Origin of the sequence: Streptomyces sp. NPDC048481 (genome assembly GCF_043200075.1) — a bacterium.
Lineage (GTDB): Bacteria > Actinomycetota > Actinomycetes > Streptomycetales > Streptomycetaceae > Streptomyces.
The window spans coordinates 1371840-1427459 of the sequence record NZ_JBICXC010000001.1 but is presented as its reverse complement, the minus strand read 5'-3'; the positions used below and the strand labels follow the sequence as shown (position 1 = coordinate 1427459).

At 73.6% G+C, this 55620-nt stretch carries 54 protein-coding genes and 1 riboswitch (2 of these 55 running past the window's edge); of the genes, 27 read left to right on the top strand and 27 right to left on the bottom strand.

Annotated features, from left to right (window positions below; translation table 11 throughout):
* The 4 genes from ACGFSH_RS06145 to ACGFSH_RS06130 form a co-directional block, all read right to left on the bottom strand.
* Window positions 1–140, bottom strand: the beginning of a protein-coding gene (locus ACGFSH_RS06145; protein WP_393345400.1) for a SixA phosphatase family protein. The gene continues 379 nt to the left of window position 1, outside the view; only the first 140 of its 519 coding nucleotides appear in the window; the start codon lies at window positions 138–140; its stop codon lies off the left edge, out of view.
* A gap of 119 nt (window positions 141–259) precedes the next feature.
* On the bottom strand, window positions 260–466 hold the full coding sequence (locus ACGFSH_RS06140) for a hypothetical protein (protein ID WP_393345398.1): 207 nt from the start codon (window positions 464–466) through the stop codon (window positions 260–262).
* A 345-nt stretch (window positions 467–811) separates the two neighbouring features.
* The gene (locus ACGFSH_RS06135; protein ID WP_329408482.1) at window positions 812–928 is read right to left on the bottom strand and encodes an SGM_5486 family transporter-associated protein; all 117 of its coding nucleotides are present in this window, start codon (window positions 926–928) and stop codon (window positions 812–814) included.
* Between the two features lie 288 nt (window positions 929–1216).
* Window positions 1217–2614 (bottom strand): CynX/NimT family MFS transporter, encoded by a 1398-nt coding sequence (locus ACGFSH_RS06130; RefSeq protein WP_393345396.1) that lies wholly within the window; start codon window positions 2612–2614, stop codon window positions 1217–1219.
* A 70-nt stretch (window positions 2615–2684) separates the two neighbouring features.
* On the opposite strand from ACGFSH_RS06130, the gene ACGFSH_RS06125 reads away from it, so the two are divergent.
* Window positions 2685–3374, top strand: coding sequence for a FadR/GntR family transcriptional regulator (locus ACGFSH_RS06125; RefSeq protein WP_393345395.1), 690 nt, complete (start codon window positions 2685–2687; stop codon window positions 3372–3374).
* Here the strand turns inward: ACGFSH_RS06125 and ACGFSH_RS06120 are convergent.
* The 3 genes from ACGFSH_RS06120 to fabG all read right to left on the bottom strand — a co-directional run bounded on the left by ACGFSH_RS06120 (window position 3355) and on the right by fabG (window position 5418).
* Window positions 3355–3687: a hypothetical protein gene (locus tag ACGFSH_RS06120; protein ID WP_329408486.1), complete on the bottom strand. Its 333-nt coding sequence runs from the start codon at window positions 3685–3687 to the stop codon at window positions 3355–3357. The genes ACGFSH_RS06125 and ACGFSH_RS06120 overlap by 20 nt on opposite strands.
* Window positions 3688–3925: 238 nt before the next feature.
* Entirely contained in the window at window positions 3926–4693 is a 768-nt protein-coding gene (gene fabI / locus ACGFSH_RS06115) for an enoyl-ACP reductase FabI (protein ID WP_256918226.1), read from the bottom strand.
* A gap of 5 nt (window positions 4694–4698) precedes the next feature.
* Window positions 4699–5418: a 3-oxoacyl-[acyl-carrier-protein] reductase gene (fabG, locus tag ACGFSH_RS06110; protein ID WP_329408489.1), complete on the bottom strand. Its 720-nt coding sequence runs from the start codon at window positions 5416–5418 to the stop codon at window positions 4699–4701.
* 243 nt (window positions 5419–5661) lie between these two features.
* Between fabG and ACGFSH_RS06105 the strand changes: the two genes are divergently transcribed.
* The 3 genes from ACGFSH_RS06105 to tyrS all read left to right on the top strand — a co-directional run bounded on the left by ACGFSH_RS06105 (window position 5662) and on the right by tyrS (window position 9923).
* The gene (locus tag ACGFSH_RS06105) at window positions 5662–7185 is read left to right on the top strand and encodes a TldD/PmbA family protein (protein ID WP_393345392.1); all 1524 of its coding nucleotides are present in this window, start codon (window positions 5662–5664) and stop codon (window positions 7183–7185) included.
* Window positions 7182–8576: a metallopeptidase TldD-related protein gene (locus ACGFSH_RS06100; protein WP_393345391.1), complete on the top strand. Its 1395-nt coding sequence runs from the start codon at window positions 7182–7184 to the stop codon at window positions 8574–8576. The genes ACGFSH_RS06105 and ACGFSH_RS06100 overlap by 4 nt, the downstream gene beginning before the upstream one ends.
* Before the next feature lie 81 nt (window positions 8577–8657).
* Window positions 8658–9923 (top strand): tyrosine--tRNA ligase, encoded by a 1266-nt coding sequence (gene tyrS, locus ACGFSH_RS06095; protein WP_393345389.1) that lies wholly within the window; start codon window positions 8658–8660, stop codon window positions 9921–9923.
* A 401-nt stretch (window positions 9924–10324) separates the two neighbouring features.
* On the opposite strand, the gene ACGFSH_RS06090 is transcribed toward tyrS, so the two are convergent.
* Entirely contained in the window at window positions 10325–10603 is a 279-nt protein-coding gene (locus ACGFSH_RS06090) for a GlsB/YeaQ/YmgE family stress response membrane protein (protein WP_329408495.1), read from the bottom strand.
* A gap of 203 nt (window positions 10604–10806) precedes the next feature.
* On the opposite strand from ACGFSH_RS06090, the gene ACGFSH_RS06085 reads away from it, so the two are divergent.
* Both ACGFSH_RS06085 and ACGFSH_RS06080 read left to right on the top strand, forming a co-directional pair.
* Window positions 10807–11232 carry a DUF3099 domain-containing protein gene (locus ACGFSH_RS06085; RefSeq protein WP_393345387.1) on the top strand — a complete coding sequence of 142 codons (426 nt, stop codon included), beginning with the start codon at window positions 10807–10809 and terminating at the stop codon, window positions 11230–11232.
* Between the two features lie 209 nt (window positions 11233–11441).
* Entirely contained in the window at window positions 11442–11660 is a 219-nt protein-coding gene (locus tag ACGFSH_RS06080; protein ID WP_393345385.1) for a hypothetical protein, read from the top strand.
* A gap of 106 nt (window positions 11661–11766) precedes the next feature.
* On the opposite strand, the gene moaA is transcribed toward ACGFSH_RS06080, so the two are convergent.
* The 3 genes from moaA to ACGFSH_RS06065 all read right to left on the bottom strand — a co-directional run bounded on the left by moaA (window position 11767) and on the right by ACGFSH_RS06065 (window position 14978).
* Window positions 11767–12756: a GTP 3',8-cyclase MoaA gene (gene moaA / locus ACGFSH_RS06075; RefSeq protein WP_393345383.1), complete on the bottom strand. Its 990-nt coding sequence runs from the start codon at window positions 12754–12756 to the stop codon at window positions 11767–11769.
* 228 nt (window positions 12757–12984) lie between these two features.
* Window positions 12985–14625, bottom strand: coding sequence for a cation acetate symporter (locus ACGFSH_RS06070; RefSeq protein WP_393345381.1), 1641 nt, complete (start codon window positions 14623–14625; stop codon window positions 12985–12987).
* Window positions 14622–14978 (bottom strand): DUF485 domain-containing protein, encoded by a 357-nt coding sequence (locus ACGFSH_RS06065; protein WP_393345379.1) that lies wholly within the window; start codon window positions 14976–14978, stop codon window positions 14622–14624. The genes ACGFSH_RS06070 and ACGFSH_RS06065 overlap by 4 nt, the downstream gene beginning before the upstream one ends.
* Before the next feature lie 314 nt (window positions 14979–15292).
* On the opposite strand from ACGFSH_RS06065, the gene ACGFSH_RS06060 reads away from it, so the two are divergent.
* The 3 genes from ACGFSH_RS06060 to ACGFSH_RS06050 all read left to right on the top strand — a co-directional run bounded on the left by ACGFSH_RS06060 (window position 15293) and on the right by ACGFSH_RS06050 (window position 19519).
* A complete protein-coding gene (locus tag ACGFSH_RS06060) occupies window positions 15293–16825 on the top strand; it encodes a S8 family serine peptidase (RefSeq protein ID WP_393345377.1) in 1533 nt (510 codons plus the stop codon).
* Window positions 16826–17005: 180 nt separating this feature from the next.
* A complete protein-coding gene (locus ACGFSH_RS06055) occupies window positions 17006–18463 on the top strand; it encodes a CoA transferase (RefSeq protein ID WP_393345375.1) in 1458 nt (485 codons plus the stop codon).
* Window positions 18464–18568: 105 nt separating this feature from the next.
* Entirely contained in the window at window positions 18569–19519 is a 951-nt protein-coding gene (locus ACGFSH_RS06050) for a CopD family protein (protein ID WP_393345373.1), read from the top strand.
* Between the two features lie 157 nt (window positions 19520–19676).
* On the opposite strand, the gene ACGFSH_RS06045 is transcribed toward ACGFSH_RS06050, so the two are convergent.
* From ACGFSH_RS06045 to ACGFSH_RS06030, 4 genes are all read right to left on the bottom strand, one after another.
* Window positions 19677–20720, bottom strand: coding sequence for a zinc-dependent alcohol dehydrogenase family protein (locus ACGFSH_RS06045; protein WP_393345371.1), 1044 nt, complete (start codon window positions 20718–20720; stop codon window positions 19677–19679).
* A 37-nt stretch (window positions 20721–20757) separates the two neighbouring features.
* Entirely contained in the window at window positions 20758–21441 is a 684-nt protein-coding gene (locus ACGFSH_RS06040) for a lysoplasmalogenase (RefSeq protein ID WP_393345369.1), read from the bottom strand.
* Entirely contained in the window at window positions 21438–22340 is a 903-nt protein-coding gene (locus ACGFSH_RS06035; protein ID WP_393345367.1) for a sterol desaturase family protein, read from the bottom strand. Before ACGFSH_RS06035 ends, ACGFSH_RS06040 begins: the two co-directional genes overlap by 4 nt.
* 157 nt (window positions 22341–22497) lie before the next feature.
* Complete coding sequence (locus ACGFSH_RS06030; protein ID WP_393345365.1) at window positions 22498–23208, bottom strand: VIT family protein; 711 nt, start codon at window positions 23206–23208, stop codon at window positions 22498–22500.
* A 449-nt stretch (window positions 23209–23657) separates the two neighbouring features.
* Here ACGFSH_RS06030 and ACGFSH_RS06025 point away from each other — a divergent pair, with 449 nt between their 5' ends.
* The 5 genes from ACGFSH_RS06025 to ACGFSH_RS06005 all read left to right on the top strand — a co-directional run bounded on the left by ACGFSH_RS06025 (window position 23658) and on the right by ACGFSH_RS06005 (window position 28638).
* Window positions 23658–24668 carry a DEDDh family exonuclease gene (locus ACGFSH_RS06025; RefSeq protein WP_393345363.1) on the top strand — a complete coding sequence of 337 codons (1011 nt, stop codon included), beginning with the start codon at window positions 23658–23660 and terminating at the stop codon, window positions 24666–24668.
* Window positions 24669–24848: 180 nt separating this feature from the next.
* Complete coding sequence (locus ACGFSH_RS06020) at window positions 24849–25082, top strand: hypothetical protein (protein ID WP_079041440.1); 234 nt, start codon at window positions 24849–24851, stop codon at window positions 25080–25082.
* A 91-nt stretch (window positions 25083–25173) separates the two neighbouring features.
* Window positions 25174–25965, top strand: a complete 792-nt coding sequence (locus ACGFSH_RS06015; protein WP_393345361.1) for an SURF1 family protein — start codon at window positions 25174–25176, stop codon at window positions 25963–25965.
* Window positions 25966–26089: 124 nt separating this feature from the next.
* Window positions 26090–27877 carry a glycoside hydrolase family 15 protein gene (locus tag ACGFSH_RS06010; RefSeq protein WP_393345359.1) on the top strand — a complete coding sequence of 596 codons (1788 nt, stop codon included), beginning with the start codon at window positions 26090–26092 and terminating at the stop codon, window positions 27875–27877.
* Window positions 27878–27882: 5 nt separating this feature from the next.
* Window positions 27883–28638, top strand: coding sequence for an SDR family oxidoreductase (locus ACGFSH_RS06005; RefSeq protein ID WP_393345357.1), 756 nt, complete (start codon window positions 27883–27885; stop codon window positions 28636–28638).
* Between the two features lie 48 nt (window positions 28639–28686).
* On the opposite strand, the gene amaP is transcribed toward ACGFSH_RS06005, so the two are convergent.
* Genes amaP through ACGFSH_RS05980 form a run of 5 tightly spaced genes read right to left on the bottom strand, consistent with a single transcriptional unit; the run spans window position 28687 to window position 31051 of the window.
* Entirely contained in the window at window positions 28687–29265 is a 579-nt protein-coding gene (gene amaP / locus ACGFSH_RS06000; protein WP_393345355.1) for an alkaline shock response membrane anchor protein AmaP, read from the bottom strand.
* Between the two features lie 5 nt (window positions 29266–29270).
* The gene (locus tag ACGFSH_RS05995) at window positions 29271–29903 is read right to left on the bottom strand and encodes a DUF6286 domain-containing protein (protein WP_393345353.1); all 633 of its coding nucleotides are present in this window, start codon (window positions 29901–29903) and stop codon (window positions 29271–29273) included.
* The gene (locus ACGFSH_RS05990) at window positions 29900–30331 is read right to left on the bottom strand and encodes an Asp23/Gls24 family envelope stress response protein (protein ID WP_393345351.1); all 432 of its coding nucleotides are present in this window, start codon (window positions 30329–30331) and stop codon (window positions 29900–29902) included. The genes ACGFSH_RS05995 and ACGFSH_RS05990 overlap by 4 nt, the downstream gene beginning before the upstream one ends.
* On the bottom strand, window positions 30328–30513 hold the full coding sequence (locus ACGFSH_RS05985; protein WP_393345349.1) for a hypothetical protein: 186 nt from the start codon (window positions 30511–30513) through the stop codon (window positions 30328–30330). Before ACGFSH_RS05985 ends, ACGFSH_RS05990 begins: the two co-directional genes overlap by 4 nt.
* A gap of 55 nt (window positions 30514–30568) precedes the next feature.
* Window positions 30569–31051, bottom strand: coding sequence for an Asp23/Gls24 family envelope stress response protein (locus ACGFSH_RS05980; RefSeq protein ID WP_393345347.1), 483 nt, complete (start codon window positions 31049–31051; stop codon window positions 30569–30571).
* A gap of 96 nt (window positions 31052–31147) precedes the next feature.
* Here ACGFSH_RS05980 and ACGFSH_RS05975 point away from each other — a divergent pair, with 96 nt between their 5' ends.
* Window positions 31148–31861, top strand: coding sequence for a nucleopolyhedrovirus P10 family protein (locus ACGFSH_RS05975; RefSeq protein WP_393345345.1), 714 nt, complete (start codon window positions 31148–31150; stop codon window positions 31859–31861).
* Window positions 31862–31883: 22 nt separating this feature from the next.
* On the opposite strand, the gene ACGFSH_RS05970 is transcribed toward ACGFSH_RS05975, so the two are convergent.
* From ACGFSH_RS05970 to ACGFSH_RS05960, 3 genes are all read right to left on the bottom strand, one after another.
* Entirely contained in the window at window positions 31884–32687 is an 804-nt protein-coding gene (locus ACGFSH_RS05970; RefSeq protein ID WP_393345343.1) for an enoyl-CoA hydratase/isomerase family protein, read from the bottom strand.
* A gap of 119 nt (window positions 32688–32806) precedes the next feature.
* Window positions 32807–33028, bottom strand: coding sequence for a helix-turn-helix domain-containing protein (locus ACGFSH_RS05965; RefSeq protein ID WP_004002281.1), 222 nt, complete (start codon window positions 33026–33028; stop codon window positions 32807–32809).
* A gap of 322 nt (window positions 33029–33350) precedes the next feature.
* Window positions 33351–34949: an ABC-F family ATP-binding cassette domain-containing protein gene (locus ACGFSH_RS05960; protein WP_329408527.1), complete on the bottom strand. Its 1599-nt coding sequence runs from the start codon at window positions 34947–34949 to the stop codon at window positions 33351–33353.
* A gap of 351 nt (window positions 34950–35300) precedes the next feature.
* Here ACGFSH_RS05960 and ACGFSH_RS05955 point away from each other — a divergent pair, with 351 nt between their 5' ends.
* Window positions 35301–35738 (top strand): VOC family protein, encoded by a 438-nt coding sequence (locus ACGFSH_RS05955; protein WP_393345341.1) that lies wholly within the window; start codon window positions 35301–35303, stop codon window positions 35736–35738.
* A gap of 78 nt (window positions 35739–35816) precedes the next feature.
* Here the strand turns inward: ACGFSH_RS05955 and ACGFSH_RS05950 are convergent, their stop codons facing one another.
* From ACGFSH_RS05950 to ACGFSH_RS05940, 3 genes are all read right to left on the bottom strand, one after another.
* Window positions 35817–37253: a hypothetical protein gene (locus ACGFSH_RS05950; protein WP_393345339.1), complete on the bottom strand. Its 1437-nt coding sequence runs from the start codon at window positions 37251–37253 to the stop codon at window positions 35817–35819.
* A gap of 180 nt (window positions 37254–37433) precedes the next feature.
* Window positions 37434–38570, bottom strand: a complete 1137-nt coding sequence (locus tag ACGFSH_RS05945) for an alpha/beta hydrolase (protein ID WP_393345337.1) — start codon at window positions 38568–38570, stop codon at window positions 37434–37436.
* Between the two features lie 149 nt (window positions 38571–38719).
* Window positions 38720–39451: a class II aldolase/adducin family protein gene (locus ACGFSH_RS05940; RefSeq protein WP_393345335.1), complete on the bottom strand. Its 732-nt coding sequence runs from the start codon at window positions 39449–39451 to the stop codon at window positions 38720–38722.
* Window positions 39452–39692: 241 nt separating this feature from the next.
* On the opposite strand from ACGFSH_RS05940, the gene ACGFSH_RS05935 reads away from it, so the two are divergent.
* From ACGFSH_RS05935 to cobI, 9 genes are all read left to right on the top strand, one after another.
* Window positions 39693–40961, top strand: coding sequence for an anion permease (locus ACGFSH_RS05935; protein ID WP_393345333.1), 1269 nt, complete (start codon window positions 39693–39695; stop codon window positions 40959–40961).
* 34 nt (window positions 40962–40995) lie between these two features.
* Window positions 40996–41217 (top strand): hypothetical protein, encoded by a 222-nt coding sequence (locus ACGFSH_RS05930; RefSeq protein ID WP_393345331.1) that lies wholly within the window; start codon window positions 40996–40998, stop codon window positions 41215–41217.
* Between the two features lie 167 nt (window positions 41218–41384).
* A riboswitch (cobalamin riboswitch) is annotated at window positions 41385–41527 on the top strand.
* Between the two features lie 107 nt (window positions 41528–41634).
* Complete coding sequence (locus ACGFSH_RS05925; RefSeq protein ID WP_393345329.1) at window positions 41635–42600, top strand: cobalamin biosynthesis protein; 966 nt, start codon at window positions 41635–41637, stop codon at window positions 42598–42600.
* The gene (locus ACGFSH_RS05920; protein ID WP_393345327.1) at window positions 42597–44129 is read left to right on the top strand and encodes a cobyric acid synthase; all 1533 of its coding nucleotides are present in this window, start codon (window positions 42597–42599) and stop codon (window positions 44127–44129) included. The genes ACGFSH_RS05925 and ACGFSH_RS05920 overlap by 4 nt, the downstream gene beginning before the upstream one ends.
* Complete coding sequence (cobN, locus tag ACGFSH_RS05915) at window positions 44126–47782, top strand: cobaltochelatase subunit CobN (RefSeq protein ID WP_393345325.1); 3657 nt, start codon at window positions 44126–44128, stop codon at window positions 47780–47782. Before ACGFSH_RS05920 ends, cobN begins: the two co-directional genes overlap by 4 nt.
* Entirely contained in the window at window positions 47779–49833 is a 2055-nt protein-coding gene (locus tag ACGFSH_RS05910) for a putative cobaltochelatase (protein WP_393345323.1), read from the top strand. Before cobN ends, ACGFSH_RS05910 begins: the two co-directional genes overlap by 4 nt.
* Complete coding sequence (gene cobO, locus ACGFSH_RS05905) at window positions 49833–50441, top strand: cob(I)yrinic acid a,c-diamide adenosyltransferase (protein ID WP_393345321.1); 609 nt, start codon at window positions 49833–49835, stop codon at window positions 50439–50441. The genes ACGFSH_RS05910 and cobO overlap by 1 nt, the downstream gene beginning before the upstream one ends.
* Window positions 50442–50445: 4 nt before the next feature.
* Entirely contained in the window at window positions 50446–51870 is a 1425-nt protein-coding gene (locus ACGFSH_RS05900) for a cobyrinate a,c-diamide synthase (RefSeq protein WP_393345320.1), read from the top strand.
* Window positions 51867–52598 (top strand): precorrin-2 C(20)-methyltransferase, encoded by a 732-nt coding sequence (gene cobI, locus ACGFSH_RS05895; protein WP_393345318.1) that lies wholly within the window; start codon window positions 51867–51869, stop codon window positions 52596–52598. The genes ACGFSH_RS05900 and cobI overlap by 4 nt, the downstream gene beginning before the upstream one ends.
* Before the next feature lie 29 nt (window positions 52599–52627).
* On the opposite strand, the gene ACGFSH_RS05890 is transcribed toward cobI, so the two are convergent.
* Window positions 52628–53506: a ZIP family metal transporter gene (locus ACGFSH_RS05890; RefSeq protein ID WP_393345316.1), complete on the bottom strand. Its 879-nt coding sequence runs from the start codon at window positions 53504–53506 to the stop codon at window positions 52628–52630.
* Between the two features lie 99 nt (window positions 53507–53605).
* On the opposite strand from ACGFSH_RS05890, the gene cobM reads away from it, so the two are divergent.
* Together cobM and cbiE are read left to right on the top strand one after the other, a co-directional pair.
* On the top strand, window positions 53606–54424 hold the full coding sequence (gene cobM / locus ACGFSH_RS05885) for a precorrin-4 C(11)-methyltransferase (RefSeq protein ID WP_393345314.1): 819 nt from the start codon (window positions 53606–53608) through the stop codon (window positions 54422–54424).
* On the top strand, window positions 54421–55620 hold the 5' portion of the coding sequence (cbiE, locus tag ACGFSH_RS05880; protein ID WP_393345312.1) for a precorrin-6y C5,15-methyltransferase (decarboxylating) subunit CbiE. The gene runs 66 nt beyond the window's last position; 1200 of the gene's 1266 nt are visible here — the first part of the coding sequence; the start codon lies at window positions 54421–54423; its stop codon lies beyond the right edge, outside the window. The genes cobM and cbiE overlap by 4 nt, the downstream gene beginning before the upstream one ends.

Below are 55620 nucleotides of genomic sequence, written 5' to 3'. Positions count from 1 at the left end.
CTGTCGGTCAGCTTGCGTCCGGCGACGGCCGCGTCCTTACGGCCCCGCTCAGCGAGCGGGCGCTCGTGGTCGGTCACCTGTGGCCAGTCGGCTTTCGCATGGCGGAAGAGGACGATCCTGCGGGCTTCTGCGACGCTCATGAGTCCCAGCTTCGCATGAAACAGGCCAGCGGGCGCGGGTAGTTGACAGGGGGCCTCACCAGTGCCGGGAAGCCGCCCGGCGCCGCTTTCCGGGTGCGGCGGGGCCGCGGGGGCCGGCGTCAGCGGGCGATCAGCATCTGTACGCGCTCGACGAGGTGGGTGATCACCGGGTCGCTGCCGGCCGCGTGGGCGTCGGCGGGGTTCAGTATCAGCATCAGCAGGGTCGCGAAGGCGAGCGTCGGGAGGGCCAGGGCCCACCAGGGCAGCCGGGTGCCGACGCCGCCCGAGGCGGCCGGGTGGAGCCGGGTGTGCGTTGGGGCCGACATGACTGCCTCCGCTGTCTTCGAGAGATCCGTGTCCCGGCTCCCGGACCGAGGTCCCTGGGCCGTGGGCGTGAGCGCCGTGTGCGGTCACGGTTCGAAGTTACGGAATCGGCGGCGGTCAACCCATCAGGTGATCCACCCACTTGACCCTGAACCTCACCCCCTAGGGGACGGGGGGCTAACCCCACCCCCGCCGGACGGGCGGCTTCGGCGCCGCTGGCGTGCCAGAGGCGCGGGCGGGCCAGAGGCGCGGGCGGGCCGGAGGTGCCGGATAGCCTGCTGTGCCGTGGGTGCGGCGGCCGGGTATGGGGCCCGGGCGCCCCGGCGACAGCGTGCCGGACGGGGGCGTCAGGGCGAGGCGAGCGTCGCGATGACGGCGATGATCACGAAGATGGCCAAGAACGAGCCGAAGACGATCAGCATCTTCTTCTGGCCGTTCTGCGGATTCGGGTCGAGCACTGGCATGCGGCCAGTCTCGCACCCCGAACCGGCGGCGACCGCGCCGGGGGCCGTCGAAGGCCGTGCGGGGGGGTGGCCCCGGCGACCAGGAAGGCCACGATGGTGTGGGGGGACCGGGCGGGAAGCGGGCACCGGCCAAGGGGGCCGGCCAGGAGGGCGGCAGCGGGCGGCGCCGGGGGCGCGAGTGGTCCTGTCGGGGGCTGCGGAGGGCCTCCGTGGCCGAGAGCGCCCGACGGACGCGAGGCGGGCTACAGCGGGCGCTCGCCGCCTCCGGTGCGGCGGTCCCGCGCGGGGTCAGCGGGTGGCTTCGTCCTCCACGGTGCGGTCCCGGCCGGCCAGGACGCCCACGACCGTCTGCGGGATCATCAGGGCCGCCATGAGCACCAGGGGCAGGCGCCAGCCGCCGCTGTGCTGGTAGAGCACTCCCACCAGCAGCGGGCCCGGGATGGAGATCAGGTAACCGGTGCTCTGCGCGAAGGCAGACAGCTGGGCGACGCCCGCGCCCGTCCTGGCCCGCATCCCGACCATCGTGAGCGCCAGCGGGAAGGCGCAGTTGGCGATGCCGAGGAGCACCGCCCAGGCCCAGGCCCCCGCGGCGGGCGCGAGGTAGAGCCCGGCGTATCCGACGAGGCCGCACGCACCGAGTGCGACCACGATCGGGCCCTGGTGCGGCAGCCGGGTGGCGACCCGCGGGATGACGAAGGCCAGGGGCACGCCCATCGCCATCGTCACGGCGAGCAGCACTCCGGCCGTGCTCGCGGACACGCCCGCGTCCCGGAAGATCTGCGGCATCCAGCCCATGGTGATGTAGGCGGCGGTGGCCTGGAGGCCGAAGAAGACGGCCAGGGCCCATGCGGTGCGGCTGCGGGTGATGCGCAGCGCGGCGGAGGAGGAGCGGCCCGCGCGCGCGTCGGTGTGTGCGTGGCCGTCCCGGGCGTCGCCCGCCGCCGTCGGGGCGTCGGAGCGCTTCCCCGGCGTGGCGGCGTCGCCCGGTTCCGTCCTCCGTTCGCGTACCAGGGGCAGCCACGGCAGGACGGCCGCCGCCGCCAGGGCCGCCCACACCGCGAGCCCGGTGCGCCAGCTGCCGCCGAGCGCCGCCGTCATCGGCACGGTGACCGCGGCGGCGGCGGAGGTGCCCAGGGCCAGGGCCATCGAGTACAGGCCGGTCATCGAACCGACCCGGTCGGGGAAGTGCCGTTTGACGATGACGGGCATCAGGACGTTGCTGACGGCTATGCCCATGAGGGCGAGGGCGGTGGCGGCGAGGAACCCGGCGGCGCCCGCGAGGTAGGGGCGGACGAGCAGTCCGGTCGCGATGGCGGCCATGCCCGCGCACACGACCGCGCCCGGCCCGAAGCGACGGGCGAGGCGGGGCGCCATGACACCGAAGGCGGCGAAGCAGAGCGGGGGCACGGAGGTGAGCAGTCCGGCCACGCTGCCGCTCATGCCGAGCCCGTCGCGGACCTCTTCGAGGAGCGCGCCGAGGCTGGTGATGGCGGGCCGGAGGTTGAGGGCTGACAGGACGATGCCGACGAGGAGCAGTCGCGTCGTCCACGCGCGCGGGGCGACACGCGACGGCGGCTCGCCCTCCGCGGGTGCGGGAAGGGGAGACGGCGTGGTGGTGGCCGTCATGTCGGCCGTCGTCCTGGGCGTCGTCGTGCGGGTCTGCTCGCTTGCCATGCCGTCCATCATAGAATCATAGGATGATTGGTTGTCCATGTCCGTGTGACCCCCGGCATCCCGAGCCGTGCGAAGGTGAGCCATGCCCCTGAGCCACCCCCACCGCTCGGCTCTGTCCGAGCAGGTCATCGCCGCGCTGCGCACCCAGATCACCTCGGGTGAGTGGCCGGTGGGATCCCGCATTCCCACCGAGCCCGAACTGGTCGGGCAACTGGGCGTCGCGCGCAACACGGTCCGCGAGGCGGTCCGCGCGCTCGCGCACAACGGTCTGCTGGATATCCGGCAGGGCTCGGGCACCTACGTCGTCGCGACCAGTGAACTGGCCGGCGTGATGCACCGCCGTTTCGCCGGCGCCGACCCCCGGCACATCGCCGAACTGCGCGCCGCCCTGGAGTCGAGCGCGGCGAGGCTCGCGGCCGAGCGGCGCACGGAGAAGGACCTCAAGCAGCTGGACACGTTGCTGCTGCGGCGCGAGGAGGCCTGGGAGTCCGGCGACGCGGAGGCGTTCGTGGCGGCGGACACCACGTTCCACCTGGCGGTGGTGGCGGCCTCCCACAACGACGTCATGACGGCGACGTACGCGGACCTGGGCGCGGTGCTGCGGGACTGGCTGCGCGACGACGTCGGCGAGGAGCTGACGCCCGAGACGCACATGGACCATGCACGGCTGGTGGACGCGATCCGCGCGGGCGACGCGGAGACGGCCGCGGTCGAGGCGGCGACCTATCCCCTGTCGTGCCGGCCCGGGCGGTTCACCGCTTCCGGTGGCTGACCCAGGCCGAACCGACCTCCTTCCAGCACCGGCCGGTGAGCCGCACGGAACGGGCGGGGCCGACGTCGGTGGGGGTGCCGTCGGTGTCCACGTCCCACCAGCGCGCGCACTCGATGTGCAGGGCGACCCGGTCGGTGTCGGCGTAAGGGTTGTGACAGTGCGCGATCACGCGCGAGCCGTCGACCTCGATCCGGCACTCGGCGCCGAACGGTTCCGGGCGCTTCACGCGCGCGTGGCCGTGCGCGCCGTACGGCGGACAGAGGACGAGGGCGACCGCGGCGATCACCGGAGCGACACGACGGAACAGGGGCACAAGGGAACCTCCTCGGCAGAGCTGGGGAGGGCGGCGCGCGTGGGGAACGCGCACTCCAGAGTGCCTGGCCGGGTGCCCGTGCCGCCCGGCCGGCTGGGCCGAACGAGTGACGAGCCGTACGCGTGACGGAGCCGTGGTCGGGACAAGGCCTTACGCACGGCAGGGCTACGCACGACGGGTGAGGGCCCGCGCCGCCGGGGACGCGGGCCCTCACCCGTCAGCCGCGCTCAGCGGCAGATCACGCGCCGATGGCGTGCAGACCGCCGTCCACGTGGACGATCTCGCCCGTGGTCTTCGGGAACCAGTCGCTCAGCAGGGCGACGACGCCGCGGCCGGCCGGCTCGGGGTCCTTGAGGTCCCACTCGAGCGGGGAACGGCTGTCCCACACGGAGGCCAGTTCACCGAAGCCCGGGATGGACTTGGCGGCCATGGAGCCCAGCGGGCCCGCCGAGACCAGGTTGCAGCGGATGTTCTGCTTGCCCAGGTCGCGGGCCATGTAGCGGCTGGTGGCCTCCAGGGCGGCCTTGGCGGGGCCCATCCAGTCGTACTGCGGCCAGGCGAACGAGGCGTCGAAGGTGAGGCCGACGACCGATCCGCCGTTCTGCATCAGCGGCAGGCAGGCCATGGTCAGCGACTTCAGGGAGAACGCCGAGACGTGCATGGCCGTGGCGACCGACTCGAACGGCGTGTTGAGGAAGTTGCCGCCGAGCGCGTCCTGCGGGGCGAAGCCGATCGAGTGGACGACGCCGTCGAGGCCGCCGAGCTCCTCGCCGACGACGTCCGCGAGGCGACCGAGGTGCTCGTCGTTGGTCACGTCGAGCTCGATGACCTTGGTGGGCCTGGGGAGCTTCTTGGCGATGCGCTCGGTCAGCGTGGGCCGCGGAAACGCGGTGAGGATGATCTCGGCGCCCTGCTCCTGGGCCAGCTTGGCGGTGTGGAAGGCGATGGAGGACTCCGTCAGCACACCGGTGATCAGGACGCGCTTGCCCTCGAGAATTCCGCTCATGATGATCAGTGACCCATTCCCAGTCCGCCGTCAACGGGGATGACGGCTCCAGTGATGTACGAGGCGTCGTCCGAAGCGAGGAACCGCACCGTCGCGGCGATCTCCTCCGGCTGCGCGTACCTGCCGAGCGGGACCTGCGAGACGATGCCCGCGCGCTGCTCGTCGGTGAGCGCCTTGGTCATGTCGGTGTCGACGAAGCCGGGCGCGACGACGTTGAAAGTGATGTTGCGCGATCCCAGCTCACGGGCCAGGGAGCGCGCGAAGCCGACCAGGGCGGCCTTGGAGGCGGCGTAGTTCGCCTGCCCCGGAGAGCCGTACAGCCCGACCACGGAGGAGATGAGCACGACGCGGCCCTTCTTGGCGCGCAGCATGCCGCGGTTGGCGCGCTTGACCACCCGGAAGGCTCCGGTCAGGTTGGTGTCGATGACCGAGGTGAAGTCCTCCTCGCTCATCCGCATCAGGAGCTGGTCCTTGGTGATGCCGGCGTTGGCGATCAGAATCTCGACCGGGCCGTGCTGCGCCTCGATCTCCTTGTAGGCCTGCTCCACCTGCTCGGGGTCGGTGATGTCGCACCTGACGGCGAGGCAGCCCAGTTCCGTCAGGGCGGCCGGCGGCTCGCCCGAGCGGTACGTGATCGCGACCTTGTCGCCGGCGTCGGCGAACGCGCGGGCGATGGCGAGGCCGATGCCCCGGTTTCCTCCGGTGACGAGAACCGAGCGGCTCAACGGATCACCCTTTCGATTGGGATCTGACGCGCCTGCCCGCACTCTCGACGGCAGGCGGCTTCCCTCGAAACCTATCGGTCCGCTTCGGCCCGCGGACATTCGGGCACCGACAGTGGCGCACGGGACTGGCTGTCGGGTCCCTACAGAAAGTTTGCGCAAGCCCGGCGGAAGGTGTGGTCCACCGGTCGCCGGGCGCGACATGATCGAGGTCTTCACACGCGACGACACCAGGGAGAGACGTAGGTGCCCCATAGCATCGATGAAAGTTTCACGGCCCTACCCCTACGCGCCCTCGCCGACGCCGCTCTCGCACGCGCACGTGCGCTCGGGGCGGCGCACGCGGACTTCCGGTTCGAGCGGGTGCGCAGCGCGTCGTGGCGGCTGCGGGACGCCAAGCCCGCCGGATCGTCCGACACGACCGACCTCGGGTACGCGGTGCGTGTCGTGCACGGCGGGACGTGGGGCTTCGCCTCCGGGGTGGACCTGACCATGGACGCGGCGGCCCGCGTCGCCTCGCAGGCCGTGGCGATGGCCAAACTGTCCGCGCAGGTGATCAAGGCCGCCGGGTCCGACGAACGCGTCGAGCTGGCCGACGAGCCCGTGCACGCCGACCGGACGTGGATCTCGTCCTACGAGATCGACCCGTTCACCGTGCCGGACGAGGACAAGGCGGCGCTCCTCGCGGACTGGAGCGCGCGGCTGCTCGCGGCGAACGGGATCAACCACGTGGACGCCTCGCTGCTCACCGTCCACGAGAACAAGTTCTACGCGGACACGGCCGGCACCGTGACCACCCAGCAGCGGGTGCGGCTGCATCCGGCGCTGAACGCGGTGTCGGTCGACGAGTCCAGCGGCGAGTTCGACTCGATGCGCACGATCGCGCCGCCCGCCGGCCGCGGCTGGGAGTACCTCACCGGGACCGGCTGGGACTGGGACGACGAGCTGGCGCGCATCCCGGAACTGCTGGCCGAGAAGATGCGCGCGCCGAGCGTGGAGCCGGGGCTGTACGACCTGGTGGTGGACCCGTCCAACCTGTGGCTGACGATCCACGAGTCCATCGGCCACGCCACCGAGCTGGACCGCGCCCTCGGCTACGAGGCGGCCTACGCCGGCACCTCCTTCGCCACCTTCGACCAGCTCGGCAAGCTGCGCTACGGCTCGGACCTGATGAACGTCACGGGCGACCGCACCGCCGAGCACGGCCTGGCGACCGTCGGCTACGACGACGAGGGCGTCGAGGCCCAGTCCTGGGACCTGGTGAAGGACGGCACGCTCGTCGGCTATCAGCTGGACCGCCGGATCGCGAAGCTGACCGGGTTCGAGCGGTCCAACGGCTGCGCGTTCGCCGACTCCCCCGGCCATGTGCCGGTGCAGCGCATGGCCAACGTGTCGCTGCGGCCGGATCCCGCCGGGATGTCCACCGACGACCTCGTCGGCAGCGTCGACCGCGGGATCTACGTCGTCGGCGACCGCTCCTGGTCGATCGACATGCAGCGCTACAACTTCCAGTTCACCGGGCAGCGGTTCTTCCGGATCGAGAACGGGCGGATCACCGGGCAGCTGCGGGACGTGGCCTACCAGGCGACGACGACGGACTTCTGGGGCTCGATGGCGGCGGTGGGCGGTCCGCAGACCTACGTCCTGGGCGGCGCGTTCAACTGCGGCAAGGCCCAGCCCGGTCAGGTGGCGGCGGTGTCGCACGGCTGCCCGTCGGCCCTGTTCAAGGGCGTCAACATTCTGAACACCACGCAGGAGGCCGGCCGATGAGCGCCCGTAGCACCAAGCCGCACGAGGTCGTCGAGCGCGCCCTCGAGCTGTCGCGGGCGGACGGCTGCGTCGTCATCGCCGACGAGCAGTCGACGGCCAACCTGCGCTGGGCGGGAAACACGCTGACGACCAACGGCGTGACGCGCGGCCGCACGCTCACCGTGATCGCCACGGTCGACGGCAGGGAGGGCACCGCGTCGGGCGTCGTCTCGCGGGCCGCGGTGACCGCGGACGAGCTGGAGCCCCTCGTGCGGGCCGCCGAGGCCGCCGCGCGCGGGGCGGGCCCCGCCGAGGACGCGCAGCCCCTGGTGACGGGCGTGGCGCCGTCCCCGGAGTTCACCGAGGCGCCCGCGGAGACCTCCTCGGCGGTGTTCGCCGACTTCGCCCCGGCCCTGGGCGAGGCGTTCGCCCGCGCGCGGGCCGGCGGCCGCGAACTGTACGGGTTCGCCAACCACGAGCTGGTCTCGACGTACCTGGGCACCTCGACCGGGCTGCGGCTGCGGCATGACCAGCCGAACGGGACGCTGGAGCTGAACGCCAAGTCCCCGGACCGCACGCGCTCGGCCTGGGCGGGGCGTTCCACCCGGGACTTCAAGGACGTCGACCCGGCGGCGCTCGACGCCGAGCTGGCCGTACGGCTGGGCTGGGCGCGGCGGCGGATCGAGCTGCCCGCCGGGCGGTACGAGACGCTGCTGCCGCCCACGGCGGTGGCCGACCTGTTGATCTACCAGCTGTGGTCGGCGTCGGGCCGGGACGCGACCGAGGGCCGCACGGTGTTCTCCAAGCCCGGCGGCGGCACCCGGCTCGGTGAACGGCTGACCGAGCTGCCGCTGACCCTGCGCAGCGACCCGCACGAGCCGGGCCTGGAGTCGGCGCCGTTCGTCATCGCGCACTCCTCGGGCGGCGACCAGTCGGTGTTCGACAACGGGCTGCCGCTGCGCTCCACCCAATGGGTCGACGCGGGCGAGCTGAGGCATCTGACGACCACCCGGCACAGCGCTGCCCTGACCGGGCTGCCGACGGCCCCGGCGGGCGACAACCTGATCCTGGACGGCGGCGAGGACCGCTCCCTGGAGGAGATGGTGGCGAGCACCCGGCGCGGGCTGCTGCTGACCTGCCTGTGGTACATCCGCGAGGTCGACCCGGCGACCCTGCTGCTGACCGGCCTGACCCGGGACGGCGTCTACCTGGTCGAGGACGGCGAGGTCGTCGGCGAGGTGAACAACTTCCGCTTCAACGAGTCGCCGGTCGGTCTCCTGGGCCGGGCCTCGGAGGCGGGGCGCACGGAGAAGACGCTGCCCCGGGAGTGGAGCGACTGGTTCACCAAGGCCGCGATGCCCGCGCTGCGGGTGCCGGATTTCAATATGAGCTCTGTCAGCCAAGGCGTATAACCTCATAGCCGGCGGTCGTCCGGTCGACCGGTCCGGCCGCCCGCAGAGCATCACGAAGACCACCTAGGAGATACGAGAACCGTGACGGACATCGTCGACGAGCTGAAGTGGCGCGGCCTGTGGGCCCTGTCCACCGACGAGGACGCTTTGCGCAAGGCGCTCGCGGACGGTCCCGTCACGTTCTATTGCGGTTTCGACCCCACCGCGGCCAGCCTGCACGTCGGTCACCTGGTGCAGGTCCTCACCATGCGCCGGCTCCAGCAGGCGGGCCTGCGTCCACTGGCCCTGGTCGGCGGGGCGACCGGCCAGATCGGCGACCCCCGCCCCACGGCGGAGCGCACGCTGAACGACCCGGAGACGGTCGCGAACTGGGTGACGCGGCTGCGCGCGCAGATCGAGCCGTTCCTGTCCTTCGAGGGCGACAACGCCGCGGTGATGGTCAACAACCTCGACTGGACGGCCGGACTGTCGGCCATCGAGTTCCTGCGGGACATCGGCAAGCACTTCCGCGTCAACAAGATGCTGACCAAGGACTCGGTCGCCCGGCGGCTGGAGTCCCAGGAGGGCATCAGCTACACGGAGTTCAGCTACCAGCTGCTCCAGGGCATGGACTTCCTGGAGCTGTACCGCCGCTACGGCTGCACGCTCCAGCAGGGCGGCAGCGACCAGTGGGGCAACCTCACGGCCGGCCTGGACCTCATCCACCGGCTGGAGCCGGAGGCCGAGGCGCACTGTCTGGCGACGCCGCTGATGGTCAAGGCGGACGGCACCAAGTTCGGCAAGACCGAGGGCGGCGCCGTCTGGCTCGACCCGGAGCTGACGACCCCGTACGCGTTCTACCAGTTCTGGCTGAACGTGGACGACCGCGATATCTCGACGTATTCACGGATCCTGTCCTTCCGGTCCCGCGAGGAGCTGGAGGAGCTGGAGCGGCAGACCGAGGAGCGTCCGCAGGCGCGTGCCTCGCAGCGCGCGCTGGCCGAGGAGCTGACGACGCTGGTGCACGGCGCCGACCAGACGGCCGCGGTGATCGCCGCGTCCAAGGCCCTCTTCGGCCAGGGTGAACTGGGCGGGCTCGACGAGCGGACGCTGGCCGCGGCCCTCTCCGAGGTGCCGCACGTCCGGGTCGCCGAGCCCGGACCGGTCGTCGACCTGTTCGCCGAGGTCGGCCTGGTGGCCAGCAAGTCGGCCGCCCGGCGGACGGTGAAGGAGGGCGGGGCCTACGTGAACAACGTCAAGGTCACGGCCGAGGACGCGGTCCCCGCGCGGGAGGACCTGCTGCACGGGCGGTGGCTGGTGCTGCGGCGCGGCAAGAAGAACCTGGCCGCGGTGGAGATCACCGGCTGACCGGTACAGCGACCGGTTGACGGTAGGGACGACCGGTCCACGGGAGTGGCCATCAGTTGACGGCAATGAGTTGACGGGGAGTGGCCATCAGTTGACCGCGACGGCGATTGTTGACCGGACCGGCGACCAGTTGATCGCAGCGTCAATGCCTGATCGGAGCAGCTGGCAGTCGACCGGATCGGCAACCCATTGACCGGAGCAGCCGCCGGCCGGCCGGAGCGGTATCCGGTTGATCGGAGCGGTGACCGGTTGACCGGAGGGGCCATCGGTTGACCTGTGAGGCGCCAGCGCACGGCTGACGGCTTCCGACGCACGAGGGGCGGTTCCCGCGAGGGGCCGCCCCTTCGTCGTCCCGCGTCAGCATGTGCGCGGCCGGCGGCCGCTCGGGGCTCAGCCGCTCCTCAGGCTCGCTGCTTCCTCTTGCCCAGCGTCGCCATGTACAGCATGTCGCCCAGAGCGACGATGATGATCGCGGCGATCAGCTGGAACGCATGGCGGCTCCAGTCGATGCCGGGCGTGGACTCGACTCCCACGGCACGGGCGACCGCGTTGCCCACGATGGCGCCCAGCATGCCGAAGATGGTGGTCAGCCAGAGTGGACTGTGCTGCTTGCCCGGGATGATCGCCTTGGCGATCAGGCCCAGCACGAATCCCACGATGATCGCCCACAACCAGCCCATTTGACGCCTCCTCGTACGGCCCTACGCCGACATTGCCCTCAGTGTCGGCCCGGTCGCCGTACGGCGCATGTCGGGTACGGCCGTACGCGGGACGGCGCAGCAGGTCCGTCCCGGTGAGCGACGCCCCGGCCTCGGCGGGGGCGCGGGCGCGGCGTACCGTGGAGAGTCGGTGGAAGGCCGAGGCGGGCGGACGGTGGATTGTGATGCGGAAGCAGGGCGGTAGCGGGAACGTCGAGGTGTTCCGGATCACCGGGGCACGGCAGGGGCTCCAGGACGACGTGCGGGGCCGGCAGCGCCGGTACGTCATCTCGATGTCGGTGCGCACCGTGGCGGTGATCCTGGCGGCGAGCCTGTGGAACGTGGAACGGCATGTGGCCGTCGTGGCGTTGGTCCTGGGGTTGGTGCTCCCCTATATCGCGGTGGTGATCGCGAACGCGGGCCGGGAGAACGTGCCCTCGCTCCCCTCGACGTTCCTGACCGCTCCGGTCCGGCCGATGATCGCCCGGCCGCAGGCCGACGACGAGCGCGCGGGGGCGGCTCCGCAAGCGGAATCCGGTACGCGGGACGAGGGCGGGCCGGAGGCCGGCAGGCACGAATCCGCGCACGGTCCGGGCGAGCGGCGGCCGTGAACGGGCTGTGCGCGAACAGTGAACCGGCTGTGCGACAAGCTCAGGAAAAGCTCAGATCAATCATGTTGTTCCAGTGCCGTCGGGACGGTGGGCCGTGACATACTTCGTACGCGCTCCGCATCCCCCGTCGGAGCGACGGACCGACGCCGGGCAGCTCCCCCCGTGGCTGCTCGGCGTCGCCTTTGTGTGCGTGTGGGTGAGACGAAGCAGTGAGTGACGAGACCCCTGTCTGTTCCGCCAAGGGCTGCCGTGTGGACGCGGTGTGGGTACTGGCGTGGAACAACCCGAAGCTCCACACGCCCGAGCGGCGCAAGACCTGGCTCGCCTGCGAGGAGCACCGCGAGCATCTGTCGCAGTTCCTCGGGGTGCGCGGCTTCCTCAAGGACGTCGTCCCGCTGAACGAGTGGGAGTCCGCGCAGACCTCGTAGCCCTTCTTGCAGGCCTTGGTCCCAGGCCTTGTCCCGGGCCTTCTCGGGGCTCTCCCTCCTGGCCCTCGGCCCTCGGCGGGCGACCTCGGCGGTCCGGTGCCCGGTCCTATCCGCCGATGGCCGACATCGGGCGGTCGGGCTGGAGGAAGCTCGGGTCGTCCAGGCCCGAGCCGGCCTTCTTGCCCCACATCGCCAGCCGCCAGATGCGGGCTATCTCCTCGTCGGGGGCGTCGGAGCGCAGCGCCGCGCGCAGGTCGGTCTCCTCGCGGGCGAACAGGCAGGTGCGGACCTGGCCGTCGGCCGTCAGGCGGGTGCGGTCGCAGGCGGCGCAGAACGGGCGGGTGACCGAGGCGATGACGCCGACGCGGTGGGGGCCGCCGTCGACGAGCCAGCGCTCGGCCGGGGCGGAGCCGCGTTCGTCCTGCCCTTCGGGGGTGAGGTCGAAGCGGGTGCGCAGGGAGGCCAGGATGTCCCCGGCGGTGACCATGCCCTCGCGCTTCCAGCCGTGCTGGGCGTCCAGCGGCATCTGCTCGATGAAGCGCAGCTCGTAGTCGTGCTCGACGGCCCAGGACAGCAGGTCCGGCGCCTCGTCCTCGTTGAGGCCGGGCATCAGGACGCTGTTCACCTTCACCGGCGTCAGGCCGGCCTCGCGGGCGGCTTCGAGGCCTTCGAGGACGTCCTTGTGGCGGTCCCGGCGGGTGAGGGTCTTGAAGACGTCGGGGCGCAGGGTGTCGAGGGAGACGTTGACCCGGTCCAGGCCGGCCGCCTTGAGGGCCGTGGCGGTGCGGCGCAGGCCGATGCCGTTGGTCGTCAGCGACATCATGGGGCGGGGGGCGAGGGCCGCGACCCGCTCGACGATGCCGACCAGGCCCGGGCGCAGCAGGGGTTCGCCGCCCGTGAAGCGGACCTCCTCTATACCGAGCGAGGTGACGGCGATGCCGATCAGGCGGACGATCTCGTCGTCCGTGAGGAGGTCGGGCTTGGCCAGCCACTGCAGGCCCTCCTCGGGCATGCAGTACGTGCAGCGCAGGTTGCAGCGGTCGGTGAGCGAGACCCTCAGGTCGGTGGCCACTCGGCCGTAGGTGTCGATGAGCACGTGGGCCCCCTCCCTCGTGGTGGACCGGTTTTCTCTCCGTCACTGCGAGCCTACGTGACCCCGCCGACATCGACAGTGCCCGATCCCACGAGGTGGGACGCGGCCGCGTCGTAGGGATCTACGACGCGGCCGCGGGCCGGGTGTCGGCGACGGGGGCCGCCCGGCGGCCGGACGCGGGCCGCCGGGGCGCCTCGTCGCCGGTCAGCGGGCCGTGGGCCGTGGCGCCGGTCAGTGGGCTCCGGTGCCGGTCAGGGAGCGGACCTCCAGTTCGGCGTACTTGGCCTTGTCGGGCTCCTCCTTCGAGAGGAGGGTGCCGACGATGCCCAGCAGGAAGCCGACCGGGATCGAGATGAGGCCGGGGTTCTCCAGCGGGAACCAGTGGAAGTCGACGTCCGGGAACATCGAGGAGGGCTTGCCCGAGACGACCGGCGAGAACAGCACCAGGCCGACCGCGGTGACCAGGCCGCCGTAGATCGACCACAGGGCTCCGGCGGTGGTGAACCGCTTCCAGAACAGGCTGTAGAGGATCGTCGGCAGGTTGGCGGAGGCGGCGACCGCGAAGGCGAGGGCGACCAGGCCCGCGACGTTCAGGTCGCGGGCGAGGGCGCCGAGCAGGATGGAGACGGCGCCGATGCCGACGGTGGCGTAGCGGGCCGCGTTGATCTCCTCCTTCTCGGAGGCCTGCCCCTTCTTGATGACGTTGGCGTAGATGTCGTGGGCGAACGACGAGGACGACGCCAGGGTGAGGCCGGCGACCACCGCGAGGATGGTCGCGAAGGCGACCGCGGAGATGGTGGCCAGCAGGACGGCGCCCCAGTTGGAGTCGACGCCGCCCAGATGGAGGGCGAGCAGGGGCGCCGCGGTGTTCCCCGCCTTGTTGGACGAGGTGATCTCGTCCGGCTTGATCAGCGCGGCGGCGCCGAAGCCGAGGGCGAGGGTCATGAGGTAGAACGCGCCGATGAGGCCGATGGCCCACAGGACCGACTTACGGGCGGCCTTGGCGGTGGGCACCGTGTAGAAGCGGATCAGGATGTGCGGCAGACCGGCGGTGCCCAGGACGAGGGCGATGCCGAGGGAGAGGAAGTCCAGCTTGGTGGTGCCGGTGGCGCCGTACTTCAGGCCCGGCTCCAGGAAGGCCGCACCCTTGCCGCTGTTGTCGGCGGCCGAGCCCAGCAGGTCGGAGACGTTGAAGTCGAACTTCAGCAGGACCAGGAAAGTGAGCAGGAGGGCGCCGATGATGAGCAGCACCGCCTTGACCATCTGGACCCAGGTGGTGCCCTTCATGCCGCCGATCGTCACGTAGACGATCATCAGTACGCCGACCAGGGCCACGATCGCGATCTTGCCGCCGTCGCTGGTGATGCCGAGCAGCAGGGAGACGAGGACGCCCGCGCCCGCCATCTGGGCCAGCAGGTAGAAGATCGACACCACGATGGTGGAGGTGCCGGCCGCGGTGCGGACCGGCCGCTGGCGCATGCGGTACGCCAGGACGTCGCCCATGGTGTAGCGGCCGGAGTTGCGCAGCGGCTCGGCGACCAGCAGCAGGGCCACCAGCCAGGCGACCAGGAAGCCGATGGAGTACAGGAAGCCGTCGTAGCCGAAGAGGGCGATGGCGCCCGCGATGCCGAGGAAGGACGCGGCGGACATGTAGTCGCCGGAGACGGCGAGTCCGTTCTGGAAGCCGGTGAACTGGCGGCCGCCGGCGTAGAAGTCGGCGGCGTCCTTGGTCTGGCGGCCGGCCCAGACGGTGATGACGAGGGTCGCGGCGACGAACACCGAGAACAGGATGATGATCAGTGTGCGGTGCTCGCTCGCCTCGCCCGCGGCGAGCAGGGCGGTGTGGTGCGCGGTGTGCGGTGCGGTGCTCATTCGCCCGCCTCCATCCGGGACTTGATGGCTTCTGCCTTGGGGTCGAACTTGGCGGCCGCGGTCCGCGCGTACCACCAGGCGATGAGGAAGGTCGTGAGGAACTGGGCGAGGCCCAGGGCGAGGGCCACGTTGATGTTGCCGAAGAGCTTGGTGCCCATGAAGTCGCCCGCGTAGTTCGACAGCAGGACGTACAGCAGGTACCAGACGATGAAGGCGAACGTCAGCGGGAAGGCGAAGCCCCGGTAGGCGCCGCGCAGTTCACCGAACTCCGCGCTCTCCTGCACCGCGACGAACTCCTCGGTGGAGGGGAGCTGGGCTGGGGTTTTCGAGGGGGGCGGTGTCTCGGTGGCCACGGGGTCTCCTCGTTGCGGGTGCAGGTGGGACGGCGAACGGAGGCGAGTGTCCTCTCGCTCCCTGCCCAAGGTCACGGGGCCGCGGGAGGACGGGTTCAACGCGCCGGACGGGTTTGTCGAAGGGGCCTGACGGCCGGTCATGACCAACGAGCGGGAACCCCGTCAGGTCATGGGCCGGCAAAATCGCCGTCGGGAAGTCATTGCTGACCGATGAGTCAGGGAGATAGCTTCGGGCGAGCACCACCCGTCATGTACCTGCCTAGGCGGCACCCGCGCCCGGGTCAGGTCCCGTTTCCGGATGATGTGGAGACCCCATGGCTCATCTGCCTTCCAGACGCCGGCTCGCTCTCGCGGTGCCCGTCGTACTGTCGCTGACCGCCTCGCTCGGCTTCCTGCCGGCGGCGGCCTCCGCGGCCCCCGTTCCGGCGTCGGCCGCCCGGACGGCCGACGCCGGAACGCTGGCGTACGTCGTCAACACGAAGGTCGACCACGGCACGATCCGGAAGGTGAAGAAGGCGGTCGCCGAGGCCGGCGGCACCGTCGTCGCGGCCTACGACAGGATCGGCGTGCTCGTCGTCCACTCGGCGAACCCCGACTTCGGCCAGAAGATACGCGCGGTGCGCGGCGTGCAGTCGGCGGGAGCGACCCGCACGGCGCCGCTGAGCGCGGCCGGGACCACCGACGAGGGAGCGGCGCAGGTCCTCTCGAAGGCGGAGGCCGCGAAGGTCGAGAAGGCGTCCGACGCGGCGGGCCAGAGCGAGCCGCTCGAGGCCGACCAGTGGGACCTGCGGGCGATCGGCGCCGACAAGGCCGCCACGATCAACCCGGGCAGCAAGAGGGTGACGGTCGCCGTCATCGACACCGGCGTCGACGACACCCACCCGGACCTCGCGCCGAACTTCTCGGCGTCCCAGTCGGCCAACTGCGTCGGCGGCGTCGCGGACACCACTCCCGGCGCCTGGCGTCCGTACGACCCGGCCGAGGACTACCACGGCACCCATGTGGCCGGTGAGATCGCCGCGGCGCGCAACGGCATCGGCGTGTCGGGCGTCGCGCCCGGCGTGAAGGTCGCCGGCATCAAGGTGAGCGACCCCAAGGACGGCCTCTTCTACCCGGAGAACGTGGTCTGCGCGTTCGTGTTCGCCGCCGACCACGGCGTCGAGATCACGAACAACAGCTACTACGTCGACCCGTGGCTGTACAACTGCATGGACGACCCCGACCAGCGGGCCATTGTGGATGCGGTCAACAGGGCCCAGCTGTACGCCCAGAAGAAGGGCACGCTCAGCGTGGCCTCCGCGGGCAACTCCAACCACGACCTCGACTCCGACGCACTCGAGGACGCGTCCAGCCCCGACGACACCACGCCGGTGACGCGCACGGTCGACCCGCACGAGTGCTTCGACATCCCGACGCAGCTGCCGGGTGTCGTCACGGTGAGCGCGACGGGCGTCAAGGGCGCCAAGTCGTACTACTCCAGCTACGGTCTGGGCGTCGTCGACGTCGCGGCACCGGGCGGCGACAAGTTCCAGATCCCGGACACGCCGTCGGCCAACGGCCGCATCCTGTCGACGCTGCCGAACAACGCGTACGGCTTCCTCCAGGGCACCTCGATGGCGTCCCCGCACGTGGCCGGCGTGGCCGCGCTGCTGAAGTCGACGCACCCGCACGCGAGCCCGGCGCAGTTGCAGGCGCTGCTCAAGCTGCAGGCCGACGCGACGAGCTGCCCGACCGAGCCGTACGACGGTGACGGCAACGGCGTCGTGGACGCCACCTGCGTGGGCGGCAAGCGCCTCAACGGCTTCTACGGCTTCGGCGTGGTCAACGCGCTGCGCGCCGTGAAGTAGCCGCCCGAGCGGGCGGACGGCAGGCGTTACCGGGGCCGGGCGGACATCCGCCCGGCCCTTCGCCGTCCGCCCGTACACCCTCGCCGGTACACCCCTTCGCCTGTCCGGCCTTCGGCGGTACGGCAGGTACGGCGACGCATCCCCCATATATTGATTGAATCAATACTGCACCATGTAGTCATGACTCGAATCAAGTTCGCTTGGTCCGCGCTCGGCGGCGATCCCGCCCTCCTGGACCGCGTGTCGACCGTCGCCCGCGAGGGGACGCTGCCAGCGCGGCTTCCCGTGCGGGACCTGGCGCGGTCCTGCGTCGGCGCGTGCGCCCTGGCCGCCGCCGAGCTGGGGGCTAGACGGGCCGGTCTCGCGCGCCCGCCCGCGGTGCGTGTGGACGACGGCGCGGTGGCCACCGCGTTCGTCAGCGAACGGCACCTGCGGGTCGACGGGCGGCCGCCCGTCACCTTCGCGCCGCTCTCGCGGTTCTGGCGGACGGCCGACGGCTGGGTGCGGACCCACGCCAACTACCCGCACCATCGCGAACGGCTGATGCGCGCGCTGGGGCTGCCCGCGGACACCGATCCGGAGGCCGCGGAGAGGGAGCTCGCCGAACGCGCCGCCCTGGACGTGGAGGACGCCGTGTACGCGGCCGGCGGGCTGGCGGTCGCCCTGCGCACGCCCGCACAGTGGGCGGCGCACCCCCAGGCCGCCGAGGTCGCCGCCCGGCCCCTGGTCGAGCGCGGCCGGCTCGACGCGGCACGCACGCGTACCTTCGCACCGCTCGACGGTGGCCCCCTGCTGCCCGCCGCGGGACTGCGCGTCCTGGACCTGACGCGGGTCCTGGCCGGGCCGGTGGCCACCCGCACCCTCGCGCTGCTGGGCGCGGACGTCCTGCGCGTCGACGCCCCCCGGCTGCCCGAGCTCGTCGACCAGCACGCGGACACGGGCTTCGGCAAGCGGTCGACGCTGCTGGACCTGGCGGCCGACAGGTCCGCCTTCGAGGAGCTGCTCGCGGCGGCGGACGTGGTGGTCACCGGCTACCGGCCGGGCGCGCTAGACCGGTTCGGCCTGTCCCCCGAGGCGCTCGCCGAGCGCCGGCCCGGGCTGGTGGTGGCGCAGGTCTCGGCGTGGGGCGCGTACGGGCCGTGGGGCGCGCGTCGCGGGTTCGACAGCCTCGTGCAGGTGGCCACCGGCATCGCCGCGGCGGAGGGCTCCGCCGAGCGGCCGGGCGCGCTGCCGGCGCAGGCCCTCGACCACGGGACCGGCTACCTGCTGGCCGCCGGCGTCCTGCGCGCGCTGACCGAGCAGTCGTACGACGGCGGCAGCCGGTTCGTCCGGACGGCGCTGGCGCGGACGGCGGCCTGGCTGACGGAGGGCGCCCGGATGGGCGAAGACGACGGCAAAGGGACCGCCAAGGAGGGCGCGGCCGCCCAGGAGACCCAGGCTCCGCGCGCGGAGCGGGGAACGGGAAGCGGCGAGCGGGGCGGGAACGGCGAAGCCGGTCCGCGGCCCTGGCTCGGGGAGACCGAGAGCCCGGTCGGGCGGCTGCGGTACGCCCTGCCGCCGGTGGCGTTCGACGGCGGGCCGCACGACTGGGCCCGCCCACCCGGCCCGTGGGGAGCGGATCCGGCGCGCTGGCTCTGAGCCGCACGGTGCCCGGACGGGACCGCCGACCGGGGCGGACGGTCCGCCTGAGGCCCACCCCCATCCGACTTGCCCGGTTTTGCGGGGCATGGTGAAGATCCTGGCATGGCCCTCATACGACCGCCCGAAGTGACCGTCTCCGCGCCCCGAACCGGCCCCGGCCGGGCGGTGGCCCTGCTCGTCCTGATCGGGATCGGGGCACTGGTCCCGCTGCTCGGGCCGTCCGTCGCGGTCCACGGCACCGGACAGAGCGCGGCGTCGGACTCCGGTGCGCTCGCCCTGCTGCGGGCGGCGCTGTTCGCGGCGCTGAGCGTGCAGGTGGGCGAGCTGTTCACGGCCGTTCTCGCCCGGCGGGTGCCGAAAGCGCCGCGCGAGCGGCCGGGCGGCTGGGCCCCGTTCGCGGCGGTGGTGGGGTTCGCGGCCGCGGCGGCGGCCGGGGAGCTGGCGCCGCACGGCCACGGCTCACGGACCGGCGTGCTCGCGCTGGTCGAGGCGATCGCGTTCGCGGTCGCCGGGCTGTGCGCCCTGTCCAGCCGGCCGAACCGTCAGGCGTGGCCGCTGGCGGCGGTGATCCTGGCGGAGGCACTGCGCGCCCACCCGCCCACCGAGCACACGCCCCTGGTCGGATCCGCGCTGACGCTCGTGCATGTGACGTGCTCGGCGCTGTGGGCGGGCGGCCTGCTGAGCGTGCTGCGCACCCTGCGCCGGTGGGACGGGGCCACGGCCGGCGCCGCCCTGCTCGGCCTGTACGCGCGCGTGGCCGCCGTGCTGTTCGCCGCCGTCACGGCCACCGGGCTGCTCAGCTCGCTGCGCCGGCTGCCGGCCGGGTCGGTGCTCGGCCTGCTGACCTCGACCGCGTACGGGCGCGTGCTGCTCGCCAAGGTGCTCCTGGTCGGCGCGGTCGCCCTGCTCGCCCTGTGGGCGCGCACGCGGCTGCGGCGGTCGCCCGACCCGCTGGCCGCCTGCTCCCCCGCGCGCGTGGAGCTCGTCGCGCTGGGCGCGGTGGTCGCGGTGTCGGGACTGTTGACGGCCTTGCCGCTGCCCGTCAAGGGTTGACGGCGTCAAGCAGTCACCTTGATGGTCAGGTGTCACGCCGGGTGTCGGCCGGGGGCGACGGCCGTCGGTTGATCATCATGATCTGCCGGGTGTCCGACGGGTATGCCCGCCGCCGGTTGATCACCATGATCAGCCGGGCGTCGCCCCCGGAACGCCGTCAGTTGGTCACCATGACCTTGAGGGCGGTGCGCTCGTCCATCGCCTTGTAGCCGTCCGGGACGCCCTCGATGCCGACGGTCAGGTCGAACACGGGCGACGGGTCGATCGCGCCGCTCAGCACGTCGGGCAGCAGTTCCGGGATGTAGGCGCGGACCGGGGCGACGCCGCCGCGCAGGGCGATGTTGCGGTCGAACATGACGCTCAGGTCGAGACCGGTGCCGCTGCCGTGCGGGACGCCCACGAAGCCGACCGCGCCGCCGTCCCGGCTGACTTCGAGCGCCGTCCGCATGGACTGCTCGGTGCCGACCGCCTCCACGACCGCGTGCGCGCCCTGGCCGCGGGTGAGTTCGCGGACGGCTTCCACGGCCTCCTCGCCACGCTCGGCGACGACGTCGGTGGCGCCGAAGCGGCGAGCGATGTCCGTGCGGGCCCGGTGGCGGCCCAGCGCGATGATGCGTTCGGCGCCGAGGCGCTTGGCGGCCAGGACGGCGCACAGGCCGACCGCTCCGTCCCCGACGACGGCGACGGTGGCGCCGGGCCGGGCGCCCGCGCCGAGGGCCGCGTGGTGGCCGGTGCCCAGCACGTCGGAGAGGGTGAGCAAGGCGGCCAGCAGCCGGTCGTCGGAGGCGGCCTCCTTGGGCAGCCGCACGAGGGTGCCGTCGGCGAACGGCACGCGCACGGCCTCGCCCTGGCCGCCGTCGTAGCCGACGGAGCCCCAGAAGCCGCCGTGCTCGCAGGACGTCGTCAGGCCTTCACGGCAGTAGTCGCAGACGCCGTCGGACCACATGAAGGGCGCGACGACCAGGTCGCCGCGCCGCAGCGTCGACACGTCGGAGCCGGTCTCCTCCACCACGCCGAGGAACTCGTGCCCGATGCGCTGGCCCGGCCGGCGGGACGCCTCGCCGCGGTACGCCCACAGGTCGCTGCCGCAGATGCAGGCGCGCAGCACCCGGACCACCGCGTCGGTGGGCAGCTGCACCACGGGTTCGGGCACGTCCTCCACCCGCATGTCGAAGGGGGCGTGAATGGTGGTGGCGCGCATGTCGAGGGTCCTTCTCGTGCGGTGTCGTCGAGGGCGCTCAGGGGGTGGTCGAGCGCACCTCACGGTACGCCGCCGCCGGCTCCCGCCGCCCGCCGAGGCCGTCGAGGACGCCGCGGACCAGCAGGAACTGTGCGGCGACATAGGTGAGCATGATCCACAGGTCGGGGCGCGGGGGCTGCGGCCAGTCGGCCACGCCGGTGGCGATGAGGGTGTCGGAGAGCAGGAACAGCAGGCCTCCGGCGCCGGCGACCGGGCCGAGCCTGACGGCGGCGGTGCAGGCCATGGCCGTCAGGAGGGTGCTGTACACCGCGACGGGCGGGCGCAGTTGGTGGGGCAGGCCGGGCCACAGCAGGACGACGGTGGCGGTCAGGACGACGGCGTAGCAGGGGGCGAGCACCGCGGCCCGCGCGTGGGGACGGCCGACGCGGGCGAACAGCACCAGGTAGCAGACGTGTCCGGCGGCGAAGGACGCCATGCCGGCGAGGAAGGCGGGGTCGGCGTCGGACAGCAGCAGGACGTCGCCGCCCCAGCCGCACGCCAGGGCCGCCGACAGCAGCCTGGGCGCCCCGCGCAGGGCGGCCCAGGCGGCGAGCAGCGGCATGAGCAGCGGCTTGGCGAGAGTGTGGCCGGGGCCGAAGCCGGTCGCGAGGCTGAGCAGGTCGACGGCGGTGGCGAGCGCGCACAGGGCCAGGAGGGCGAGGGTGACGCGGGATCGGGTCACGCGGCCGAGGTCTCCTCGACCGGGGACGCGGCGGAGCCGGGGGCGGAGGCGGCGGGCGCGGCGGGCGCGGGCTGCCACCCCGGGCCGCGGAAGACGCGCCCCGCCCGCTCACGCCAGCTGGACGCGGCCCTCACGTCCCGGGCGATCGCGACGTACTCGTGCGTGGCCACCTTGATCGGGTTGAACGTGTTGATGTTCTTCGTCAACCCGTAGACGGGACGGTCCACCTCGGGGACGAACGAGCCGAAGAGCCGGTCCCAGACGATGAGGATGCCGCCGAAGTTGCGGTCCAGGTAGCCGCCCTGGGAAGCGTGGTGGACGCGGTGGTGGGAGGGCGTGTTCAGCAGGAACTCGAACCACCGCGGCATCCGGTCGATCCGCTCGGTGTGGATCCAGAACTGGTAGACGAGGTTGGCCGAGGAGCAGAACGCGAGTGCGGCCGGGTGGACGCCCGCGGCGACGAGCGGGACGTAGAACGGCCAGACCGTCAGGGACGTCCAGGGCTGACGCAGGGCGGTGGTGAGGTTGAACTTCTCGCTGGAGTGGTGGACGACATGACACGCCCACAGGACGCGGATGACGTGGTGGCCGCGGTGGGACCAGTAGTAGAAGAAGTCCTGCGCGAGCAGCATCAGCGGGAGCGTCCACCACAGGACGGGCACGCGCAGCGGCGTCAGTTCGTAGATCGCCGTGTAGATCGCGACGATCGGGATCTTCCAGAAGAAGTCGAAGACGAGGCTGCCGAGCCCCATGCCGACGCTCGTCGCGGCGTCCTTCGCCTCGTATCCGGCCGCGGCGCCGTCCTCGGCGGGGTGGAGCCGCACGCTGATCACCTCGACGACGGTGAGCAGCACGAAGGCGGGTATCGACCAGAGCACGACATCGGGCAAATTAGGCATGTGGGCAACGTAGAACCGCTGGTCGTCCGCCGCTAGACGTTGTTACCGACAAGTATTACCGGGGGTATGCGCTTGCTTGTTGGTGATCCTCGCCAACCGGCCCCCGTAAACGGGCCGGGCACTCACGTCCCCTTCACACTCCGTCCGCTCCCGGTGTTCACACTCCCGCCGCCCCCAGCAGCGCCCCGACCGCGTACGTGACCGCCATCGCGAGCGCTCCGCCGCCCATGTTGCGCGCCACCGCCCGGCCCGCCGCCGCCGAGCCCAGCCGGGCGCTGCTCCAGCCGGTGCCGGCCAGCGCCGCCAGGACCGACGCGACCGTGATCGGAAGCCTCCAGTGGGCCGCGGGGAGCACGATGGCGAGGAGCGGCAGGAGGGCGCCCGCGGTGAAGGCGAGGAAGCTCGCCCAGGCCGCGTGCCAGGGATTGGTGAGGTCGTCCGGGTCGATACCCAGCTCCACCCGCGCGTGGGCCTTCAGCGCGTCCCGCTCCGTGAGCTGCACGGCCGCCTCCCTGGCCACCTGCCGGGACAGGCCCCGCTCCCTCAGCAGCTCGGTCAGCTCGTCCAGTTCGGCCTCCGGCTGCTCGCGCAGCTCCCGGCGTTCCTGCGCGAGGGCGGCCCGCTCGGAGTCCCGCTGCGTCGACACGGAGACGTACTCCCCCGCCGCCATCGACATCGACCCGGCGAGCAGACCGGCGAGCCCGGCCGTCAGCAGCGCCGCACGGTCGTCGGTGGCGCCCGCCACGCCGACGACGAGGCCCGCGGTGGAGACGATGCCGTCGTTGGCGCCGAGCACGGCGGCGCGCAGCCAGTTCAGCCGGGATCCGAGCGAGCTCACGTGAGCCTCGGCGTGGGTGGGTTCCGTCACAGGACGGAGGATGACACCCCGGATGACGCGCACCCCGCACCGACGCTCGACCGTCCGCACTCCGCCAGGGGATGAGAGGCGCCGGAGGGGGACGGAGGGCCGGAGGGGGACGGAGGGCCGGAGGGGGACGGAAGGGAGGAAGAGATCAAATGCATATACACGCAGCAAGAGGGCGTAACCCGGCGAAGACGCCTAGGGAGCATCAATACCTGTGAAACAACACGGAAGGCCCCTTCAAGGCGCATACAAGCGCGACGAGTTCACCGGGCGCCGCGCTCCAGGGTCCGAACCGACGCTGCACGCGGGGTGGTTGAGCGGGGAGCAGGAGGTCCGGACGGGCACGCGTGCGTGCGGGAGGCGAACTCCCGTACGTGCCGGAGGGCTTCTTCCCTCCCCTCCACGGGGCAGGTGCGGCGAGGTGTCAGTAGGGGCCCGTATCCTCAGTGACCATGCTCGAAGACCACACGACGACAGCGTCCTCCCCCACGGAGTGGCCGACCGCGTATCCCCAGGGGTACGCGGTCGTTGACGTGGAGACCACCGGCCTGGCCCGGGACGACCGGATCATCTCCGCCGCCGTCTACCGGCTGGACGCGCGCGGCGAGGTCGAGGACCACTGGTACACGCTGGTCAACCCGGAGCGCGACCCCGGCCCGGTGTGGATACACGGTCTGACGAGCGACGTGCTCGAAGGCGCGCCCCTCTTCACGGACGTGGCCGAGGAGTTCGCCGCGCGGCTCGACGGGCGGGTGCTCGTCGCGCACAACGCGGTCTTCGACTGGCAGATGATCGCGCGGGAGTACGCGCGCGCCCGGCGCGAGGCGCCGGTACGGCAGCGGCTGTGCACCATCGCGCTGTCCAAGGAGCTGGGCCTGCCGCTGCCGAACCACAAACTGGAGTCGCTGGCGGCGCATTTCGGGGTCGTGCAGCAGCGGGCGCACCACGCGCTGGACGACGCGCGCGTGCTCGCGGAGGCGTTCCGGCCGAGTCTGCGGGCCGCGGCGGCGGGCGGTGTCCGTCTGCCGCTGCTGGAGTGCCGGCCGCTGACGGAGTGGACCGACCGGCCCGCGCCCCGGATCGGCCGCCAGGCGGGCGGCCCGGACGGCGGCCTCGGCGGCTACGGCGCGTACCGTCCCGGCACGTGGCGGCCGTCGCGCAAGCGCCCCGCGTGCCCGTACCCCAATCCGGGACGGTACGAGGACGGCAAGCGGCTGAAGCAGGGCATGCGGGTCGCCTTCTCGGGCGACACGTCGGTCGAGCGCGAGCTGCTGGAGGACCGTGCCGCCGAGGCCGGTCTGCACGTGGCGACGAGCCTGTCCCGGCTGACCAGCCTGCTGGTCACCAACGACCCTGACTCGGGCACGTCGAAGGTGGTGAAGGCGCGCCAGTTCGGGACGCCCGTCGTCGACGAGGCCGCCTTCGGACAGCTCCTGCGCGACGTGGAGCCCGCCGACGGGTGACGCGGGCGCACGGCGGCCCCCGCGCGCGGGGCGGCTTCGGCCTGCCGACGGGCCCGGGCGCGGGCGGCTTCGCGCACCGGCGGCCCCGCGAGCGGGCGATCCCGGCGTACGGGTGATTGCCGTGCGACTCGCCCGCCGTCCGCTCGCCCGCGCGGGCGGGGACCGCTCACCCTGTGGCGCATGGCGAGATGCGAAGTTTGCGGCAACGACTACGGAATGACCTTCGAGGTGCACGCGCAGGGCGCGGTCCACGTCTTCGACTGCTTCTCCTGTGCGATCCACCGCATGGCCCCCATCTGCGAGCACTGCCGGGTCCAGATCATCGGTCAGGGCGTCGAGGTGGAGGGGCACTGGTACTGCGGCGCGCACTGCGCCCGCGCGGAGGGCAGGGTGGGCATCGTCGACAAGGTGTGAGCCGTTCCGGGAGCCCGCGCGACGTCCCCCCGAGAGGCGGCTCGCGGCACCCGGCCGAGTACACCCCACGACCGAGTTGTACGGTCGTGGGGTGTACCGCTTCCTGTTGTCCCGGCAGTGGGTGATCCTCACGCTGGTCTCCCTCCTCCTCATCCCCACGATGATCAGGCTGGGCTTCTGGCAGATGCATCGCTACGACGAGCGCACCGCGCGCAACCAGCTGGTCTCCGACTCGCTGGGCGCCGACCCGGTGCCCGTGGAGTCCCTGACCGCCCCGGGGCACGAGGTCACCCGCAGCGAGCGGTACCGCAGCGTGACCGCCGTCGGGACCTTCGACACCGGGCGCGAGGTCGTCGTCAGGCGGCGGGTCAACTCCGACGAGACGGTCGGCTTCCACGTGCTGACCCCGTTCGTGCTGACGGACGGCAAGGTGCTGCTGGTCAACCGGGGCTGGATCCCCGCGAACGGCGCCAGCCAGACCGACTTCCCGCGGATCCCCGCGCCGCCGCACGGCCGCGTCACCGTCACCGGGCGGCTGATGCCGGACGAGACGACCGCGGCCAGCGGCATCAAGGACCTCAAGGGACTGCCGGACCGGCAGGTCATGCTGATCAGCAGCGAGCAGGAGGCCGCCCGCCTGGGCGCCCGGGTGCTCGGCGGCTACATCGTGCAGACGGCGCCCGAGCCCAAGGGCGACACCCCGGAGCTGCTCGGCCCGCCCGGCAGCGAGGACGCGGCCCTGAACTTCGCGTACGCCATCCAGTGGTGGCTGTTCTCGGCGGGCGTCCCCGTCGGCTGGCTGGTCATGGCCCGGCGGGAGGCCCGCGAGCGTGCCGCGGCCGCCGCCCAGGCCACCGAGCGGACCGAGCCCGCCCCGGTGTAGGACTTCGATCACGCGCGCGGACCCCGCGGCACGTGCCGGGCACGCGCGCGTGTGGTGATCCGCCCGTCACCCGGCCGGACGCACCTCTGATTGCCGTACGGGCCCGGCGGGAACCCGGAACCCCGTGCACCCCCGCATCGAGGACTACGCCCTGATCGGCGACGAGCAGACCGCGGCCCTGGTCGGCACGGACGGTTCGATCGACTGGCTCTGCCTGCCCCGCTTCGATTCCGGGGCCTGCTTCGCCCGGCTCCTCGGCGACGAGGACAACGGGCACTGGCGCATCGCCCCGCGCGGCGCGGAAGGCGCCTGCACCCGGCGCGCGTACCGGCACGACACGCTCGTCCTGGACACCGAGTGGGAGACCGCCGACGGCGCGATCCGGGTCACCGACCTGATGCCGCAGCGCGAGCGGGCACCGGACGTCGTGCGCATCGTCGAAGGGCTGCGCGGCCGGGTGACCGTCCGCAGCGCCCTGCGGCTGCGGTTCGACTACGGCTGGGTCGTCCCCTGGATGCGCCGGGTGGACGGCCACCGGGTGGCGGTCGCCGGGCCCGACGCGGTCTGGTTCCGCAGCGAGCCGGAGGTGCGCACCTGGGGCGAGGACTTCACCACGCACGCCGAGTTCACCGTCGCCGAGGGCGAGTCGGTCGCCTTCGTGCTGACCTGGCACCCCTCGCACGAGACCCGCCCCGCGCAGATCGACCCGTGGCAGGCGCTGCGCGTCAGCGTCGACGACTGGCGGGAGTGGGCCGCGCGCTGCCGCTACGACGGACCCCACCGGGACGCCGTGGTGCGCTCCCTGATCACCCTCAAGGCCCTCACGTACACGCCCACCGGCGGCATCGCCGCGGCGCTCACCACCTCCCTGCCCGAGGAACTGGGCGGAGTCCGCAACTGGGACTACCGCTACTGCTGGCTGCGGGACTCCACCCTCACCCTGGGCGCGCTCCTGGCGGCGGGCTACGAGGACGAGGCCGAGGCCTGGCGCAACTGGCTGCTGCGTGCCGTCGCGGGCGATCCGGCCGACCTCCAGATCATGTACGGCCTGGCGGGCGAGCGCCGGCTGCCCGAGTGCGAGCTGCCGTGGCTGTCGGGCTACGCCGGCTCCACGCCGGTGCGGATCGGCAACGGCGCCGTGGGCCAGTTGCAGCTGGACGTCTACGGCGAGGTCATGGACTCGCTGTCGCTGGCCCGGACCGCGGGCATGTCGCCCAAGCCGCACATGTGGTCGTTGCAGTGCGCGTTGATGAACTGGCTGAGCGAGAACTGGCGGCAGCCGGACGAGGGCCTGTGGGAGGTGCGCGGCGGGAGGCGCCAGTTCGTGCACTCCAAGGTGATGGTGTGGGTGGCCGCCGACCGGGCGGTGCGCGCGCTGGAGGAGTACCCGAAGCTCAGCGGCGACCTGGAGGGCTGGCGGGCGCTGCGCGACGAGGTGCACCGCGAGGTGTGCGAGAAAGGCTACGACCCGCGGCGCAACACGTTCACCCAGTCCTACGGGTCGGCGGACCTGGACGCCGCGCTGCTGCTGATCCCGCGCGTGGGCTTCCTGCCGCCGGACGACCCGCGGGTCGTCGGGACCGTCGACGCGATCCGCGAGGAGCTGGGGCACAGCGGCCTGGTGCGCCGCTACAGCACGGACGGCGCGCCCGTGGACGGGCTCCCGGGTGACGAGGGCGCGTTCGTGGCCTGCTCGTTCTGGCTGGCGGACGCGCTGCACATGACCGGCCGCACGGCGCAGGCGCGCGAGCTGTTCGAGCGGCTGGTGGGGCTGGCCAACGACGTGGGGCTGCTGGCGGAGGAGTACGACCCGGTGGCCGGACGGCACCTGGGCAACTTCCCGCAGGCGTTCAGTCACATCGGCCTGGTGAACACCGCCCTCGCCCTGTTCGGCGGCGAGGGGGCAGGATAGGAGCCATGGATCTTGGACTGAAGGACCGGGTGTACGTCGTCACGGGGGCCACGCGGGGCCTGGGCAACGCCGCCGCGCGCGAGCTCGTCGCGGACGGCGCGAAGGTCGTGCTGACCGGGCGGGACGACGAGCGCGTCGCCGCCGCGGCGGCCGAACTGGGGCCGAACGCCGTCGGCGTGGCCGTCGACAACGCCGACCCCGGCGCCGCGGGCCGCCTGATCGCCGCGGCACGGGAGTCGTTCGGCGGGTTCGACGGGGTGCTGGTGAGCGTGGGCGGGCCGCCGCCCGGGTTCGTCGCGGACAACACGGACGAGCAGTGGCAGGCCGCGTTCGAGTCGGTGTTCCTCGGCGCGGTGCGGCTGGCGCGGGCCGCGGCGGCCGAACTGGAGGCGGGCGGGGTCATCGGGTTCGTGCTGTCGGGATCGGTGCACGAGCCGATCCCGGGGCTGACGATCTCCAACGGGCTGCGGCCGGGGCTCGCCGGGTTCGCCAAGTCGCTGGCCGACGAGCTGGGCCCGCGGGGCATCCGGGTCGTGGGGCTGCTGCCCGCCCGGATCGACACCGACCGGGTGCGCGAGCTGGACGCGCTCTCGGCGGATCCCGAGGCCACCCGGACCGCGAACGAGTCCCGCATCCCGCTGCGCCGCTACGGCGCTCCGCAGGAGTTCGGCCGGGCGGCCGCGTTCCTGCTGTCGCCCGCGGCCTCCTACCTGACGGGGATCATGCTCCCGGTCGACGGCGGGATGCGGCACGGGTTCTGACGTGCGCCGGACGGGCGCCCGGACCGGTCCCCGGCGGCGCCCGGCGGCTCAACTGACCCGTTGTGCCTTGTGCTTGGCGGCCTTGAGGCGCACCGTCGCCGGCAGCGCGGGCAGCGCCGCCGAGTCCCTGGCGTGGGCCAGTGCCTCCGCCGTCAGCCGGTCCAGCGTCGTCGCCGGGTCCACATGGGGCTCCAGGAGCAGCCGGACGTGCGCCGCGGGGGCGTCCCTGCGGCCGGTCAGCCGGGCGTGGGCGTGGGAGACGCCGTCCAGGCGGCCGGCCTCGGCGGCGAGCACGCCTTCCAGGGCCCTGCCGCGCAGCAGCGCCCCCGCGCCGTCGCCCGTGTCGACGAGGACCTCGCCGAGCCGGCGCCGGCGCAGGACCGCGACGAGCCACCACAGGGCCAGCAGCACCAGCAGGGCCAGGGCGGCGATGACGGTCGGCCACCACCAGGCCTCGGCGCGCCAGCGGGTGCGTTCGGCGGTGGTGAGGAGCACGTCGTGGCGGCCGTGGTGGAGCCACCAGGAGGGCGGCTTGGCGCCGAGTCCGACGGCGAGCACCGCGCCGCCGACGGCGAGCAGCAGCAGCCCGGCGACTCCGACGAGCACGCGGTCGACGGTCCTGAGCATCGCCGTCACCCCTTCTTCCCCGGCCGGCGCACATGGACCGACAGGCGGGGCGGCCGGGCCAGGCCCAGGCCGCGGATCGCGTCGGTGAGGACGGTGTCCAGGTCCGCGTGGACGTCGTCCAGGTCGCGGAAGTGGCAGACGGCGCGGACGTCGGCCCTGCGCCGGCGCACGCGCACCCGGGCCGACTGCACGCCCGCGATCTCCATGGCCCGGTCGCGCAGCACCAGCCCGGCGGCGTCCCGGTGCAGGCCGGCGCGGACGTCGGGGTGGGGGCGGCTCATGGGCAGGACGTGCCGCAGGCCCGGCGTGACGGCCAGGACGACCAGCCACAGGCCGAGGGCGGCGGCGACGCCCGCGCCGACGAGCACCCAGACGTCGTCCAGCGGACGCTCGGCGAGCTGGCGGGCGAGGGCGCGCCGCCAGGCCATGGCGGGCCGGTGGGCGCGAACCTCGGCGACGTCGTAGAGGAAGGCGCCCGCGACGACCAGCAGCAGCGCCGCGACGACGGCGGCCGGCGCCCGGCGGGCCGACCAGAAGCGGTGCTCGGCGGGTGCCGCGGCCGGTTCGGGGGCGTGTTCCTGTGCGGGCTTGTCCAGTACGGGCACCGCGCCGGCCGGTGGGCCGTCGGGCTCGCTCATCGTGTCCTCCCCTGCGCCGCGCCGGGCGTCGATGTCAGGTGCAGCCGTTCCACCTGGACGGCGACCTCCGGAACCTCCATTCCCACCAACGCGCCTACCCGCTCGGCGACATGTCGACGCACCTCGTGGCAGCGGGCCCCGATGTCGGTGGGATAGCCGAGTTCCAGATGGATCCGGACGTGCGCCGCGTCCACCGGGAGCCCGCCGGACGACGGGGGGCGCGCGTGGGGGCGGACGACGACGGTGGCGTGCGGGGGCCCGGCGTCCGCGGGCAGCGGGCCGACCGCCTCCCGTGCCGCCCGGGTGGCGACCTTCGCCACGACCCGGTCGGCGATGCGGGTCGCGCCGCGCCGGTGCGCGGGGACGGCGGACGGACGGCTGCCGGCGTCGTCGTCGCCCCCTCGGGGCTCGGTGGCCACGGGCGTCACCTGCGGCGGTCGTCGCGGGAGCGGAACAGGTCGCCGAGGTCCAGGTCCCCTTCCAGGAACCGGCCGACGACGAACCCGATGGCGCCCAGGGCCGCCACCAGCAGGAATGCCCCGAACCCGCCGAAGTATCCGGCGAAGCCCAGCGCGATGCCGGCGATCATGCCGACCACGGCCATGCTCAAGATGCTCTCCCCTCGGCGGTCCGGTCACCCGGGTCCGCTGCCTGTCGGTGCCGGGTCACTGGATCCGGGGCTGCTCGGGTTCCTCGTCCTCGTCGTCGGGCAGTTTGACGTCGCTCACGGCGATGTTGACCTCGACGACCTCAAGGCCCGTCATGCGCTCCACGGCGGCGATCACGTTCTCCCGCACGGCCTGGGCGACGTCGGCGATGGCCACGCCGTAGTCGACGACGATCTCCAGGTCGAGCGCGGTCTGCACCTCGCCCACCTCGGCCTTCACGCCCCGGGTGACGGACTTGGAGCCGCCGGGCACCCGGTCGCGCACGGCGCCGAAGGTGCGGCTGAGGCCGCTGCCCATGGTGTGGACCCCGAGCACGTCCCGGGCCGCGAGACCGGCGATCTTCTCCACGACCCCGTCGGCGATGGTGGTGCGTCCGCGGGTCGCCGGGTCCCCGCCGCCGCGTCGGGCCGTCCTGCGGTTCTGCGGCTCACCGCCGCCGTCGGTGGTCTGCGTGCGGTTCTGCTCGACTGCCTCGGTCATCGCCGTACGTCCTTACGTCCGGTTCCTTTTCATCCCCTTCGACCACGTTAAGCGCGGTTGCTCCTCCTCGCTCCGCCGATGCGGCACGCTGGAGTGATGACGGTGGACGGATGGACGAGCGCGGTACGGCACCAGCTGGGCCTGGGCAGACTCCTGCCGCTGGGCGGGCCGCGGGACGGTGCGTGGATCACGGAGGCGGCGGCCACGGCGGTACTGCGGCGGGCGGTACGCCATATGGAGGGGGTCCGGCTGGACGCGCTGCGCCTGGCCGCGGCCGAACCGGAGACGGCGCGGGAGCCCGCCGTACCGCCTCCGCCCGGCGCGCAGCCGCCCGGGCCGGTGCGGGTCGCGGCGGACATCGCCGTGTTCGCGTCCGAGCCGCTGCCCGCGACGGCGTCCCGGCTGCGGGAGGCCCTGGCGGCGGCCGCGGCGGAGCGGCTCGGCCTGGCGGTGTCGGAGGTGGACCTCAGGGTGACGGCCCTGCTGGACGAGGAGCGGGCGCCGGAGGCGGCAGGGCCCGGGCCCGAACCCCCGCCGGTCGGGACGGCGCAGCACGGCGACGAGGCCCGGGCGACGGTCGCCGCCCTGTCCGTGGCGGGGGTGACGCGGCTGACCGACGTGGTCGGCAGGGCGGTGCGCATCGAGGAACGCGAGCACGCGGCCGCCCTGCCGCACCGCCACGCGCGCGTGGAGATCGCGGTGAGCGCGCGGCACCGGGCTCTGGACGTGGCCCGGCAGGTGCGCGCGGCGGTGTCGGAGGCGCTACGGGATCATCCGACGGTGGCCGTGCTGGTCACGGCCGTGGAGTGAGCGCGGTGCGCGGGGGTTTCACTCATTCGCCGATTCCGGCCAGGTCGCGCAGCCGGCGGCCCTGGGCGGCGCGCTCGGCGGCGCGCTGCTCGTCGTAGGTGCGGCCGCCCGCGCCGCGCAGCAGCGCCTTGGTCTCGATGACGGCCTCGCGGGGCGCGGCCAGGATCGACGCGGCCAGGTCACGGACGGTGGTGTCGAGGTCGGCTGCGGGCACGGCGGCGTTGGCCAGGCCGCTGCTCACCGCCTCCTCGGCGTGGACGAACCGGCCGGTGACGCAGATCTCGACCGCGCGGCCGTAGCCGACGAGGGAGACGAGGGGGTGCGTGCCCGTCAGGTCCGGGACCAGTCCGAGGCTGGTCTCACGCATGGCGAACTGCACGTCGTCGGCGACGACGCGCAGGTCACAGGCGAGGGCCAGCTGGAAGCCCGCGCCGATGGCGTGGCCCTGGACGGCGGCGATGGACACGACGTCGTTGCGCCGCCACCAGGTGAAGCCCTCCTGGAATCCGGCGATGGCGGCGTCGAGTTCGGCGTCGCCGCTGCGTGCGAGATCGATGAAGGACGGTTCGCCCTCGATCCCCTCGGGCGTGAACATCTGCCGGTCGAGTCCGGCGGAGAAGGACTTGCCCTCGCCGCGCAGCACGACGACGCGGACGGAGCCCGGCACCAGCCGGCCGGCTTCGGCGAGGGCTCGCCACATGGCGGGGCTCTGCGCGTTGCGTTTGGCCGGGTTGGTCAGCGTCACCGTGGCGAGCGCGTCGTCGACGGTGAGCCGTACGCCGTCCTTGTCGAGCAGGGGAACGAGTTCCTGGTCGGGCGTGGCCATGGGGCGCCTCCGGTGGGTGCGGTCAGCTAGCGGTCAGCTAAGTGACTGCACAGTAACCACCCGGCCGATCGGATCACCGACCGGGTGGCCACCGTCGTAGCCGATGGGCCGCCCGGAGGTCAGGACGAGGCGGCCTTCTTGCCTCGGGTCGCCCCGCCACGCCCACGGAGCGTGACGCCCGACTCGCTGAGCATCCGGTGCACGAAGCCATACGAGCGGCCGGTCTCCTCGGCCAGCGCCCGGATGCTCGCACCGGAGTCGTACTTCTTCTTCAGGTCTGCCGCGAGCTTGTCGCGCGCGGCGCCGGTCACCCGGCTGCCCTTCTTCAGAGTCTCGGCCACCCGTGCCTCCTCATGGGAAGTGCGCTCTGGTCTCCTCATGATCACCCCTCCGGGACGGGATGGCCACCCATTCGGCAAGGTCCGTGCGAGACGGTTTTGACGACAGGAGTGCGCCCCCACAAGCGGAATGCCGAATTCCAGGTGGCCGCGTTCGTACCGCCGAACGGGTTCTCCCGGGAAACACCAGGTCAGAGACGCGGAACGGCCGACCCCTTGTCGACAAAGGGATCGGCCGTGAAATCGGTGTATGACACACCTCGATACGAGGAGATCTCACACAGATGATGGATCACCGATGGGCCGAATGATCCATTGCCGATGATCAAGCCAGGGCGACGAGATCCGCGTAGTCCGAACCCCACAGGTCCTCGACGCCGTCCGGCAGCAGGATGATCCGCTCCGGCTGGAGCGCCTCCACCGCGCCCTCGTCGTGGGTGACGAGGACGACCGCGCCCTTGTAGGTGCGCAGCGCGCCGAGGATCTCCTCGCGGCTGGCCGGGTCGAGGTTGTTGGTGGGCTCGTCGAGGAGCAGGACGTTGGCGGAGGAGACCACGAGGGTGGCCAGGGCCAGCCGGGTCTTCTCGCCGCCGGAGAGCACGCCGGCCGGCTTGTCCACGTCGTCGCCGGAGAACAGGAACGAGCCCAGCACCTTGCGCACCTCGACCAGGTCCAGGTCGGGGGCCGCGGAGCGCATGTTCTCCAGGACCGAGCGCTCGGGGTCGAGGGTCTCGTGCTCCTGGGCGTAGTAGCCGAGCTTGAGGCCGTGGCCCTCGATGACCTCGCCGGTGTCGGGCTTCTCTGCGCCGCCGAGCAGCCGCAGCAGGGTCGTCTTGCCGGCGCCGTTCAGCCCGAGGATGACGACCCGCGATCCCTTGTCGATGGCCAGGTCGACGTCGGTGAAGATCTCCAGCGAGCCGTAGGACTTCGACAGGCCCTCGGCCATCAGCGGCGTCTTGCCGCAGGGGGCGGGCTCGGGGAAGCGGAGCTTGGCGACCTTGTCGGAGACGCGGACCGCCTCCAGGCCGGAGAGCAGCTTGTCGGCGCGGCGGGCCATGTTCTGCGCGGCGACCGTCTTGGTGGCCTTGGCGCGCATCTTGTCGGCCTGCGAGTGCAGCGCGGCGGCCTTCTTCTCGGCGTTCTGCCGCTCGCGCTTGCGGCGCTTCTCGTCCGACTCGCGCTGCTGCTGGTAGAGCCGCCAGCCCATGTTGTAGACGTCGATCTGGGACCGGTTGGCGTCCAGGTAGAAGACCTTGTTGACGACCGTCTCGACCAGGTCGACGTCGTGGCTGATGACGATGAAGCCGCCGCGGTAGGTCTTGAGGTAGTCGCGCAGCCAGACGATGGAGTCGGCGTCGAGGTGGTTGGTGGGCTCGTCGAGGAGCAGGGTGTCCGCGTCGGAGAACAGGATGCGGGCCAGTTCCACGCGGCGGCGCTGGCCGCCGGAGAGCGTGTGCAGGGGCTGGCCCAGCACACGGTCGGGCAGGTTGAGCGCGGCGGCGATGGTGGCGGCCTCGGCCTCGGCGGCGTACCCGCCCTTGGTGAGGAACTCCGTCTCCTGGCGCTCGTACTGGCGCATCGCCTTGTCGCGGGTGGCGCCGCTGCCGTTGGCGATGCGCTGCTCGTTCTCGCGCATCTTGCGGATCAGGGTGTCCAGTCCGCGCGCGGAGAGGATGCGGTCGCGGGCCAGGACGTCGAGGTCGCCGGTGCGCGGGTCCTGCGGGAGGTAGCCGACCTCGCCGGAGCGGGTCACCTGACCGGCGGCCGGGATGCCCTCACCGGCGAGGACCTTGGTCAGGGTGGTCTTGCCGGCGCCGTTGCGCCCGACCAGACCGATGCGGTCGCCCTTGGCCACACGGAAGGAGGCGTTCTCGATGAGGATGCGGGCGCCGGCGCGCAGCTCGATGCCGGAGGCGGAGATCACGGACAGACTCCAGAGCGGGGATGATTGACGGGATGGGCGGCTGAGGACGTTCCCGCCGTCTAATGCGCGAGGAGAATGGCCATGACGACAGTCTAACGGGACCGTGCAAGCACTTTTTCTGGCCCAGGCGTTCGGTCCCGCCGGATCACCGGGGCCCGGACGGTCCGTGGCTCCCCCGGCCCGCGCGGCCCGCCCGTCGGCGCAGGCCGGGACGTTGTCGCTGCCGGGTGCCAGACTGGGACCGGGCCGGAAATCCGTCAGGAATCACACCCCGGTCCCCGGTCCGCACCGGCAGGGACCGGCCCGGACCACAGCCGGCGGAACACGCGACACGGCCCACCATCACGGCTCATGGATCACAAGGGAGTGATCGGCATGGCAGCGGCGAACGGCGGACGTCCCAGTCTCTTCCCGACGGTGTTGTACGCCGACGCGAAGGCGGCGATCCGGCAGCTCACCGAGGCGCTGGGCTTCACCGAGCTGTCCGTGTACGAGGGGGAGGACGGCTCGGTCATGCACGCCGAACTCGTGCAGGGCAACGGCGCGGTGATGCTGGGCTCCAAGGGGCGCGGCGGCGTCTTCGACACGGCGATGAAGGACGCGGGCCCGGCCGGCGTGTACGTCGTGGTGGACGACGTCGACGCGCATCACCGGCGGGCCGTGGAGCACGGCGCAGAGATCCTGATGCCCCCGACGGACCAGGAGTACGGCTCGCGGGACTACATGGCCCGCGATCTCGAGGGCAACCTCTGGAGCTTCGGCACGTACGCCCCGGAGATACCGGGCTGACGGCTCACACGCGGCCCGCTCGCGCGCGGCCCGTGCGCCGCGAGCCGTCGGCCGCGCGCCACCGTCACCGGGGCCCGGTCAGCTGCCGCCGGTGTGCACCTGGAAGGCGGCCCGGCGCACGGCCTTGGCCAGTGCCGGGTCGGGGTGCGCGGCGGCCAGCGCCACCAGCACCTGCACGGTGCGCGGATGCCCGACGGCCCGCACCTCGGCCAGCAGGGCCGGCACGGTCGGCTGAAGCGCGGACTCCAGGTGGCGCACCAGCATCGGCGCCTCGCCGTGGTCGGCGACGGCCGCGGCGGTGTCGACCCACAGCCAGGTGGCCTCCTCCCGGGTGAGGACCTCGTGGGCGTCCTCGGGGTCGACGCCGTCGTGCTCGGCGAGCCACAGCAGGGCGTACGGCCGCAGGGCGGGCTCGTCCACGACCGCGCGGACGTCGGGCTCGGCCGGGGCGCCCACGACGCGCAGAGCCTCGAAGGCCAGGCCGCGCAGCAGGGCGTCGTCGCCGCGGGCGGCCAGCAGCAGTTCGCTGACAGCGCTGCCGACGGTGCGGGCGGCGAGCCAGGCGCGGTACTCGGCGCGGGCCGCGTTGGGCCGCAGCTGGGCGCAGCCGCGGAGCATGGCCTCGGCCGACTGCTCGATGTTCCCGGCGGGGCTCTGCGCGGCGACGCAGATCTGCTCCAGCTTGACCCAGACCGCCCAGCTGCCCAGCGGCGTGAGGGTGGCGTGCGCGTCGCCGTAGGTGAGGGCGCCCACGGAGGCGAGGGCGCGCAGGGCCCAGTCGAGGAGGGGGGCGAGTTCGGCGTCCCTGGCGGGCTCGGCCGGCTCGACGTCGGCGGAGGTGACCGGGGCGAGCGGCGTCGCGGGTTCGGAGCCGGCGCTGTAGGGGACCTCGCAGCGTTCGGTGCGCAGTTCGGTGACGCGCTGGCGCAGCAGGTCCAGCAACTGCTCGACGGGGACGGGCCCGGCGGACAGCTGGAGGAAGGAGAGGACCTGGGGCATGGCCGAGACGACCTCGGCGACCGCGCCCGGCTCCTGGTCCACGGGTTCCGGGGAGGCCAGGGACCAGGCGTCGAACAGGGCGACCCAGCCGCGCAGGACGGCGCTGTCGTCGCGGTTCCAGGCGCGCAGCCGCCAGCCGGGGCGGGCGCTGTCGCCGTGCACCTCGACGAGGCCGGCGAGCCGGGCGGTGTCCCAGTCGGCGCGGATCCGGTCGGTGGTCAGGCCCAGATCGGCGGCGGCCCGCCGGGCGGTCGCGTCGGAGAGCGTGGCCTTGCCGTCGGTGGTCGCGGCGTCTCGGCCGGGGCCGAGGGCGTTGTCGGCCCAGCGGGCGACGCGGGCCGCGGCGGCCAGTCCGGAGCGCGCCATTCTGGCCAGCTCCGCGGGCGCCGGAGTGCCCTCCGGCGGGCGGGGGGCGGGGCGGCGCGGGCGCCGCTCGTTCACAGCTGAGGGGGCGGCGGCCAGGGGTCGCGGGCGGACGAGTCGAAGCCTGGAGTCGCGCGGGATACGGGACGTCACGGGTGCAGTCTTCCGGTTGACGGTCCGAAAACCCAAACGGAATGCCCCGGCGGGCCGGTGGACCGCCCGGCGGCCGGGGTGGAGCGAGGGCGGCTCGGCGCGTTCAGGCCATTGGTACGGACTTAAACGGAACCTTCGCGGCCGTGCGGGGCGGACCGGCGGCGGGGCGGGGGCGCGGGCTCACATCAACGGGGTCAGGAAGCGGCGCAGCGCCTCCTCGTAGGCGGCGGGGTCGGCGTTCCACATGGCGCCGTGCGGGGCGCCCGGCACGGTGTGCAGGGTGACGAGGTCGGGCCGGCGGGCGGCGAGGCGGCGCGAGAGGCCCCAGGGGGCGACCGCGTCGTCGGGTCCGTGCACGATCAGCGCCGGCACCCGCAGCCGGCCGGAGGCGGCGGCCGCGGCCGCGGGGTCGCCGGCGCCGGGGCGCAGGCCGGTGCGGCCCTCGGCGGCGCGGACGGCGAGCGGCAGCAGGGCCCCGGGGGTGTGCCGGGCGGCGGCGAGGGCACGCAGCGTGGTCCGCCAGTCGAGGACCGGGGAGTCCAGCACGAGCCCCGACACGAGGTCGCGCAGGCCCGAGTCGGCGGCGGCGCGCAGCGCCATGGCGGCGCCGGTGGACCAGCCGAGCAGGACGACGCGTTCCGCGCCGTAGCGCACGGCGTACCGCATGGCCGCGTCGAGGTCGCGCCACTCGGTCGCGCCGAGGTGGTTCAGCCCGTCGGGCGAGCGGGGGGCGCCGAGGTCGCCGCGGTAGGCGAGGGCGAGGACGGGGAAGCGGCGGCGGTGCAGGAAGCCCATGAGGTTCAGGGCGTGTTCCCTGGTGGCGCCGAGGCCGTGCACGGCGATCACCCAGGTGCGGCGGGCGCCGGGCACGAACCAGGCGGGCAGGTTGCCCAGTTCGCCGGGGACGTCGACGTCGGCGTGGTCCAGGCCGAGGGCACTGCCCGGGTTGCCGACGTGCAGGTTCGGCGTCAGCCAGACCGCGTCCCCGGAGTTCAGCGAGCCGTGGGTGACGCGCTCCAGCCGGCGCACCACGGTGTCGACCGGGTGCGGGGCCGTGGGCAGGACCGGGCCGACGACCGCGTGCGAGCCGTTGCCCGACAGGCCGTAGGCGCCGGGGCGCAGGGCGGCCAGGTCGCGGGTGAGGGTGATCTGTCCGGCTGCCGTGCCGTGCACGGTGAGCCGGGGCTCGGTGGGCAGGGGCCGGCCGGGCGGCGCCTTCAGCGCGGCGTCGCTGGCGAGCCGGCCGACGGCGACACTGGCGGCGCCGGCGGCCAGGGCTGCGGTGACGGCGGCTGCCGTCGCTGTGACAGTGCGCACCCGCCCAGTCTCCAGGCCGAGACCCACGACGGCCAGTGGTGGACCCGCGCGGAGTGACGCCCGCCTGGCAGCGGGCCCGCGCGCGGGGTCACAGACCCCGGCGCGGCGGCCGGACAAGGCGGCGCGGAGGCGGCCGGCCGGGTGCGGGGTCAGGGGTGTTGGCCGTAGGTGCGGAGGCGGCTCGTCGCCCGGGTCAGCTGGGCCTGCGTCAGCAGTGTCGGGGTGTGGCCGGGGACGGACGAGGCCGTGAGCCACAGACGGCACATCCACTCCAGTTGGGCGGTGCGGTCGTAGGCCTGGTCGAGGGTGGCGCCGTGGGTGAGGGTGCCGTGGTTCTGGAGCAGGCAACCACTGCGTCCGTCGAGCGCGCGGAGCATGTTCTCGGCCAGTTCCTCGGTGCCGTAGGTGGCGTAGGGGGCGACCCGGACGGGGCCGCCGAGGGCGCCCGCCATGTAGTGGACGAGGGGGAGTTCCGGGACGAGGGTCGAGACGGCCGTGGCGTGCACGGCGTGGGTGTGGACGACGGCCCCGGCGTCGCAGGAGCGGTACACGGCGAGGTGCATCGGCAGTTCGCTGGTCGGGACCAGGGCGCCGAGCACCTGGCGTCCGGCGAGGTCGACGCCGGTGACGTCGTCCGGGGCGAGCCGGTCGTAGGGCACTCCGGACGGGGTGACCAGCACGGTGTCCGCGACGCGTACGGAGACGTTGCCGCTGGTGCCGACGACGAGGCCGTCGGTCACCGTGCGGCGTGCCGTCGTCACGAGCGCCTCCCAGGCCCGCGCCTCCTCGGGGGTCGCGCGCCGTGTGCGGCGCGGGGTCGGGCCCTGCCCGCCGGGCCCGGGATCCGGGGCGTGCGTCTGCTCGCTTCGCTGCTCGGCCATACCGCGATCCTGCCAGGGCACGGCGGTTCCCGGGGCCGGTCGCGGCGCCTTCCGCGTGCCCGGCGGCGCGGGCCGGCGGGCGAGCGGTCAACTGCCGCGCCGGGCACGGTGGGAGGGCCGTCGGACGGGGCGCGGAACAGCCCCGGAGAACGACACCCCGACGCCCGTCCCAGTTCATCTTCCGTTCACCCGGATTGCCTACGGTCGACACACCAATGACTTCGAACGATTGCCTGGGTAAATGGAAAACTTCTCGCTGATCCTCGCGATTGTGGTTATCACCGCACTCGCGTTCGATTTCACGAACGGTTTCCACGACACCGCCAACGCGATGGCCACGACCATCTCGACCGGTGCACTCAAACCCAAGGTCGCGGTGGCGATGTCCGCCGTGCTGAACCTTGTGGGCGCTTTTCTCTCGGTGGAGGTCGCCAACACGATCTCCAAGGGTCTCGTCGACGAGACCGGCATCCGTCCCGAGGTCATCTTCGCCGCCCTGGTCGGCGCGATCCTCTGGAATCTGCTGACCTGGCTGGTGGGCCTGCCCTCCAGCTCCTCCCACGCCCTCATGGGCGGTCTGATCGGCGCCACCGTCGCCTCCGCCGGAAGCGGTGCGGTCCACGGTGACGTGCTGGTCACCAAGGTGCTGCTGCCGGCGGTGGCGGCGCCGATCGTGGCGGGCGTCGCCGCGATGTTCGCCACCCGGCTGTCGTACACCCTCGGCAAGAAGGCCGACGGCAGGGCCGCCGCGAAGGGCTACCGCACCGGCCAGATCGCCTCGGCCGGGCTGGTCTCCCTCGCGCACGGCACCAACGACGCGCAGAAGACGATGGGCATCATCACCCTCGCCCTGGTCGCGGGCGGCGCCGTGGCCCCCGACTCCGACCCGCCCACCTGGGTCATCCTCTCGGCCGGCATGGCCATCGCGCTCGGCACCTACCTCGGCGGCTGGCGCATCATCCGCACCATGGGCAAGGGCCTGACCGAACTCCAGCCGCAGCAGGGCTTCGCCGCCCAGACCAGCGCCGCCACGGTCATCCTGGCCTCCTCCCACCTCGGCTTCTCCCTCTCCACCACCCACTCGGTCTCCGGTTCGGTGATGGGCGCGGGCCTGGGCCGCAAGGGGGGCGTGGTCCGCTGGTCCACGGCGACCCGCATGTTCGTGGCCTGGGGCCTGACCCTGCCGGCGGCGGCCCTGGTGGGCGCGCTCGCCGAGACGGTGACCGGCCTGGGCGACTGGGGCACGGCCGTGGTGGCCGTCTTCCTGATCGCCTCCAGCGCGGCCATCTGGAAGATCTCCCGGCGCGAGGTCGTCGACGCGTCCAACGTCAACGACGCCGAGGAGCCCGCGGGCGTCGTCACGACGGCGATCGCGGCCGTCGCCCCGCCCCCGGCGGGTTCCCTCGCCGACGATCTGACGGCGACCATCCCCTCCCCGGCCCCGGTCGCGGCATCGGTCGCGGTCCCGGAGTCCGCCGTCCCCGCCGTGCCGCCGGCCGCGGCCGTCTGATCCGGCTCGTCCGGCACGAAGGAAGAGAAGCGTCATGAAGATCGACTGGGCAGCCCTGGGCTCCGTGTTCGGCGTCAGCCTCGTGGTCACCGTGGGACTCGTGGCCCTGTTCACCCTCGGCATCATGGGCCTGTCGCGCCGGGAGCGCGCCACGGCCGAGGGCGGTTCGGCCGCCCTCGCGGTGACGGGCGCGTACGCGTGCTTCGCCGCCTGCGCGGCGGCGGTGGCGTACGGGATCTCCCTGATCGTGGCCTGACGGGCCACCAGGACGCCTGGGCTCCCGGACATCGGGGCAAGGGAAACAGGAACACCGAGGGGTGCGGGACGGGTCGCCGTCCCGCACCCCTTCGCGTGTGACCGCGGCGATCGCCCGCGTGTGGGGTTCTGCACACTCTCCCCCCGCAGGTCAACGGCAAGTTGACGGCCCTTCCGGGCCCGTGGTGGACTGCCCGGGCCATGTACGGCGGCAGAAGAGGAAGCCGGTGTGAATCCGGCGCGGTCCCGCCACTGTCACCGGGGTAGTAACCCCCGGGAGCCAGGAACTCTCGCCGCGGTCTCGTCGAACCAGGGCGTGGACACCCTGAGTGAGGACACATAGCCATGTTCGGCTGCCCGTCGAGCGCCTCGCGCGCCACCCCCAGCCCGTCGGCCGCCCGCACGGCCGGCTGAGCCGATGGGTGCCGATCGCGTTCACGCGTACGGCGCCGCCGCCGGCCTCCTCGGCGACCTGCTCCTCGGCGACCCCCGCCGAGGGCATCCGGTCGCCGCGTTCGGGCGGGCCGCGGGCGCCGTGGAGCGGCTGCTGTGGCGGGACCACCGGGGCTGGGGCGCCCTGCACACCGCGGTGTGCACGGGCGGCGCCGTCGCCCTCGGGGCCGTCGCCGCGCGGACCGTACGCCGCTCCCCCGCCGCGTCCGTCGCCCTGACCGCCGCCGCCACCTGGTCCGTCGTCGGGGGCGCCTCCCTCGTGCGCGAGGCGCGGGGCATCGCGCGCGCCCTGGAGGCCGGGGACGTCGACGAGGCCCGGGAACGGCTGCCGCGGCTGTGCGGGCGCGACCCGCAGGCCCTGGACGCCGACGGGATCGCGCGCGCCGTCGTGGAGTCCGTCGCCGAGAACACCTCCGACGCCGTCGTCGGCGCCCTGGTCTGGGGGGCCGTGGCCGGTGTGCCGGGGCTGGCCGGGTTCCGCGCCGTCAACACCCTCGACGCCATGGTCGGGCACCGGTCGCCGCGCCATCTGCGCTACGGATGGGCGTCGGCGCGGCTCGACGACGTCGCCGGCTGGCCCGGGGCGCGGCTGACCGCCGTGCTCGCCGCGGTCGCCGGGGACGACCCCCGGGGCGCGGTGCGGGCCTGGCGCGCCGACGCCCGCAGGCACCCCAGTCCCAACGCCGGCCCGGTGGAGGCGTCCTTCGCGGGCGCCCTCGGGGTGCGGTTGGGCGGGAGCCTGTCGTACGGCGGCCGGGTCGAGCACCGGCCCGTGCTGAACGGAGCGGCCGGGCGGCCCGTCGTCGCCGGGGACATCGAACGTGCGGCGCGGCTCTCGCGCCGCGTCGGCCTGCTCGCGCTCGGCGTGACCGTCGCCGCGCGCCGGGCCGCGACAAGGGCGCTCGACGCGCGGAAGGGGCATATGTCATGAGCGGGGGCCTGCTGGTGGCCGGCACCACCTCCGACGCCGGCAAGAGCGTCGTCACGGCCGGGATCTGCCGGTGGCTGGTCCGGCAGGGGGTGAAGGTCGCGCCGTTCAAGGCGCAGAACATGTCGCTGAACTCGTTCGTCACGCGCGAGGGCGCCGAGATCGGGCGGGCGCAGGCCATGCAGGCGCAGGCCTGCCGGGTCGAGCCGACCGCGCTGATGAACCCCGTGCTGCTCAAGCCCGGCGGGGAGCGCAGCAGTCAGGTGGTGCTGCTGGGCAAGCCGGTCGGCGAGATGAGCGCCCGCGGCTACCACGGCGGGCGGCAGCAGCAGCTCCTCGGGACCGTTCTCGACTGTCTCGCCGAATTGCGGGGCACGTATGACGCGGTGATCTGTGAGGGGGCCGGGAGTCCCGCCGAGATCAATCTGCGGCGGACGGACATCGTCAACATGGGGATCGCCCGCAATGCCGGGCTGCCCGTGCTGGTCGTGGGCGACATCGACCGCGGCGGGGTCTTCGCCTCGTTCTTCGGGACCGTCGCGCTGCTGTCCCCCGAGGACCAGGCGCTCGTCGCCGGGTTCCTCGTGAACAAGTTCCGCGGCGACGTCTCCCTGCTGGAGCCGGGCCTGGACATGCTGCACGGGCTCACCGGGCGGCGCACGTACGGCGTGCTGCCGTTCCGGCACGGCCTCGGCATCGACGAGGAGGACGGCCTGAGGGTGTCGCTGCGCGGCACCGTGCGCGAGTCGAACACCGCCGCGCCGGTCGGGGAGGACGTGCTGCGCGTCGCCGTCTGCGCGGTCCCGCTGATGTCGAACTTCACGGACGTGGACGCGCTGGCCGCCGAACCCGGCGTCGTGGTGCGGTTCGTGGACCGTCCGGAGGAGCTGGCCGACGCCGACCTGGTGGTGATCCCGGGGACCCGCGGCACGGTGCGGGCGCTGGAGTGGCTGCGTGAACGCGGCCTGGCCGAGGCGATCCTGCGCAGGGCCGCCGAGGGGCGGCCCGTCCTCGGCGTCTGCGGCGGCTTCCAGATCCTCGGCGAGCACATCGAGGACGACGTCGAGAGCCGGCGCGGGCGGGTCGACGGGCTCGGGATCCTCCCCGTCCGGGTGCGGTTCGCCCGCGAGAAGACCCTCACCCGGCCGGTCGGGGAGGCCCTCGGCGAGCGGGTCGAGGGCTACGAGATCCATCACGGGGTCGCCGACGTCAACGGGGGCGACACCTTCATCCGCGACGACGAGGGGCGCGGCCTGGACGGCTGCCGGGTCGGGCAGACCTGGGGCACGCACTGGCACGGCTCGCTGGAGTCGGACGGGTTCCGGCGGGCGTTCCTGCGCGAGGTGGCGGCCGCCGCGGGCCGCCGGTTCACGCCGGCCCCCGACACCTCCTTCGCCGGGCTGCGCGAGGAGCAGCTCGACCGGCTCGGCGACCTGATCGAACAGCACGCGGACACGGACGCGCTCCGGCGGCTCATCGAGTCGGGCGCGCCGCAAGGACTGCCTTTCATTCCACCGGGAGCGCCCGCATGAGCACAGTGTTGTTGTTGTCGACCGCCGACACCGATCTGCTGGCGGCCCGGGCCGCCACCGGCGTCGACTACCGGATCGGCAACCCGACCCGCGTCGACGTCGCGCGGGAACTGCCCGCGCTGCTCGACGGCGCCGGCATCGCCGTCGTCCGGCTGCTCGGCGGGAAGCGCGCCTGGGAGGACGGCCTCGCCGTGCTGAAGGCGTCCGGCGTCCCCACCGTGCTGCTGGGCGGGGAGAGCGTGCCGGACGCCGAGCTGATGGCCGAGTCGTCGGCGCCGGCCGGCGTGGTGGCGGAGGCGCTGCGGTATCTCGTCGCGGGCGGTCCGGCCAACCTGGCCGAGCTGGCGCGCTTCCTGTCCGACACCGTCCTGCTGACCGGCGAGGGGTTCGAGGAGCCGCGCGCGATGCCGGAGTTCGGCGTCCACGGCTCCTACGGACTCCGTGACGGCCGGCCGACCGTGGGCGTGCTGTTCTACCGGGCCCACGAGCTGAGCGGGAACACCGCCTTCGTGGACACCCTGTGCGAAGCGGTCGAGGCGCGCGGGGCCAACGCCCTGCCGGTGTACTGCGGTTCGCTGCGCGGCGCGGACTCCGGGCTGTACGAGATCCTCGGCCGCTGCGACGTCCTGGTCGCCACCGTCCTCGCCGCCGGGGGCGCGCACGCCTCGCAGGCGTCGGCGGGCGGCGACGAGGAGGCCTGGGACGTCGGCGCGCTCGCCGAACTGGACGTGCCGGTGCTCCAGGGGCTGTGCCTGACGTCCTCGCGCGCGGCGTGGGAGGCGTCCGACGCGGCCCTGTCCCCCATGGACGCGGCGATGCAGGTCGCGATCCCGGAGTTCGACGGGCGGATCGTCACGGTCCCGTTCTCCTTCAAGGAGCAGGGGCCCGACGACGTCCCCGTGTACGTCGCCGACCCCGAGCGGGCCGCCCGGGTCGCCGGGATCGCCGTCCGGCACGCCCGGCTGCGGCACAAGCCGAACGGCGAGAAGAAGCTCGCCCTGGTCTTCACCGCCTACCCGACCAAGCACTCGCGGGTCGGCAACGCCGTCGGCCTGGACACGCCCGTCTCGGCCGTGCGCGTGCTCGACGCGCTGCGGGACGCGGGCTACGTGGTGGAGGGGCATCCCGACGACGGCGACGAGCTGATCCACCGGCTCATCGACGCCGGCGGCCACGACGTGGAGTGGCTCACCGAGGAGCAGCTCGCGGCCGCGCCCGCGCGGGTGCCGCTGGCCGACTACCGGGCCTGGTTCGACCGGCTCGACCCCGCGCTGCGCGAGGGCATGCTGGAGGCGTGGGGCGAGCCGCCGGGCTCCCTGTACGTCGACGGCGACGACATCGTGCTGGCCTGCCTGCGGTTCGGCAACGTGGTGGTGATGATCCAGCCGCCGCGCGGGTTCGGCGAGAACCCGATCGCGATCTACCACGACCCCGACATGCCGCCGTCGCACCACTACATGGCCGCCTACCGCTGGCTGGAGAACAGCTTCGGCGCGGACGCGATCGTGCACATGGGCAAGCACGGCACGATGGAGTGGCTGCCGGGCAAGGGGCTCGGGCTGAGCGGCGGCTGCGCGCCGGACGCCGTCCTCGGCGAACTGCCCCTGGTCTACCCGTTCATCGTCAACGACCCGGGTGAGGGCACCCAGGCCAAGCGGCGCGGGCACGCCACCGTCGTCGACCATCTCGTCCCGCCGATGGCGCGGGCGGACACCTACGGCGACCTGGCGAAGCTGGAGCAGCTGCTCGACGAGTACGCGCTGGTCAGTGACCTCGACCCGGCGAAGGCGCCGGCGGTGCGCGCGCAGATCTGGACGCTGGTGAAGGCCGCCGAGCTCCACCACGACCTGCATGTCGACGATCAGCCCGACGACGACGCGTTCGACGAGTTCGTCATGCACATCGACGGCTATCTGTGCGAGATCAAGGACGTGCAGATCCGTGACGGCCTGCACATCCTGGGCGGCGGGCCGGTCGGCGAGGCGCGGGTGAACCTGGTGCTGGCCGTGCTGCGCGCCTCGCAGGTGTGGGGCGGGCAGGCCCACGCGCTGCCGGGTCTGAGGGCGTCGTTCGCGGCCCATTTCGGGCTCGACGAGAAGGAGTTGCTGGCCGAGCCGGGCGCGCCGGTGAAGGCGCCCCTGGAGCTGACCGATCTGGTCGAGGGACCGTCGCGGTCCGCGGCCGACGCGATCGACCTGCTGGAGCAGCTGTGCCGGCGGGTCGCGGAGGGCATGGAGGCGCGGGACTGGGCGGTCGTGGAGTGCGCTGCGCTCGTGCGCGAGGTCGTGGGCGCCGAACTGCCGGACGCCGTCGCGGTGCTGGAGTTCGCCTGCCGTGAGCTGGTGCCCAGGCTCGCCCGGACGACGGACGAGATCGGGCACATCCTCAAGGCGCTGGACGGCGGTTACGTGCCCGCCGGGCCCTCGGGGTCCCCCACCCGCGGTCTGGTCAACGTGCTGCCGACCGGCCGCAACTTCTACTCCGTCGACCCCAAGGCCATTCCGTCCAGGCTGAGCTGGGAGGTCGGGCAGTCACTCGCCGACTCCCTCGTGCAGCGGTACCTGACGGACACCGGCGCGTACCCGAAGTCCGTCGGCCTGACCGTGTGGGGCACGTCGGCGATGCGCACCCAGGGCGACGACATCGCCGAGATCCTGGCGCTGCTGGGCTGCCGCCCGGTCTGGGACGACGCCTCGCGCCGGGTGACCGGTTTCGAGATCGTCCCCCTCGCGGAGCTGAGCCGGCCGCGCATCGACGTCACCGTCCGCATCTCCGGCTTCTTCCGGGACGCGTTCCCGCACGTGGTCGGGCTGATCGACGACGCGGTGCGGGCGGTGGCCGAGCTGGACGAGCCCGCGGACTCCAACTACGTGCGCGCCCACGTCGACGAGGACACGGCCGCTCACGGCGACCGGCGGCGCGCGAGCGCCCGGATCTTCGGCTCCAAGCCGGGGGCGTACGGGGCCGGTCTGCTGCCGCTGATCGACGCCCGCAACTGGCGCTCGGACGCCGACCTCGCCGAGGTGTACGCCGTCTGGGGCGGATACGCCTACGGGCGCGGGCTCGACGGGCGGGCCGCGCGCGGGGACATGGAGACGGCGTTCCGGCGGATCGCCGTGGCCGCGAAGAACGTGGACACCCGCGAGCACGACCTCGTCGACGCCGACGACTACTTCCAGTACCACGGCGGCATGGTCGCCATGGTGCGTCATCTGACGGGCGCCAGCCCCGAGGCGTACGTGGGCGACTCGGCGACTCCGGACCAGGTGAGGACGCGCACGCTGGGCGAGGAGACGCACCGGGTGTTCCGCGCCCGGGTGGTCAACCCGCGCTGGATGGCGGCGATGCGGCGGCACGGCTACAAGGGCGCGTTCGAGATGGCGGCGACCGTCGACTACCTCTTCGGCTACGACGCCACCGCCGGGGTCGTCGACGACTGGATGTACGAGAAGCTCAGCGCGGAGTACGTCTTCGACGCGGACAACCGCGACTTCATGAAGAAGTCCAACCCGTGGGCGCTGCGCGGGATCACGGAACGACTCCTGGAGGCCGCCGACCGCGGTCTGTGGGCGGAGCCGGACGCCGACACGATCGAGCGGCTGCGCGCCACCTACCTGGAGCTGGAAGGCGATCTGGAGGACGACCAGAAGTGAGCACTCCTTTCCCGTTCACGGCCGTGGTCGGCCAGGACGACCTGCGGCTCGCGCTGCTGCTGAACGCCGTGTCGCCGGCGGTGGGCGGCGTGCTGGTCCGCGGCGAGAAGGGCACCGCCAAGTCGACGGCCGTACGGGCCCTGTCGGCGCTGATGCCGGCCCTGGACGTGGTCGTGGGCTGCCGGTTCTCCTGCGACCCCGGCTCCCCCGACCCGGCCTGCCCGGACGGCCCGCACGAGCCGGGGGCGTTCGAGACGCGGCCCGCGCGCACGGTCGAGCTGCCGGTGGGCGCCTCGGAGGACCGGCTGGTCGGCGCCCTCGACATCGAGCGGGCGCTCGCCGAGGGCGTCAAGGCCTTCGAGCCGGGGCTCCTCGCGGACGCGCACCGCGGGATCCTCTACGTCGACGAGGTCAACCTGCTGCACGACCACCTGGTCGACCTGCTGCTGGACGCGGCCGCGATGGGCGCCTCGTACGTGGAGCGCGAGGGCGTCTCCGTGCGGCACGCGGCGCGGTTCCTGCTCGTGGGCACGATGAACCCCGAAGAGGGCGAACTGCGGCCGCAGTTGCTGGACCGGTTCGGGCTGACGGTGGAGGTGGCCGCCTCGCGCGAGCCCGACCTGCGGGTGGAGGTCGTCCGGCGCAGGCTGGCCTACGACGACGATCCGGCCGCCTTCGCCGCGCGCTGGGCGGACGAGGAAACCGCGGTGCGTACGCGGATCGCGGCCGCGCGTGCGCTGCTGCCGTCGGTGCGGCTGGGCGACGCGGCGCTGCGGCAGATCGCGGCGACCTGCGCCGCATTCGAGGTGGACGGCATGCGGGCCGACATCGTCATGGCGCGCACGGCCACCGCGCTGGCCGCCTGGGCCGGGCGCACGGACGTCCTCGCGGAGGACGTGCGGCAGGCCGCGCTGCTGGCGCTGCCGCACCGGCGGCGGCGCAATCCCTTCGACGCGCCGGGCCTCGACGAGGACAAACTCGACGAGACGCTGGAGGAGTTCGGCGGCCGCGACGACTGCGCCCCCGGTGACGACGCCGGCCCACCGGACGACGACCCGGGCGACGACGGCCGCGGCGACGGCGGTCCCGACGACGACGGGCCCGGCGGAGGCGGCGGCCGGCCCGCCCCCGACGCCGCTCCGGACGGCGGTGACGCGGGGGCGCGGCCCGAGGCCGGGCAGGACGGCGCACCGCAGCCGTCGGGGCCCTCCGAGCGGTCGGCCGTACGGGCCGCCGAGCCGTTCCGCACCAAGGTGCTGAGCGTGCCGGGCATCGGCGAGGGGGCCGCCGGACGGCGGTCGCGGGCCCGGACCGAGCACGGCCGCACCACGGGCGCGCGCAGGCCCCGGGGCGCCCTGACCAAGCTGCATCTGGCCGCGACCGTGCAGGCGGCCGCGCCGCACCAGCGGGCACGGGGGCGCAGCGGGCCCGGCCTGGTGGTGCGGCGGGACGATCTGCGGCAGGCGACCCGGGAGGGGCGCGAGGGCAACCTCGTGCTGTTCGTGGTCGACGCCTCCGGGTCGATGGCGGCCCGGCAGCGGATGAGCGCGGTGAAGGGCGCGGTGCTGTCGCTGCTCCTCGACGCCTATCAGCGGCGGGACAAGGTGGGGCTCGTGACGTTCCGGGGGGCCGCGGCCGATCTGGCGCTGCCGCCGACCTCGTCGGTGGACGCCGCCGCCGTGCGGCTGGAGTCGCTGCCCACGGGCGGGCGCACGCCGCTGGCCGCCGGGCTGCTGAAGGCGCACGACGTGCTGCGGGTGGAGCGGCTGCGCGATCCGGCGCGCCGGGCGCTGGTCGTGGTCGTCACCGACGGGCGGGCCACCGGCGGCCCGGAGCCGGTCGCTCTCGCGGGGCGGGCGGCCCGGCTGTTCGCGGCCGACGGCGTCGCCTGCGTGGTCGTGGACTGCGAGTCCGGGCCCGTGCGGCTGGGGCTCGCCGGGCGGCTGGCCGATGAGCTGGGCGGCGCCGCCGTCACGCTGGAGGAGCTGCGGGCGGACTCCATCGCCGGGCTGGTCAAGGACGTGCAGGGGACTTCGAGGAGGGCCGCGTAATGCCGCAGGGACAGCCGAGCGTCGTGCCGGACGACGGACTGACGACCCGCCAGCGCCGCAACCGGCCGCTGGTGGTGGTGCACACCGGCGTCGGCAAGGGCAAGTCGACCGCCGCGTTCGGGCTCGCCCTGCGGGCCTGGAACCAGGGCTGGCCGATCGGGGTGTTCCAGTTCGTCAAGTCGGCGAAGTGGAAGGTCGGCGAGGAGAACGCGCTGCGCGTGCTGGGGGCGTCCGGCGAGGGCGGCTCCGTCGACTGGCACAAGATGGGCGAGGGCTGGTCCTGGGTGCAGCGCGGCCTCCAGGGCGACAACTCGACCAACGAGGAGAAGGCCCGCGAGGGCTGGGAGCAGGTCAAGCGGGACCTGGCCGCCGAGACGTACAAGCTGTACGTGCTCGACGAGTTCGCCTATCCCCTGCACTGGGGCTGGGTCGACGTCGACGAGGTCGTCGAGGTGCTGCGGCACCGGCCGGGCGCCCAGCACGTGGTGATCACCGGGCGCAACGCGCCGGACAAGCTCCTCGACGCCGCCGACCTGGTGACGGACATGTCCAAGGTCAAGCATCCGATGGACGCGGGCCAGAAGGGCCAGCGGGGCATCGAGTGGTGACGCCGTGCTGACCTCCCCCTCCCGCGTGCCCCGGCTGGTGGTCGCCGCGCCCTCCTCGGGCAGCGGCAAGACCACCGTCGCCACGGGCCTGATGGCCGCGTTCGCCGCGCGGGGACTCGCCGTGTCCCCGCACAAGGTCGGGCCCGACTACATCGACCCCGGGTACCACTCGCTCGCCGCCGGGCGGGTGGGGCGCAACCTCGACGCGTACCTGTGCGGGCCGGAGCTGGTCGCTCCGCTGTTCCGGCACGGGGCGCGGGGGTGCGACCTCGCCGTGGTCGAGGGCGTGATGGGGATGTTCGACGGGGCCGCGGGGGAGGGGGAGCTGGCCTCCACCGCCCAGGTGGCGAAGCTGCTGCGGGCGCCGGTGGTGCTGGTCGTCGACGCGTCGTCGCAGTCGCGGTCGGTGGCGGCGCTGGTGCACGGGTTCGCCTCCTGGGACCCGCTGGTGCGGATCGGGGGCGTGATCCTGAACAAGGTCGCCTCCGACCGGCACGAGGAGCTGCTGCGGGAGGCGCTGGAGGCGGCCGGGACGCCCGTGCTGGGCGTGCTGCGACGGGCTCCGCAGGTGGACACCCCCTCGCGGCACCTCGGGCTCGTGCCGGTCGCCGAACGGCGGGCCGCGGCGGTCGAGGCGGTCGCGGCGATGGCCGCGCAGGTGGCGCGCGGCTGCGACCTGGACGCGCTGCTCGCGCTGGCGCGGGGCGCCGGGGCGCTTTCCGACGCGCCCTGGGACCCGGCCGAGGCCCTCTCCACGGCCGCGGCCACGCCCACGCCGGCCCCCGGCGTCCCGGCGGCGCCCGCATCCGTTCCTGCGGCCGCGCGCAGGCCGGTCGTGGCCCTGGCCGGGGGCCCCGCGTTCACCTTCTCCTACGCCGAGCACGCGGAGCTGCTGTCCGCCGCGGGCGCCGAAACGGTCGTCTTCGACCCCCTGCGGGACGAGCGGCTGCCCGACGGGACGGACGCCCTGGTGATCGGCGGCGGGTTCCCCGAGGTGTACGCCGCCGAGCTGTCCGCCAACGAGCCGCTGCGCGGGGCCGTCGCCGCGCTCGCGGAGTCCGGCGCGCCGGTCGCCGCCGAGTGCGCGGGGCTGCTGTACCTGTGCCGCGAGCTGGACGGGCTGCCGATGTGCGGGGTCCTCGACGCGCGGGCCCGGATGTCCGAACGGCTCACCCTCGGCTACCGCGACGCCGTCGCCGTGAGCGACAGCGTGCTCGCCCCGGCCGGTACCCGGATGCGGGGGCACGAGTTCCACCGCACCGTCGTCGAGCCCGGGGCAGGGCCGGTCCCCGCCTGGGGTGTGCGCGCCCCCGAGCGGCGGGTCGAGGGCTTCGTACGGCAAGGCGTGCACGCGAGTTATCTGCACACGCACTGGGCGGCCGAGCCCGGTGCGGCCCGTCGGTTCGTCGAGAGGTGCCGGACGTCATGAGCAGCAGGCTGGTCGGAGTCGGGGTGGGCCCGGGGGATCCGGAGCTGGTGACCGTCAAGGGGGTCAACGCGCTGCGGGCCGCCGAGGTCGTCGTCGTGCCCGTGATGGACAGTGGCGAGCAGGGCCGGGCCGAGGCCACCGTGGTGCACTACGTGCCGCAGGACAAGGTCGTCCGGGTCGTCTTCGCGCTCAACGAGCGCACCGACCGGGCCCGGCGCGAGGCCGCGTGGGACGCCGCCGGGGAGCGGGTCGCCGAACTGCTGCGGCGGCACTCCCGTGTCGCCTTCGCGACCATCGGCGACCCCAACGTGTACTCCACGTTCACGTATCTCGCGCAGACCGTGGCACAGGCGGTGCCGGGCGTGGTGATCGAGACCGTCCCCGGCATCACCGCCATGCAGGATCTCGCCGCGCGGTCCGGGGCCGTGCTCACCGAGGGCACCGAACCGCTGACGCTGGTGCCGGTGACGGCGGGGTCGGCCGTGCTGAAGGACGCGCTCGCCGGACCGGGGACCGTCGTCGCCTACAAGTTCGGGCGGCAGGCCGCGGAGGTGGCCGAGGCGCTGCGCGAGACCGGGCGGATCCAGGACGCGGTGTGGGGGTCGGCGCTCGGGCTGGCCCAGGAGTCGATCCGGCCCGCCGGCGAGCTGGACGGCGAGCCCCTGCCGTACCTGTCCACGCTGATCGCGCCCGCGCGGCGCGGGGGCGGCCGGGGCGGCAAGCTGTGAGAGCCCCCGCGCCCTGGCCGCGCGCCCGCTCACGCGGCCAGGCCCACCACCAGCCAGATGAAGGCCGCGCCCGCGATCGTGCACAGCACGGTCGAGCGGGCGGGGTGCTCGTGGTGGGCCTCGGGAAGGATCTCGGCGGCCGCCAGGTAGAGCAGCGCGCCGCCGAAGAAGCCCAGGTAGCCGCCGAGCAGCTGCTCGGGGATGGTGACGAACGTCGTCGAGGCGGCGCCGGCGATCGGCGCCGCCGCGTCCGCGAACAGCATGGCGAGCGCCTTGCGCCGGGCGTTCCCGTACAGGCTGGTGATCGTGTACGTGTTGAAGCCGTCCGCGAAGTCGTGGGCGATGACCGCCAGGGCCACGGCGAGTCCCATGCCGCCGCCCACCTGGAAGGCCGCGCCGATCGCCACGCCGTCCATGGCGCTGTGGAAGACCATGGCGGCGGCCGCCGTCAGGCCGACCTCCGGGGCCCTGCCGTCCTGTGCTGCGCCGTGGCGGGCCGTGTCCTGACGGGCCGGGACGCCGGCGACCGTGCCCTCGTGTCCCGTGCCCTCGTGTCCGGGGCCTTCGGGGTCCGGTCCGGCGTGGTGGCGGTGACCGGGGTGGTCCCGGTCGGCCGGGGCGCAGGCGTGCTCCTCGGCGCCGTGGGCGGCCTGGCGGACGGCCAGCAGCCGTTCCACCAGATGGGCCACCAGGAAGCCCGCCACGAACAGCAGCAGCGCGGCCGGGACGCCGAACACCTCGGTGCCGGCCGCCTCCAGGGCCTCCGGCAGCAGGTCCAGGCCGACCACGCCCAGCATCAGGCCGCCGGCCAGGCCCAGCACCAGGTGACGGCGGTCGGTGACGCGTTGTGCCGTCCAGCCGCCTGCCAGCGTCATGAGGAACGCGCCGAGCGCGACGAAGACCGCCATAGGCCCTTGCTATCCGATCGACCCCCCATCGCGCACATCCGCACTGCCCGCCCACCCCGGTAAAGCAGCACAAAGCCCGTTATGAGAGGACCCGAATCCATGGCCGATGCCCCCACCGGCAAGGTGACCTTCGTCGGCGCCGGCCCCGGCGCCGCCGACCTGCTGACGTTCCGCGCCGCGCGCGCCATCGCCGAGGCCGATGTCGTGATCTGGGCCGCGAGCCTCGTGCAGGCGGAGGTCCTCACCCATGCACGGGAGGGCGCGGAGATCCTCGACTCGGCCGTCATGTCCCTGGAGGACGTCGTGGCCGTCTACGAGCGGGCGCGCGCCGAGGGGCTGAAGGTCGCCCGCATCCACTCCGGGGACCCCGCGCTGTGGGGCGGCACGCAGGAGCAGCTCGACCGGTGCGAGGAGATCGGCCTCGCCACCGAGATCGTCCCCGGCGTCTCCTCGTTCTCCGCGGTCGCCGCGATCGCCCGCCGCGAGCTGACGATCCCCGAGGTCGCCCAGTCCGTGGTCCTGACCCGGCTCGGCGGCGGCAAGACGCCGATGCCGCCGGGCGAGGAGGTGCGCGAGTTCGCCAAGCACGGCACCACCATGGCCGTCTTCCTGTCGGCCGCGCGCAGCGGGCAGCTCGTGCGGGAGCTGCTGGAGGGCGGCTACCCGACGTCCACCCCGGTCGTCGTCGCCCACCAGGCGACCTGGCCGGAGGAACTCGTCGTGACGTGCACCATCGGGACGCTGGAGGAGACGGTGAAGGAGCACAAGCTCTGGAAGCACACCCTCTTCCTGGTCGGCCCGGCCCTCGACGCGCACGGCACCCGCTCGCACCTGTACCACCCCGGTCACTTCCACGGCCACCGCAAGGCCGACCCGGAGGCCCGGCGGGCCCTGCGTTCGCGGGGCGCGAGCACATGAGCCGTCCCATCACGGTGTTCGGCGCGGGCACGGGCGCGCCGCTGCCCGCCGGCGTGGCGGCCGGGGCGGAGCTCGTCGTGGGCGGACGCCGGCATCTGGACGCCGTCGAGCTGCCCGCGTCCGCCGAGCGCATCGTGCTCGGCCCGCTGGCGCCGGCCCTGGACGCCATGGCGAAATACGTCGCCGAGGACCGGCGCGTGGTCGTGCTGGCCTCGGGCGACCCCGGCTTCTTCGGGATCGTGCGGGCGCTGGCCGAGCGGTTCGGGCCCCGGCTGCTCGACGTGCGGCCCGGCGTCCCCTCGGTGGCGGCCGCCTTCGCACGGCTCGGGCTGACCTGGGACGACGCCGTGGTCGTCAGCGCGCACGGGCGGGATCCGCGTACGGCGGTCAACGTCTGCCGGGCGCACCCCAAGACGGCCGTGCTGACCGGGCCGGGCGCCGGGCCCGCCGAGCTGGGCGCGGCCCTCGCGCGCAGCGCGCCCGGCCGGACGCTCGTGGTGGCGCGGTCCCTGGGCGATCCCGGACGCGAGCGCGTCGAGCGGGTCTCGCCCGCCGAGGCCGCCGCACGCGACTGGGGAAGCGCCGTGAGCGTCGTGCTGTGCCTGGACGAGACCCGGGCGCCGGGCCCGGCCCGCACGCTCGCCGGGCCCGCGGCCGGGCCGGCCGGGTGGGCGCTGCCCGAGGCCGGCTTCGCCCACCGCGACTCGATGATCACCAAGTTCGAGGTGCGGGCGCTGGCCCTGGCCCGGCTCGGTCCGCGCCCCGGCGAGCTGGTCTGGGACGTCGGCTCCGGTTCGGGCTCGGTGGCCGTGGAGTGCGCCCGGCTCGGGGCCGCCGTCAGCGCCGTGGAGAAGGCGGCGGACGGCGTGGAGCGCGTCCGCGCCAACGCGGCGGCCCACGGCGTCGACGTGCACGTGGTGCACGGCGCCGCGCCGGACGCGCTGGACGGGCTCGACGAGCCCGACGCCGTGTTCGTCGGCGGGGGCGGCGGCGACCTGCCCGGCATCGTGGCGCGGTGCGCGCGGCGGGCCCGGCGCACGGTCGTGGTCGCCCTGGCCGCGCTGGACCGGGTGCCCGCGGTGCGCGCCGCGCTCACCGGAGCCGGCCTCGACTGCGACGGGGTGCTGCTTCAGTCCTCGCGCCTGGCGCCGCTGCCGGGGGACGTGACCCGGCTCGCGGCGGCCAATCCCGTCTTC

Bases quoted from the DNA above. Each gene is read 5' to 3' on its own strand.
- ACGFSH_RS06140 (WP_393345398.1), bottom strand. From the start codon at position 466: ATGTCGGCCCCAACGCACACCCGGCTCCACCCGGCCGCCTCGGGCGGC.
- ACGFSH_RS06135 (WP_329408482.1), bottom strand. From the start codon at position 928: ATGCCAGTGCTCGACCCGAATCCGCAGAACGGCCAGAAGAAGATGCTG.
- ACGFSH_RS06130 (WP_393345396.1), bottom strand. From the start codon at position 2,614: ATGATGGACGGCATGGCAAGCGAGCAGACCCGCACGACGACGCCCAGG.
- ACGFSH_RS06125 (WP_393345395.1), top strand. From the start codon at position 2,685: ATGCCCCTGAGCCACCCCCACCGCTCGGCTCTGTCCGAGCAGGTCATC.
- fabI (WP_256918226.1), bottom strand. From the start codon at position 4,693: ATGAGCGGAATTCTCGAGGGCAAGCGCGTCCTGATCACCGGTGTGCTG.
- ACGFSH_RS06100 (WP_393345391.1), top strand. From the start codon at position 7,182: ATGAGCGCCCGTAGCACCAAGCCGCACGAGGTCGTCGAGCGCGCCCTC.
- ACGFSH_RS06090 (WP_329408495.1), bottom strand. From the start codon at position 10,603: ATGGGCTGGTTGTGGGCGATCATCGTGGGATTCGTGCTGGGCCTGATC.
- ACGFSH_RS06085 (WP_393345387.1), top strand. From the start codon at position 10,807: ATGCGGAAGCAGGGCGGTAGCGGGAACGTCGAGGTGTTCCGGATCACC.
- ACGFSH_RS06070 (WP_393345381.1), bottom strand. From the start codon at position 14,625: ATGAGCACCGCACCGCACACCGCGCACCACACCGCCCTGCTCGCCGCG.
- ACGFSH_RS06060 (WP_393345377.1), top strand. From the start codon at position 15,293: ATGGCTCATCTGCCTTCCAGACGCCGGCTCGCTCTCGCGGTGCCCGTC.
- ACGFSH_RS06055 (WP_393345375.1), top strand. From the start codon at position 17,006: ATGACTCGAATCAAGTTCGCTTGGTCCGCGCTCGGCGGCGATCCCGCC.
- ACGFSH_RS06050 (WP_393345373.1), top strand. From the start codon at position 18,569: ATGGCCCTCATACGACCGCCCGAAGTGACCGTCTCCGCGCCCCGAACC.
- ACGFSH_RS06045 (WP_393345371.1), bottom strand. From the start codon at position 20,720: ATGCGCGCCACCACCATTCACGCCCCCTTCGACATGCGGGTGGAGGAC.
- ACGFSH_RS06035 (WP_393345367.1), bottom strand. From the start codon at position 22,340: ATGCCTAATTTGCCCGATGTCGTGCTCTGGTCGATACCCGCCTTCGTG.
- ACGFSH_RS06025 (WP_393345363.1), top strand. From the start codon at position 23,658: ATGCTCGAAGACCACACGACGACAGCGTCCTCCCCCACGGAGTGGCCG.
- ACGFSH_RS06020 (WP_079041440.1), top strand. From the start codon at position 24,849: ATGGCGAGATGCGAAGTTTGCGGCAACGACTACGGAATGACCTTCGAG.
- ACGFSH_RS06005 (WP_393345357.1), top strand. From the start codon at position 27,883: ATGGATCTTGGACTGAAGGACCGGGTGTACGTCGTCACGGGGGCCACG.
- amaP (WP_393345355.1), bottom strand. From the start codon at position 29,265: ATGCTCAGGACCGTCGACCGCGTGCTCGTCGGAGTCGCCGGGCTGCTG.
- ACGFSH_RS05995 (WP_393345353.1), bottom strand. From the start codon at position 29,903: ATGAGCGAGCCCGACGGCCCACCGGCCGGCGCGGTGCCCGTACTGGAC.
- ACGFSH_RS05980 (WP_393345347.1), bottom strand. From the start codon at position 31,051: ATGACCGAGGCAGTCGAGCAGAACCGCACGCAGACCACCGACGGCGGC.
- ACGFSH_RS05975 (WP_393345345.1), top strand. From the start codon at position 31,148: ATGACGGTGGACGGATGGACGAGCGCGGTACGGCACCAGCTGGGCCTG.
- ACGFSH_RS05970 (WP_393345343.1), bottom strand. From the start codon at position 32,687: ATGGCCACGCCCGACCAGGAACTCGTTCCCCTGCTCGACAAGGACGGC.
- ACGFSH_RS05955 (WP_393345341.1), top strand. From the start codon at position 35,301: ATGGATCACAAGGGAGTGATCGGCATGGCAGCGGCGAACGGCGGACGT.
- ACGFSH_RS05940 (WP_393345335.1), bottom strand. From the start codon at position 39,451: ATGGCCGAGCAGCGAAGCGAGCAGACGCACGCCCCGGATCCCGGGCCC.
- ACGFSH_RS05935 (WP_393345333.1), top strand. From the start codon at position 39,693: ATGGAAAACTTCTCGCTGATCCTCGCGATTGTGGTTATCACCGCACTC.
- ACGFSH_RS05930 (WP_393345331.1), top strand. From the start codon at position 40,996: ATGAAGATCGACTGGGCAGCCCTGGGCTCCGTGTTCGGCGTCAGCCTC.
- ACGFSH_RS05925 (WP_393345329.1), top strand. From the start codon at position 41,635: ATGGGTGCCGATCGCGTTCACGCGTACGGCGCCGCCGCCGGCCTCCTC.
- ACGFSH_RS05920 (WP_393345327.1), top strand. From the start codon at position 42,597: ATGAGCGGGGGCCTGCTGGTGGCCGGCACCACCTCCGACGCCGGCAAG.
- cobN (WP_393345325.1), top strand. From the start codon at position 44,126: ATGAGCACAGTGTTGTTGTTGTCGACCGCCGACACCGATCTGCTGGCG.
- cobO (WP_393345321.1), top strand. From the start codon at position 49,833: ATGCCGCAGGGACAGCCGAGCGTCGTGCCGGACGACGGACTGACGACC.
- cobI (WP_393345318.1), top strand. From the start codon at position 51,867: ATGAGCAGCAGGCTGGTCGGAGTCGGGGTGGGCCCGGGGGATCCGGAG.
- ACGFSH_RS05890 (WP_393345316.1), bottom strand. From the start codon at position 53,506: ATGGCGGTCTTCGTCGCGCTCGGCGCGTTCCTCATGACGCTGGCAGGC.
- cobM (WP_393345314.1), top strand. From the start codon at position 53,606: ATGGCCGATGCCCCCACCGGCAAGGTGACCTTCGTCGGCGCCGGCCCC.